Source organism: Catellatospora chokoriensis, assembly GCF_011297315.1.
GTDB lineage: Bacteria > Actinomycetota > Actinomycetes > Mycobacteriales > Micromonosporaceae > Catellatospora > Catellatospora citrea.
In genome coordinates this window covers 172,200-229,605 of record NZ_JAAOTI010000012.1, presented here as the reverse complement: position 1 = coordinate 229,605, position 57,406 = coordinate 172,200, and the positions used below count along the sequence as shown (strand labels likewise).

Sequence of the window (57,406 nt, the reverse complement as noted above, 5' to 3'; positions counted from 1 at the left end):
GCCGCCGCGCAGCGACGCGATCGCGTCGAGGTCGAACGCGCCGCCGAAGGACGCGTCGTCGTCGGCGAACAGCGGGTCGTTCGGGTCCGGGCCGATCCGCATGTCCGGCGCGGCCTCGGTCTGTTCGCCGCCCACCCGGCTCTCGCCCGTGCCGTCCTCGACCGCACTGGTCGAGGTGCCCGGCTTGGTCCGGGCGAACCTGCCCCGGCCCCGCGACAGGTCGTGGCCGACGGCCGCCGCCTCCAGCTCGTACATCACGCGGCGCTGGCCGTCCTCGTCGATCCAGTCGCGGGTGTAGAGCCGTCCGACGACCACCACGGGGTCGCCGACCATCACCGAGCTGGCGACGCCCTCGGCGAGCCGCCGCCAGCAGTTGACCCGCACGCGCAGGCTGTTCCCGTCCACCCAGCGGTTGTTGGCCCGGTCCAGCCGCCGGGCCGTGGAGGCCACCTTGAAGTTGGCCACGAGCTGCCCGGACTGGCTGGTGCGCCGCCACTCCGGCGCGGTCAGGACATTGCCCACGATCGTGGGGCGAGCTAAAACACATGCCACCTCTCGTAGATCCCGGGCGGGAGCGCTCGGCCATCCGGTAGGCCGCGCCACTGGTGCGGGTCAAGCGTCCGCAGTCAGCCGGATCACGTCCGCGGCGATCCGCCCGTGCCCGGCCAGCCTTGTTCCGCAGGCTCAGCTCCGGCACGTGCGCGCGGCGATCCGGCTCTGCCCGCCAGCCGCAACCGCCCTCGGTGCACATCGCCACCAGGTCTACTCCGGGCGGCCGAAGTCGACGATCCCGACAAGGTGGTCGGTGTCCGGCCGGTCGGCCCGGCGGTTCGCCCGCCGACGGCGCCCACCACCGTCAGGAACCCCAGCGGGACCCGCCACCAACCGCTTTCATGCGCGCGACGATAACCTGACCTGGGCCCATTCACTCCATCCGATCACTTGATCCGACCCTGATTTACCGGCCTGGCCCGGCCCGCCCGGCGGCTCATCAGGGTGACCTTGAAACGCGTGGTCCGTGCCGCTCCACAGGGTGAGGCGAGCGCGATCCGCACGTCTGCACGGAAGATCCACGCGCCCTCGCGGTCTATCGGGTCATGCGGGAGTGGACCGGGACGGCTCTGGCGAGGGTTCCGAGTGCCGGTTGACATCTGCGGCATGGACGGCGGCCACGGTACGGCGTTTCAGCGCCGCCTTGACGCTTGGGCGTCGGCTCGCCACTGCTGGGGGTTTGCCCGTCGTCAGCACCGTGCAGAAGATCGTCTGACGATGTAGGTAACACCAGTAGCGAGAAGCCGAAGATCCCTTGCTGACTTGCCGTTCCAGGTTGTTACACAAACGTAATGAACTACACAGCGTAGTCCCACACTGGATCGCGAACTCGATGCTTCGCCAATTGAGCAGGCTCGTTTCTACAGACTGTGACGCGAATCCGAGAGAGGCTGCCGTTTTACCGAGCCCAAAAGTCGTCGGGGCAGTGCACAAACGAGAGCGCTGATAGCCTCCTCCATCACGATCACTTGATCGGGTACCGCATCCACACGGGGCTGCTTTGCGCCTGGCCAGCGCAGCCAGGCACCCCGGCGTGGGACGACTGCGCAAATACGCGCTTTCGTGACAAGACTCATCAGGAGGAACAATGGAACGCAAGTGGCGAACAGCGATCGGCGTGGCTGCAACCGTCGCGGCTTTGGGCTTAGCAGCCCCGGCTTCGGCGACCACGTGGGGTACTGCATCTAGTCCATACTATGTGTGGGAGGACAGCGTCGCGCAGGGAATGGCATACGGCGACTTCAAGAATCAGAATCAGCAGTATGCCCGAAGCGAATCCTCCCAGTATGACCTTAGGTCCGGAGGACAGTCGGTTTATGTCTGGACCGACTGGCTGTACTACTACACGTATAACGGTGCGACGCAGTATTGGACGGACTACTCGGACGAGACTCCCCACACTACGTCGGCAAGTTGGACCAGCAAGTCGATAGACAAGCCGCTAAAGGCGCAATCCAACTCGGCGCGAGGCAAGGTTCGAGTTTGTGAGGATCACTCCTTCGCAACAGACCCGTGCTCAGCGAGCGGATACCCAACCTTCAGCTATTAGATGAACTGAATGCGCCATACGGTCGGTCCATTCGCGTGAGCGCGCCATGCGCAACTCGAAAGAGCGGCGATTCTGAAGTCCGTCATGCTTCAATACGTAGGGAAATTCTATGCACCGAAACTGGCGTATAGCGGTTGGCGTGTTCGCAACCGCTGCCGGCATAGCCATGGCCGCCCCCGCCTCTGCGGTCACCTGGGGTTCAGCGTCTCTCCCCTACTATGTGTGGGAAGACAATGTGGCTCAGGGGATGGCGCACGGCGACTTCTGGAACAAAAATCAACAATATGCTCAGAGCGAATCATGGCAATACGATTTGAGAGCGGGCGGAGAGTCAGTATACGTCTGGACTGATTGGACGTATTACTACGCGAAAAACGGCGAAACGAAGTACTGGACGGACTACTCAGACGAGACGTCTCACACTACATCGGCTAGCTGGAGTCATCAGAATCTTATTGAGCCGCTGAATTCTCACTCGAACTCCGCGCGAGGTAGGGTTCGGGTTTGCGAGGACCATTCCTTCTCGACAGACCCTTGCTCGACCTCCGGTTACCCGACGTTCAGCTACTGAGAATTCGTTTGTGGGCCTAAGGCTGCCTTAGGCCCACAAATGTCGAACAGGGAAGATCAATGCTCGCAATAGATGCGGTTAGCCATTTTTACAAGAAACAACTGGCTCTTGAAGAAATATCACTGCACCTCGAACCAGGAATTACAGGGCTGGTTGGCGTTAACGGTGCGGGCAAGACGACGATGCTGTCGATAGCCTCTGGATCGCTTAAGCCGACGCATGGACTTGTTGCGGTAGGAGACCACCATTTATATGAACGTGGCTCCCGCAAAGCAGGTCTTAGGCACATTGGGTACATGCCACAGGCATTCGCATACCACCCGTCATTTACGGCGCACGAGTATGTAACCTACTTGGGATATCTGCGGGGACAGAAATGGGCCGCAGCGTGGAGCATGGCCCGGGACGTGCTCGCCTCCGTCGGGCTTGAAGGCAAGCTCAGGCACAAGATGGGTTCCCTTTCGGGAGGCATGATCAGGCGTGTCGGGCTAGCGCAAGCGTTGATGGGCAACCCGGAGGTTTTGCTGTTGGACGAGCCCACCACAGGACTGGATCCGGAGCAGCGTTCCGCGATTCGAAACTTGATCGCTGAACTCGCTGACGCTAAGTTTGTTTTCGTAAGTAGTCACATTATGGAGGATATCGAGGCTCTTGCCGCAAAGGTGGTCGTACTACACGAAGGCGCGATCCTTTTCTCTAACAGCATCCAACAGTTGAGGAACATCTCGCCGGTGGATAACGCACGGGATGCTGCTGAGGCTGGCTTCTTGAGTCTGGTTACGCGAGCGCGTTCGGGGGTAAGGTAGATGGCTCATTCCGTGTGGCTTTGGATGAAACGCAGCGTGGCGGCGAAGGCGATACCAGCACTACTAGGGGTTGAACTGATCGCTTTATTTAGTCGGGGTACGCCCTGGATGGGAGAGTGGGCTTGGTCGGTCGACTGGGCTAATGGAACAACAATTCTTTCAGGACCATTGCTCGCAGGTGTCACCGCGTTCGAGGCACGGCGTATTGGTGGCCTGTCGTGGCGTAGAACACTAGATTCGCGAGTCTCAGGAAACCGTGCGTTGCTTGACGTACTTTTCTCGACCTGGGCTGTCGCTGCACTGGTTCACCTCGTTGTATTGGTTGGTGCCCTGGCGCTTACCGCGAGCACTTCGCCTACTGGCTCATTGCCCTACAGTGCATTTCCTTTAGGCTTAGTTGTACTTCTCGCCTTCGGATCGCTCGGGCTCGCACTTGGACTAATTTGGCGTTCTCTCGTAGCTGCTCCCGTTGCCGTGATACTTTGCTTTGCGCTAACTTATGGTGCAGTTACCGGCGCGGTCCCACCCATATTTCGGGTCGGTGGCGTGACCGGCTCCTTAATAGGAATGCAATACGACGCGCAAGTTGTAATCTTGACAATCGTTGCGCTCCTCTTCACAACCGCCGCCGTACTTATGCTAATGTCTGCCTACTTCAGTCCCGTTAAGAGCATTTCCATTTGGGCACTCGGCAGCGCACCAGCCGTCCTGCTAGTTGTTTCGCTGATAGCTTTGGACAACGTAGGAGGCGAGCGTTTCAGGATCGCCGACGTGGCCCCCGGTTATGTATGCGACGGCGCTGCCCCGCGCGTGTGCCTCGCCGAAGGAACCACAAGGCCGCTGAAGCCACTGGCTAAGGGATTGGCGGAACAAGCAGGCATGCTCAGTCAACTTGGCATTCAGGTTCCTGACACGTTCTACCAGGAGGTTCCGGGGGTGCCCGCAAAGTTAGACGCAGGGTTGTTTATTTTCACTGTGGATGAGGTAAATGCATCCGACATTTCCGCCGATCGCATCGCGTCATTTTTAGCCATGCCAGCTGCGTGCCCCGCTTACTTCTCACCAACGACTCCGCCCGTCAAGGCCCTTCGCGCTCAAGGGCTTATTGCTATGGGCCTGTTCGAGCGGTCGTCCGCTTCTTCTACTTTTGCGCAAGTGGCACCGGGTTCAGGATCCGCGGATCCGGTTCAAGGCTGGGTCACTTCGAACGCCTGGAATGAATGGGCTAAGGCAACATACCCTAAGCTAAAGAGTTGCGATCTTGATTCCATTGACCTTCCGTTCTAGATTCTCAGGCTGGCGGACGATCAGCAAGGCGCACAACTTTCTTTCGACTCTGCTACTTTCCTCGGCTGGCAGTTGTGCTATCGCAATGTGGTCGGACGTATCGATCGATTTCCCTTTCGGATCGGAAGGACTGCCAGTTCCGCTAACTCTCCCAGCGATCTTGGCCTTGCTGCACGGCAACATGCTTGTGGACAGATTTTGGCCCCTTACTATGAGCCTGGCACGGGTGGGGCCATTTTTTAGGGCATGGACTGCGGCCGGGGCAATAATCGTGTCGTTTCTGTCGCTAATTCCAGCTATTCGGTCCTACGAAAGCCTTGTGATTGTCTCCAATACACTTTGGATGACTGCCGCGACCTATATAGCGGTCATTTCTTTGGGATCCTTGTATTGGATGCCTGTAGCCATGCTCAGCTTCCTACTGCTGGGCTTACAGATTTCGCCTGGTACCGTAGGGCGTTGGCTTATCTCGATAACAAGGTTGCCGTCTACGGCAGCGCTAGGGGTCTGCGCTCTCCTGGTGGCGGTCTCGCTTTATGCCTACTACGGTCAACTCCGGCATCAGTCCGACGACGATGGTTCATGAGCTAGCTCATTGACGCGGTGCGAGGTCGATGCTTAGCACCAGCCTCGTCCGTTTTTACATAGCCGGCCTGAGCAACGGCCTCCTATATGTGCAGCTCCTACACGAACATCAGCCACAACTAGCTACAGGCAACTGAACGGGTGAGCCCTTCAAACCGAAGGGCTCACCCCTCTGAGCGTCAAACATGGCGTCGGTGGTTGGCTGCCGGTCGGGCGCGATCAGGCGCGTGCCGGAGGTATGAGCGCTAGGACCCGGCGCGGCGTGTAAGCGCCACCTTCACGTTGGTGGGGGACTTTTCGCCACCGCCGATGGCCCACGGATATGACTGACGAAGACGGTTGACTACAGCCACGTTCGGATCTGCCCGTAGTCAGCACTATGCACAAGATCGTGATGTTCGTGTCAAACACTGCTATTTCTCCTCTCGGCGTCCGATGCCACAGAGGGTGCGCCGAGGGCACGGGTCCGGGCCATCGCCGCGTGCGGCCGGCTGTGGATGAGGCCCGGCTTGGGGATAACGGCCTGATCATGGAGTTGATCTGCTATGACCGTTCCCCTACTTCGCGGTAACATAGGCGCCGTGCAGACCGACATCCTGGGCGAGCCGTACCTGCAGCGGGTCATCGAACTCCCCGACGACGACCAGGGCCGGGTCGTCGCGACGCTGGTCAGCCGGCGCGCGCCGGAACGCACCCGCCGCGCGGTGCTCTACCTGCACGGATTCACCGACTACTTCTTCCAGACCCACCTGGCCGACTTCTTCGTCGAGCGCGGCTACGACTTCTACGCCCTGGACCTGCGCAAGTACGGGCGCAGCCTGCTGCCGCACCAGACGCCCAACTTCACCCGCAGCATGGACGAGTACTTCCCCGAGCTGGACGAGGCGGCGCGGATCATCCGCGAGGAGGACGGCCACGACACGATGGTGGTCGCCGCGCACTCCACCGGGGGCCTCATCTCCGCACTGTGGGCGCACGCCCGCGCCGACGCCCGGCTCGTCGACGGGCTGCTCCTCAACAGCCCGTTCTTCGACATCAACGCGCCGTGGTTCATGCGCCGCCCGGCGGTGTCGGCGGTCGGCTCGCTGGCCCAGCGCGCGCCGTACCGGGTGGTGCCGCTGAACCTGCCCGGCCTGTACGGCCGCAGCCTGCACCGCGACCACGACGGCGAGTGGGACTACCGGGTCGACTGGAAGCCGGTCAGCGGCTTCCCGGTCCGGGTGGCCTGGCTCAAGGCGATCCGCAGCGGCCAGCGCCGGCTGCACGCCGGGCTGGGGCTGCAGGTGCCGGTGCTCGTGGGCTGCTCGACGGCGTCCTACCGGCAGCGGCAGTGGTCGGAGCTGGCCCACGACACCGACGCCGTGCTCAACGTCGACCACATCGTGCGCTGGGCGCCGGCCCTGGGCCGCGACGTCACGGTGGTGCGCATCGAGGGCGGCAAGCACGACCTGACGCTGTCCCGGCGGCCCGCCCGCGACCGTTTCTTCGCCGAGTCCGCCCACTGGCTCCAGACCCAGCTCCGCTGACCCCACGGCCGGGTCGATCATGAACATAAGTCGCTGTTCGGCGGCGTGTCACTGCCCTAGGATCGTGGTCAACTTCCGCCGGGTAGCCGATCACGCCGGTCGTCCCGCACGGTAGCCTTCAATCGCGCGCTCGTAGCTCAGCTGGATAGAGCAGGGGCCTTCTAATCCTCAGGTCGCAGGTTCGAGTCCTGCCGGGCGCACCACCTCCGCACGGCCCTCCCCGGGCCGGGTAATGCCTGCTCACCCGTCCAACCAGGCGAGAACACACGCGCGTGGCGTCGGTCGGCGGTGATAACTTCCGTCGGTGAGCTACCCCTCTCCTGAACCGACTCCGCCGCCATTCGGGCAGCCGCCATATCCGCAGGTTCCGGTGCCGCCGCCGGCCGCGCCGCAGTCCGGCCCGCCTGCCGACCCCTACGCGCCGTACGGCACGAACCCCCCGTACGGCACGGCTCCGCAGTACGGCGCCGGCCAGCCGTACGCCGCGAACCAGCCCTTCAGCGCCCCGCCGCAGCAGACGCCGCCCGGCGGCTACGGTGTCCCTTACCCGCAGGTGCCCCCGCCACCGTCGGGGACCAACGGCTTCGCCATCGCCTCGCTGGTCTTCGGCGTCATGGGCGGCGTTCTGCTCGGTTACATCTTCGGCTTCGTGGCGCTGTCGCAGATCAAGAAGCGCAACCAGAACGGCAAGGGCATGGCCGTCGCCGGCCTGGTCCTCAGCACGATCTGGTCGCTGGTCATCTGCGGCGTGATCGGCGTGGCGATCGTGGCCGCCAACAACGACACCGGCACCACCGGCACCACCGGCACGACGAGCGGCGACGACACGTCCGTGCACTCGCTGCGCATCGGCGACTGCCTCAACGATCTCAGCACCGAGGACGAGATCGAGGAGCTGCCGGTCGTGCCGTGCACCGAGCCGCACGACGGTGAGGTCTACGCCGAGTTCAAGCTGACCGAGACCAGCTTCCCCGGCATCGAGGCGATCGAGAAGAAGGCCGACCCGCGCTGCGCGGACCTGCTGAAGTCGTATGCCCCGGCGGCGGTGGACGACCCGGCCGTGGACACGTACTACCTCTACCCGACGGTGGAGAGCTGGGCGGGCGGCGACCGCGCGGTGACCTGCATCGCCAGCTTCGACCCGGCGCGCACGGGCAAGCTCAAAGGCTGAGCCGTCGACACCGCCCGGGACCTCGTTTCCCGGGCGGTGTCAGACCCGCGGTGCCGACCGGCCCGCGATCCGTCTCAGCTCTGGCGGCGCGGGGTCACCGGCGGCGGCGCAGCAGCAGCACCACCGGCGTCGCGAACAGGGCGGCGCCCACCACCGCGCCGCCGAGCAGCGACAGGTCGTGCGGCTTGCCGCCGGTGGTGGCGGCGGTGACGGCCTGGAGCACGCTGAACGTGCCCAGCGCGACGGCGACCAGCAGGAGCAGCACGATCGCGATGATCTCGCCGGGGTTGCGACCGGCCCCGGCATCGGCCCGCCCGGCGCCCGGCCGGGGAATCGTGGCCGGGTCGCGAGGCGGCATCGGGACCTGCCGGGACGGGTCGACGGCGGTGTCCGGCACGGCCAGCTCGGCGGCCGGCGCCGCCCACATGGCGGGTTCCAGGTGCAGCACGATGCCGTCGTCGCCGATGAGCCGGCGAGCCCCGTCGGGCCAGGTCAGCATGGCCGCGCACGCGTCGTAGCGGACCGTGGCGCACGACCCGGGGCGCACGATGCTCGCCGCGTCCGGCCCGATGACCAGCTCCACGTCCCCGTCCTCCCGATGCGGGTGGCGGTTGCCGTCCGCCTCGTGCGCGGACGACGCCGGAGCGGCGGTGAACCCGGCCCAGTCGGCCGTGGTGCGGTGAGGTGTCTGCAGCAGGCCCGCGTCGGCGGCTTCGGCGGCGACCGCGTGCACCTGCTCGACGGTGACGGCCGCGAGCTCCGCCCGCAGCTCGTCCACGGTCAGGTTGCGCTGGCCGGTGAGCAGGTTCAGGGCGTGTGCGGGCAGGCGGGCCGCCTCGATCTCGGGGTGGTTCAGCTTCTCCAGGGACTTCGCGCGTACGGCGGCGACGCCGCTCGGGTCGATGGCGCCGTGCCGCAGCCGGGCCAGCACGTCGACCATGCCGCCGAGCGCGGCCCCCTGCTTCTCCGGCAGCGCGTCCGCGTACGCGGTGACCGTGGCGAAGCCGTCGCCGCGGGGCTCGTACGTCGCGGTGGCGGTGTAGGAGTAGCCGCCTTCCTGCCGCAGGTCGCGGAACAGCTCCCGTTCGAGCACTCCGGAGTAGACACTGGCGGCCGTGCTGCGGCGGACCACCGCGCTGAAGACCACGCTGGTGTCGTCCCCGGTGAACCAGGCGGGCGTCGACGGCAGGGCCGACGTGGGCGCGGGCGCGGGCCGGCGTACCCCGGGCCGCAGTGGCAGCCGCAGGCCGGCCGGGACCCCGTTGCCGGCGATCCACAGCACGGCGTTGTCGCGGGTGAAGTAGGTCTCCACCCACTCGCGTAGGTCCTCGGGGCGCAGCCGGGCCAGGCCCCATTCGGGGTAGCTGGGCAGGCCGTAGCCCTGCGCGCCGTACCGCCGCAGGGGCAGCGCGGTCGTGCCGCCGCGGCTGCGGCTCTCGGTGCGCAGGATCTCCTTCTCGATCTCCAGCCGGTGCATCGGCAGCTCGGCCAGCCCGGCACAGACCTTGCCGAGGTATCCCACCACATCGGACTCGGAACCGCGCAGGTGGAAGTGGGTGTAGACGGACGTCGTCTCGCCGTTGTAGTGGTAGTCGGACAACCCGCTGTCGTGCAGTGCCAGGTGCTCCACCAGGTGGGTGATGCCGTGCAGCGGCAGCGTCTCGTCGGCCTGGCCGACCCGGAAGATCAGACCGGCCGCGGCCTGCCCGGAGGACGGCGCGACCAGGGTGGGCACCCCGTCGACCTCGGTCCGCTCGATCACGGCCGGCCCTGGCGCGCCGCGAGGGCGCGGTGCTCGGCGAACTGCGCGGCCGGGTCACCGAGATAGGCCCACGGGTAACGGTCGGTCAGGTCGCCGAGCGCGTCGAAGTGGGCGCGCGCCCGCCGGTGGTCACCGGCCAGGCTGAAGGCCGCCGCGAAGTGGTGGTGGGCGGTCACCCAGCCGTAGACCGGCCGGTACGCCGGGTGCAGCACCGACCGGGCGGCGGCCGCCGCGAGTTCCTGCGCGACGTCGGACCGGCGGAAGTAGCCCGACCGCTCGCTGCCGCGCAGCTCCCGCCAGTACTCGATGTGCGTCTGGGCGATCAGCGCGGCGTTGAGGCCGCCCTCGGGCGCGTCGGCGGCGCACGCCCGCGCGAACGCGAACGCCGACTCCCACGATCCGCTCCACTTGGGACACAGCTGCTGCAGCAGCTGCGCCTGCGCGCCGTGCATGTGCGGATGGTGTTTGGCGAGGCGGTCGTAGCGCCGCCTGGCCTCGGCCTGGCCGAGTTCCAGCCCGCGCGCGTTGGTGATGCGCAGCGCCCAGGCGGCGCCGTCAGCGGGATCACGGGCGGTGACCTCGATCAGCAGCTGCTCGCCGCGGCGCAGGTGGGCGTGCATCCGGTCGAGTTGTGACCGGCTGACGTTCTCCGCCCGCGCGCCGGTGCGGGCCTGCCAGGCCAGCCCGATGGCGCGCGCGGCGAGCAGCACCTTGGGCAGCGGCGCCGACGGCTGCGCCTGCGCGACGTCGGAGAGGAACGCGTCCGCCTCCGGCAGATCTCCCACGACCCGGGCCATGAAGTAGACGTCGTCGACGGTGCGCAACCGCGCGAACAGGGCGGACAGCGCGTTCCAGTCGCCCTCCCGGCACCACGCCCGCGCGTCCTCGACCTCCGGGAAGGCCGCGGCGTGAGCCGCCGAGGACGGCGCGGGTCGGCCGATGATCGTCACCGGGGCATCCTAATGACCGGTCACGCTGTGCGATGCCCCGTGACGACCGCCGGACGGCTAGAGCTTGACCACCATCTTGCCGGTGTTCGCGCCGCGCAGCAGACCGGTGAGCGCCTCCGGCGCGTTCTCCAGGCCTTCGACCACGGTCTCCTCGGCCTTGATCGCGCCGGCCGCATACCAGGCGCCGACCTCGCGGACCAGGTCGGCCATGCGGTCGTTGTGGTCGCTCACGATGAAGCCGCGCATGGTGAGCCGCTTGCCGATCATCAGGGTCATGTTGTCCGGCCCCGGCACCGGCTCGTTGTACGCCGAGATCGCACCGCACAGCGCGAACCGCGCGAACGGCTTCGCCCGCGCGATGGCCGCGGTGAGGTGGTCGCCGCCGACGTTGTCGAAGTAGACGTCGATCCCGTCCGGCGCGGCCTGCTTGAGCAGTTGGGACACGTCGCCGTCGCGGTAGTTGAACGCGGCGTCGAAGCCGAGGTCGCCGGTGAGGTGGGCGACCTTCGCCGCGCTGCCGGCGCTGCCGATGACGCGGGCGGCGCCCTTGAGCCGGGCGAGCTGGCCCACGAGGCTGCCGACCGCGCCCGCCGCGCCGGACACGAACACCGTGTCGCCGGGCTTCATCGCGGCGATGTCGAGCAGGCCGACGTATGCGGTCAGGCCCGGCATGCCGAGCACGCCGAGGAAGGCGCTCGGCGGGGCCACAGGGTCGAGCCTGCGGAAGCGCCGGGCGTCGTCGACGGCCCACTCCCGCCAGCCGTAGCCGTGCAGCACCAGGTCGCCGGGCTTCAGGTCGGGCGAGCGCGACTCGACGACCTCGCCGACGGCCCCGCCGTCGAGCACCGCGTCGACCGCGAACGGCGGCACGTACGACTTCGCGTCGTTCATCCGCCCGCGCATGTACGGGTCCACCGACATCACCAGGTTGCGCACCTTCACCTGGCCCTCGGCGGGCTCCGGCACGTCAACCTCGACCAGGCGGAAGTTGTCCGGGGTGGGCATGCCCACGGGGCGCGAAGCCAGGTGGATCTCACGTCCGACGGTCACGTCGTCTCCTTGTCCGGGGCGGCCGTGGCCGCCTCAGTGATCTTGCGCAGCGTGTCACGCAGCGAAGCGAGTTCGGAAGCGGGCACGCCGGTGGCCTCGGCGATGGCCCGCGGGATGCCGGTGGCCCGCGCGCGCAGGCCGTCGCCGGCCGGGGTGAGGCTGACCACCACGGAGCGCTCGTCGCGCGGGTCGCGGGCCCGGTCCACCAGACCGGCCGCCTCCAGCCGCTTGAGCAGCGGGGACAGCGTGCCCGAGTCGAGCTGCAGGGACTCGCCCAGCGCCTTGACCGAGGTCTGCCCGCGCTCCCAGAGCACCAGCATCACCAGATACTGCGGATAGGTCAGGCCGAGCCGTTCCAGCACCGGACGGTAGACCGCGGTCAGCGCGCGGCTGGCCGCGTACAGCGCGAAGCAGACCTGCTTCTGCAGGTCCAGGTCACCGGGTTCCGGGCGGTCGGCGCGGGTCATGGTCTCAGCGAAGCACGAGTTGCACGTCGATGTTGCCGCGGGTGGCGTTCGAGTAGGGGCAGACCTGGTGCGCGGTGTCCACCAGCTGGCGCGCCGTGTCGGCGGGCACGCCCGGCAGGGCGACCTCCAGCGTGACGGACAGGCCGAACCCCGCGCCGTCGCGGCCGAGCCCCACGTGCGCGGTCACCTCGGAGCCATCGACGTCGGCCTTGGCCCGCCGGGCGACCAGCCGCAGCGCGGAGTGGAAGCAGGCGGCGTACCCGGCGGCGAACAGCTGCTCCGGATTGGTGGCCCCGCCCGCTCCGCCGAGCTCGACGGGCGTCGCCACGGCCGCCTCCAGCAGCCCGTCCGAGCTGCGCACCTTGCCGTCACGTCCGTCACCGCTGGCCGTCGCGACGGCCGTGTAAAGAGGAGTCATGCCCCGAACCTAACGACGATTTAGATCGTGCACAACTAAAACGTGCGCGACACAAGTCACTCCACGCTCCTACCGTGGCTGCAGTTTCGGGGAAACTGCAGGTATCGGGCCGTCTGAGGCTGCAGTTTCCCCGAAACTGCAGCCCGACCGCGGGCGGCCGACGGAGCCCGCGGCGCCGGACGGCAGTGCGACGATGGGCCGGTGGGGCGAACACGACAAAACGGGCGACGCCGTGAGCGGCGGGCGACGCTGTTCTGGCTGGTGGTGCTCGTGCTCGCCGCGGGTGGCTGGCTGTGGCACGCCTACAGCCGGCCCGATTCCCCGCCGCCGTCCGGGACGGTCTCGCCGAGCCCGTCCGCCCGTCCCACCGGGCCGCCCGCCGGAGCACAGGCGGTGCGGGTGGACTTCCCGCTCGACGGCGACTCGCTCCAGGTCACGGCCGATCAGCCGGGTCCGGTGATCGACGTCACGGAGCCCGTCCAGCTGCGGCTGCTCGGCATCGACGCCCCCGAGTTGCACGGCGCCGACGGCAGCCCGCAGTGCTGGGCCGAGACCGCCCGCGCCGAGCTGCAAGAACTGGCCCCGTACGGGGCGCGGCTGTGGCTGCTGCCCGACGCCCAGCGCCTCGACCCGTACGGCCGCCGCCTGGTCTACGCGTGGACCGCCGACGGCCGGTTCGTCAACGGCGAACTGGCCGCCCTCGGGGCCGTTCGCGAGTTGGCGATCCGGCCCAACCTGGCGCACCAGCAGGACCTGCACGACGCCGTCGAGCAGGCGCGGGCGCAGCGGCGTGGCCTGTGGGGAAGCTGCGCCGGCGGATAATCATTTAGCGAAGATTTCAAGTACGTTCAATGGCTTTGTGTCGTTGATTGCGGAAGAATCCCGCCCGTGGAGGTCCCGATCGGTACGGCGCTGGCAGGGCGATACGTGCTGACCAGGCCACTGGCGCGGGGCGGAGTATCCACTGTGTACCAGGCCGTCGACGCCACGGCCGGCCGCCGGCTCGCGGTGAAGGTGGTCGACGACCGCTATTCCGGGCTGATCCGGCACGAGGCCGCGATGACCGATCGGCTGCGCCACCCGCACGTGCCCAAGGTCCTCGACGTCGGCGTGGAGACCGGGCCGGACGGTCGCGACATCGGCTACCTGGCCCTGGAACTGCTCAAGGGCGAGGCGCTGACCAGCGTGCTGCTCGGCGGCCCGCTGCCGTGGGCCGGCGCGGTGCGGGTCGCCGCCACCGCCGCCGACGTGCTCGCCGTGGCGCACCGGCGCGGCGTCGTGCACCGCGACCTCACGCCCGGCAACGTCATGATCACCACCACCGGGCCGAAGGTGGTCGACTTCGGACTGGCCGAGCTCATCGTCAGCACCGGCATGCCGCTGTACGCGAACCCCTCCGACGACGTGTACGCCCTCGGCGCGCTGCTCTACCAAGCGCTCACCGGCAAGTCGCCGTATGCCGGGCACAACCGCAGCCCGCAGGGCACCACCGCGCTGCGCCGGCTGGCGCCCACCCCGGTGCTGGCCGTGCCCGGCCTGCCGCAGGCCGTCTCCGACCTGTGCCGCGCCTGCATGGACAAGAACTCGCTGGCGCGGCCCAGCGCCCGGGAGGCGTCGCTGCGACTGTGGACCATCGTCGGCAACGCCCTGCACTGACCCGTGGTCAGTCGCGGAACTCGCCTCCGGCGACAGCGGCGCAGAACACACGCCACTCCTCGCGGTCGAACGTCAGCCAGGGACCGTCAGGTTCCCGTGAACTGCGCACCAGCACGCTGGCCCCGTCGAAGCAAACCTCGACGCAGTGCGCGGACTCACACGCCTGAGCGGTCACCCACCCTCGGTCAGTCTTCTTCTCGGACATGGCACCCGCCTCATGCCTCGCATCCAGATCCCCGCCCACCACTGTGACACAAGAGGAGGGAGTGGGATATAGCCGGTTGCGTCGGCAACCGGCGGTGCCGCGGCATCCAGTGAATGAATCACGGATCCGAACCCCGGGAGTCGACGAAGGCACGTCACACGAATACGGCGACGTGCCTTTCACTCATGCAAAAGATGCTTCAGACCCGGTCGAACTCGCCCGACTTCACCCCGTCCACAAAAATGCGGAACGACTCCGGCGAGATGATCAAATGCTGCTGCGGCGAGACCGAGTCGCGGATACCGACCGCGACGGCAAGGTCTGCGATCTCCACACAGTGCCCGGATTCGCACCGGCGGCTCTTCTTCCACACGGCATGCAGCACAGACGTCACCAAGACTCCCAGATTATCTTGTCAAGATCGGATCGGCGCCCACCCATGGCACAACGAGTGCTGGCAGGCGCAACACGGTACAAGTAAACTCGCCGAAAGGAACTGTCGCAAGTAGCCACCTGGCGTGTCGCAACAAGACGGCGACGTGCCGCAGTCCGACCAGCGGAAGGCGGAGATCAACGTGAGCGGCGGACAGAGTCCGACAGTTGCGCGCCTCCGGTTGCGCCACGCTCTACGGTCGGCCCGTGAGAGTTCGGACTACACCCAGGAGCAGGTGGCGAACGAGCTCGAATGGTCGCTTTCGAAGATCATTCGAATCGAGAACGGCGCGGTGCGGATGACAGTGACGGACGTGCGGGCTCTACTGCAGCTCTACGGCGTGAACGACGCCTCCGAGGTGTCGGAGATGGAGACCCTGGTCCGAGCTTCGCGTCAAAGATCATGGTGGACCGAGCACGCCGACCTGCCACCGCGTTTCGCAACCTTTATCGGCCTGGAGGACGGTGCCTCCGAGCTGTCCTTCTACAACTCGATGCTCATCCCGGGGCTGCTTCAGACCGAGTCCTACGCGCGCGCGGTGATCCGCACGCTGGAGCCGGACTGGGCCCAGACACGCCAGGAAGAGGAGTTCGTCACCATCCGGATGCGTCGCCAGAAACACGTGCTGGGACGGCTCGACCCGCCCCGGGTCCGCGTGGTGCTGGAGGAGGCCACCCTGCGGCGGGTCACCGGCGGCGTACAGGTGCAGCGTGAGCAACTGCTCCACCTGGTCGCGCTGGGCACCCGGCCGAACATCTGCCTGCAGGTGCTGCCGTTCAGCGCGGGCGTCTACACACTGGAGCCCACGTTCGTCCTGATGGGCTTTCCCTTCGGCACGACGTCCGATGTCGTGGTGTACCTGGAGATGAGCAACGCCCTCGCGCTGCCCAGCGACCGCGGGCAGTTCCTCGAGCGCGGCGAGGTCGCCGCGCCATACCAGGAGGCGTTCAGCCGCATCACCGACGCGGCGTTCAGCGAGGCCGACTCGCTCGCGTACATCGCACAGGTCGCCGGCGAACTCCACTGATCACCACACGGCGGTCCGCCGCAGCGTGCGGCATATGCTCGGCGGCATGAGCTTCCCTGTCTCCGCCGCACCCTGCGCCGACGTGCAGCGCGTGCTGTGCGTCTTCGCCCATCCCGACGACGTCGACTTCGGCGCGGCAGGCACGGTGGCCCGCTGGGTGGACGAGGGCATCGAGGTGTCGTACCTGCTGGTCACCAGGGGTGACGCGGGCGGTTTCGACGAGACGCCGCGGCATGAGATGCCGGGTCTGCGCGAGGCCGAGCAGCGGGCCGCCGCGGCCGCCGTCGGGGTCAAGCAGGTCGACTTCCTGGAGGGGTACGCCGACGGCTCGGTCACGCCGAGCCTGGCCCTGCGCAAGGACCTCGTCGCCGCGATCCGGCGGGCCCGGCCCGACCGCATCCTGACCAGTGCCCCGCTGCGCCGCTGGGACCGCATCGCCGGGCCGAGCCACCCCGACCACCTGGCCGTGGGCGAGGCGGTGACCTGCGCCGTCTACCCCGACGCCCGCAACCCGTTCGCGCACCCCGAGCTGGCCGCGGCGGGCCTGGAAGCCTGGACCGTGCGGGAGATCTGGTACTCGGGCGGTCCCGACCCCGACCACGCGGTCGACGTGACCGACACCTTCGACCGCAAGCTCGCCGCGCTCCGGGCACACGTATCCCAGACGGCCCACCTGCACGATCTTGACCTGATGCTGCGCGAGCGGCTGGGCGGCCTGGCGGAGTCGCTCGGCCTGCCCGGCCGCGTGGCCGAGGCGTTCACGATCATCAGAACCGAGTGAGCCGGTGCCCGGCGGGCACCGGCCCCGGACGGCAGGCGGGCCGTCGCCGCGGTGTGCGGCGGCGGCTCGCCCGCTGAGGCACGCGGGTCAGGCGGCGCGTTCCCAGCCGGCCCGGCTCCCACCCGGGGTCAGCCGGGAGGGGTGCATGTTCGAGGGGTGCGGCACGCCGCGGCTCGGCCGGGGCCGCGGCAGGGTCAGGTGGCCCAACCGCGCCTCGACGAGGCTGCGGCGCAGGTAGCGCTCCACCGCGTGGAACAGCCACCAGTCGTCGCTGACGAACAGCTGGGTGGGATGCCCGTGGTAGTCGGCCCACAGCTCCAGCCGCCGCGGCCGCCGCCGCGCGCTGACCAGCGTGAGCACGGCCAGGCCGCTGAGCACGGCGACCGCGGCGACGATGCCGGTCGGCTGCAGCAGCGGCGCGAACGCCCCGAGCAGGACCATGCCGACCACGGCCATCGCGCCGGCGCGACGTGTCAGCGGGTCGTGCCCGGCCTGTCGGGTGTGGACGTTCCCGATGGCGCTGAGGGTGAAGTGACGCCCGCCGACCTGGAAGCAGGTCGACGAGATGTGCAGCCCGGGGCGGATGGTCACGATCGCTTGTTCTGGTGGCCGTTCCGGCGCCCGTGTAGGCTCCATGGAAGTCTCCCAACTGCTCGATGCGCGGGCCCGGCTGGTGGTGGTGCCCGCGGAGGTGGCGACACCTGGCGTGTGGTGGAGCAATGGACCGACATCCGGTGGCCGCCGGGTGTCGGTCTTTCCGTTGTGCTTGGTGGCACTGCCGAGCCGCCGCTTAGCCGTCCGTCGCTGGACTTCCCGGCTGCCTCGTGACCTCAGTGTGACCGAGACAGGCATCGTTGTGAAGTCTCTCAATCAGCCACCTGTCAGATTGGCACGTTCCCTGAACCTAATGTGCGTTCAGGAGTCACCTAATGTGACGGAACTTTTCCCGCAATCCATTACCAGGTCGGGCACTTCGCCCATTACGCACTTGGGCTTGCCCGATCCCGGGGTTACCGTGGCGGGCACTGGACCGGTTGTCCGCCGCCCACCCCCGGGTGGCACCGGACCAGCGCCGCCGAGTCGCCAAGCGATCGCGAAGATCGATACCCCGTGTGGGTGGGGCGAGCCGGGGACCCAGGTTATCGGGGTGAATCAGCGGTCACGCTCAGTGATCGCAGTAGGGCGCCCTTCGCCCGAACCCGTCAGCTAACTCGGTAGGCGGCTACGGAGAAGGGCCACACCTTGTCATCCCCCCATGGCAGGGGCTGGCGCGCTGCCGCGCGCCTGCTCGCCCCCGCCGGAGCACTGATCATCGGACTGCTCGCGACCGGCGCGCCCGCGCACGCCGCGCCCAGCGCCGCCGACCTCCGCAAGCAGATCTCGGAGAAGTCCGAGCAGCTGGAGAAGGTCGTCGAGCAGTACAACAAGCTCAACACCCAACTGAAGCAGACCCGCACCGAGGCGGCCGCGCTCGAACGCGAACTCGGCCCGCTGGAGGTCAAGGCCGACCAGGCAGAGGGCAACGTCGCGCGGATCGCGGTGACCGCCTACCGCACCGGATCGTTCAGCGGCTTGAACGCGCTGCTGGACTCGTCCGGCGACGGCAAGCTGCTGGCCCGGCTGAGCGCCCTGGACCAGCTCGCGACGAGTCAGCGGGCACAGATCGACGAGGCGCACCAGGCGGCCGGCGACCGGTTCGAGGTCAAGGCGGCGCTGGACGCGCGGCTGCAGGAGCAGACCACCCGGTTCACCGCGGTCGAGACCCAGCGCAAGGGCATCGAGAAGGACCTGGCCAAACTCAAGGAACTGCGCCGCAAGGCGGGCCTGGTCGACGAGAAGTCGTCCACCTACACCGGTTCCATTCCCCAGTACCAGGGCAAGGCCGGCATCGCCGTCGCGTTCGCATACAAGCAGCTGGGCAAGCCGTACGTGTGGGCCGCCGACGGGCCGAGCGGGTACGACTGCTCGGGTCTGACGCTGGCCGCGTGGCGCGCCGCGGGAGTGAGCCTCTACCACCAGGCCGCGACGCAGTGGCGCGAGGTCACCCACATCAGCCGCTCGCAACTGCTGCCAGGCGACCTGGTCTTCTACTCGGGCCTGGGGCACGTGGCGATCTTCGTCGGCAGCGGCAAGGTGATCCACGCGCCGACCACCGGCGAGGTGGTCAAGGTCGCCAGCGTCGACATGATGAGCCCGTACGGCTACGGCCGGGTGCGCCTGTAACCCGGATCGGCACGGCAAGAAGCCCTCTCCCGGTCTCGGGAGAGGGCTTCTTCGTCAGTAGGGAGAGGGTCAGGTCAGACGGACTGCAGGCCCTCCGCGCGGGCCAGCTCACGCAGCCGGCCCAGCGCCTGGATCTCCAGCTGGCGGATGCGCTCGCGGGACAGCGAGAACCGCGACGCCACCTCGGTCAGCGAGTGCTCGCGACCGTCCTCCAGGCCGTACCGCGCGCGCATGATGCCGGCGGAACGGTCGTCGAGGTGGTTGAGCAGGCCCTCGATCCGCTGGCGCTCCAGCGCCGAGAGGACGATCTCCTCCGGGCTGGGCGTGTCGCGGTCGGCGACCAGGTCACCCAGGTTGGTGTCGCCGTCGTCGCCGACCGGGGTGTCGAGCGAGACGGTGTCCTGCGACCAGCGGATCAGCTCGGTCACCCGCTCGACGGTCACGCCGAGCGCGGCGGCGATCTGGTCCGGCTCCGGGTCGCTGCCCAGCTCACGGGTGAGCTGGCGGGTCACGTTGCGCATGCGGTTGACGTCCTCCACCAGGTGGACGGGCAGCCGCACGGTGCGCTCCTGCTGGGCGATGGCACGGCTGATCGCCTGCCGGATCCACCAGGTCGCGTACGTGGAGAACTTGTAGCCCTTCACGTAGTCGAACTTCTCGACGGCACGGACCAGGCCGGTGTTGCCCTCCTGGATCAGATCCAGCATCGGCATGCCGGACCGGACGTAACGTCGGGCGATGGACACCACCAGGCGCAGGTTCGCTCGGATGAAGAGGTCCTTCGCGTGGTTGCCCTCGGCAACCAGCTTCTCGAGCTCGTCGCGCTTCAGCCCGCGCTTGAGCTTGTCGGCCTCCAGCAGATGCTCAGCATAAAGTCCTGCTTCGATCGCCTTAGAGAGGTCGACCTCCTGCGCCGCGTCGAGCAGCGGAGTACGCGAGATCTCGTGCAGGTATACACCGACGAGGTCTCGCTCCTCAGCCACCTGGTCGGTGCGCAGCATGGTCATGTTCTCCACGTTCGGGTCCCTCCCACGTAATCGCCGCAGGGCCTTGCGGTACTGACACCTTCACAACAGATGACGCCCGGAGATGATTCCGCGTTGCCCATCGAAACTGTCACGAAAAGCTGTGAACTCGCTGATACCGACTTAGCGGCTCGCTGGAAGCGAGCCAACCGGTCCGCAATGCCCTATTTATGACACCACGGAGCGTCACAGCATACAGCGATCCACCTCACTACAACGCTGTGACCTGCGTCGCCATTTCTTGTGACGCTCGAGCCCGCGCGCTATTGCACGGTTCCACACCTCGCCCACTCGAACGCAGGACGCACATACCCCATCGAGTGAGAAGCACACCCTTTCGGCCACGAAGAACCCGCGAAAGGGGATCACCCGAGTGCCGCACGACGGCACTCGAACGGGGAGGGACCCCCACTTAGGGGCCATCCTGGGGGCCTTTCGGCCGGGATCGGCCACCCTTCGGCCTATGATCGTCGGCTTTTCGGGGGTGATCGCTGTTTCGTGCCGAAAACTGCGGTCAGCGCACAGATTCCGACACAAACAGCGATCATGCAAGCCGCGGCCACCGAAAGGTGGCGGATTGCCAGGGAGTTATTCGGTGAGGGCGGCTACGGCGTCGCGGACGCGGTTGCCGTGTCCGGCGAGGGCGCCGCGGGCGGCCGCCACCTCGCGGCCGGCCAGCAGGGCGACCAGTGCGGCGCGCAGGTCGCCGCCGGCCGCGTCGAGGGTGCGGCGGCAGTCCTCCTCGTCGTGGCCGGTCGCCTCGACGAGCATGCTCAGCATGCGGCCGCGCAGCTTGGCGTTCGTCGGCACCACGTCGATCATGAAGTTGGAGAACACCCGCCCCAGGCGCACCATCACCGCCGTGGAGAACGCGTTGAGCAGCAGCTTCTGCGCGGTGGCGGCCTTCATCCGGGTGGACCCGGTGACCACCTCGGGGCCGGTGTCGACGCCGATGAAGACGTCCACCCAGGCCGACGCGGTCGCGTGCGGGTCGGCCGCGATCAGCGCGGTCCGGCAGCCCAGCTCCCCCGCCGCCCGCAGCGCGCCGAGCACGTACGGCGTGCGGCCGCTGGCGGCGATGCCCACGACGACGTCGCCGGCGCGGGCGCAGCGGGCGAGTTCGTCCGCGCCGCCCGCGGCGTCGTCCTCCGCGTCCTCGACCGCGGCCAGCAGCGCGCCGGGACCGCCGGCGATGTGGGCGCAGAACCAGGTCGGCGGGGCGTTGTAGGTCGGCGGCAGTTCGGCGGCGTCGAGCACGCCGAGCCGGCCGGAGGTGCCCGCGCCCACGTAGTGCACGCGGTTGCCGCGCTGCAGCGCCGCGACGGCGTCCTCGACGACCACGGACAGCGGGTCCAGCACCGCGCCGACCGCCTCGGCGACGGTGCGGTCAGCCTCGTTGATCACTCGCAGGATCTGCCGGGTGTCCAGCAGGTCCAGATCGGCGCTGGGGGCGTAGCGCCGCTCCGTCGGGGCGTCGACACGCACCGGGAGCGAGCCGGTGGGCAGCTCAGGCATCGCCGGACCGGCGGCGCGTGGTGCCCAGGCGTCGTCCGCGCACCGCCTCGGCGGTCACCTCGAGCGCCTTGCGGGCCTTGGTGCGGGTGCGTGCGGCCACCCCGACGAACAGGCAGTCCACGACCGTGAGCTGGGCCAGCCGGCTGGCCATCGCGCCGGACCGGTAGGTCGTCTCGCGGGCCGCGGTGGTCAGCACGAAGTCGGCGACGTCGCAGATCGGCGAGCGGGGGAAGTTGGTCAGCGCCACGGTCACCGCGCCCGCCGCCTTGGCCCGCTCCAGCACGTCGATGGTGTCGGCGGTGGTGCCGGTGTGGGAGATGCCCAGTGCCACGTCACCGGGGCCGAGCAGGGCCGCCGAGGTGAGCGAGGTGTGCAGGTCGGGCCAGTAGTAAGCGATGCGCCCTATGCGGTGCAGCTTGGCCTGGAAGTCGGCGGCGACGAAGCCGCTCGCGCCCGCGCCGAAGACCTCGACCCGGGACGCCTTCACCAGCGCGTCCACGATCTTGTCGCAGACCTCGGGGTCGAGCTGCTCGGCGGTCTCCTCGACCGCACGGGCGTCGTTGAAGGCGATGGTGGCGATGATCTGCGCCATGTCGGCGCCGGGCGGGATGTCCCCGCCGACCACCCGGGAGTCGGTCGGCTCGACCCGGCGCGCGGCCTCGGCGGCGAGCCTGATGCGCAGCTGCGGGTAGCCCGACATGCCGATGGAGCGGCAGAAGCGGATGACCGTCGCCTCGGAGGTCTCCGCGGCGGCGGACAGGTCGGTGATGGTGCGGCGGGCCGAGGCGGCCGGATCGGCGAGCACGAGCCGTGCCACGCGCTGTTCGGCCGGGGAGAGCGCGGGCAGCAGACCGTTGATCTGAACGATCAGCCCGGCCGGTTCCTGACCGGCGCGAGCGCCGTCATTCTCCTCGGAAACTTTCGACTTCTTCGCCACGGTTGAAACTTACTTTCATGACAGCCCCGCGTCAACTGCCAAACCGCGTTTCACCACCGGCCAAACGACCGCCCAGACGGCCTGAGCGACGGCGTCCGGATCACCACTGCCGTCGACGTGTACCGCATCCGACAGTACGTCTTTGTAGGCCGCGTAGCTCGCGTTCAGATATTCGATGTCCTCGTGGTCCTCGCCACGCTGCTCCACCCGGTGGTATGCCACCTCGGGCGGGACGTCGAGAAAGATGATGACAGCCGCCCGGGGGAACGGGGCATACGCCGCGCGTACCGTCCTGGCCAGCCACTTGCCGCCGTCATGTGCCCGAATGCTGACCAGCTGGCAGGGCGTGTAGCGGTCCATCACCGCCGTCGCACCGGTCAGCCGCGCCGTCACCAGTGACCGGGCGATGGCCAGCCAGCGCAGCACCGCCTCGACGGTGAGCAGGCCGCGGCGGCCCAGCAGGGAGACCGCGTCGTCACGACCGAGCTTCCGGGCGACCCGGCCCAGGAAGCGCCGGCCACCGGCGTTGCGGCCGTACCGTGCGGTGACCCCGGCCGCGCACAGCGCCGCGGCCAGTCGTATCGCCTGGGTGGTCTTGCCCGAGCCGTCGATGCCGACCAGGGCGACCACCGACGCACTCGTGCCTGCCATGCGCCTGACGCTACCCGGCGTGCGCCAGCGGTGATCGACAGTGCGGACACGGACACGCTGTGCGATTGCGCGAGCAACATTCGTGGCGCAATGGCATCCTCCTCAACGCTCGGAGGCGCTCCTATGGCAGAAGTGCACCACTTCGCGTACGGCTGGTTCAACCCGGTGACCGCGTACCTGATGGCCTTCATCGGTTCACTGCTCGGCCTGGTCTGCACGGCCCGCGCCCGCCGCGCGCCCACCACCGGGCGGCGGGCCCGCTGGCTGGTCATCGCCTCGCTCTCCATCGGCGGCACCGGCATCTGGCTCATGCACTTCATGGCGATGATCGGCTTCGACGTGCCGGACAGCCCGGTCCGTTACGACCCGGTCGTCACGTTCATCAGCCTCGCGCTGGCCGTCATCACCGTGGGCATCGGCCTGTTCATCGCGGGCCAGGGCCGCCGCTCGGCGACCCGGATCGTGGCCGGCGGCGGCTTCACCGGCCTCGGCGTGGTCGCGATGCACTACAGCGGCATGGCCGCGATGCGCGTCGCCGGGCACGTCAGCTACGACCTCGGGCTGGTCGGCGCGTCCGTGGTGATCGCCGTGGTGGCCGCGACCGTGGCGCTGTGGTTCACCGTGACCGTGTCCACCATGCGCGCCATCATCGCCGCCGCGGCGGTGATGGGCGTGGCCGTGTGCGGCATGCACTACACCGGGATGGCCGCGATCCGGGTCACCCTGGAGACCGGCGGCACCGGCCAGGTCTCGGGGCTCAGCCCGTTCGTGCTCATCGTGCCGATCGTGCTGCTGTCGGCGCTGTGCCTGATCGGTGTGACGTTCAACGCGTTGCAGGCCATGACGCAGGAGGAGTTCGACGGTGTGGAGGCGACCCGGGTGCGCCACCGCGCGCAGGTCCCCGGGACCGTCATCCCCGGTCCGCGGGCGAACGCGGACCAGCCGGCGCCGGTGAACCCGCCGTTCAGCCTGGCCAGGTCGCTGGCCGACCGCAACCGCACGAAGATCCCCCGCTGACCGCCGGGACCCGTGTCGCAAGACCGACACGGGTCCCGGCGACCACGTCCGTCCAGATCGGAGGGGACGCGCGGGCGGCGTTGATCCGATATAAACGGCGGCATGGACGTCCCGGCATACCTCATGACCATGCCCCTGCACGCCATCACGGAGGTGCTCGGCGAGCAGGGCCTGCGTGACCGGTTCGCCCTGGAGATCCAGCGCCTGCCCGCCGCCGACCAGGCCGTGCTCGCCGAGGCGCTGGAGCTGGCCGCCCGGCTGCACGCCGAGCAGCGGCGGGTTCGCGAGCCGTACCTCAACCACCTGCTTCGCGTCACCATCCGGATCATCACGTACTACCGCGTCACCGACCGGGACGTGCTGGTCGCCGCTCTGCTGCACGACTCGGTCGAGGACCAGCCGTGGGCCATCGTCGGCCGGGCGCACCGCGGCGGCCCGCCGCCCCGGGAGCAGGCCCTGGCCGTGCTCGCCGAGCGCTTCGGCCCCCGGGTCGCGCAGCTGGTCAACGCCGTCACCAACCCGGAGTACGACCTCGACCGGGACAAGGACGAGCAGTATCGCGAGCACGTCGTGGAGTCGCTGGACGTGGACCCGTGGGCGCGGATCATCAAGGTCTCCGACTTCACCGACAACGGCGTGGGCGTCATCCACACCATCGGCCCGAAGGTGCTGCGAGCCGCCACCAAGTACCAGCCCCTGGTGCCGCTGCTGCGGGAGCTGGTGGCCCGGCCGGACACGCCGCTTCTCGGCGAGGTCAAGGCGCACATCTTCGCCCAGTTCGACCTCGCCGAGAAGCGCTTTTCGGCCATCTTGGCCGAAAGGTGAGGTGCGGTTCCGCCGTTCTGGCCGGGAGCTGAGGGCTCAGAAGTCCTCGTCCAGGCTCACCGTGCCGGTGACCGCCACCTGGTAGGCGGTGACCCGGCGTTCGAAGAAGTTCGCCAGCTCCTGCACGTCCTGCAGGGCCATGAACGGGAACGGGTTGCGCGAGCCGAACCGGGCCGGCAGGCCCAGCCGGGCCAGCCGCTGATCGGCGACGTACTGCAGGTACTCCCGCATGTCGGCCAGCGTCATGCCGGGCAGGCCCGCGCCGCACAGGTCCTCGGCGAAGGCCAGCTCGGCGTCGACCGCGTCCTCCAGCATCCGGGTCACCGCCTTGCCCAGCTCGTCGTCGAACAGCTCGGGCTCCTCGGCGCGGACCGTGTCGACGACCGCGAAGGCGAAGTCCATGTGCATGGACTCGTCGCGGAACACCCAGTTGGTGCCGGCGGCCAGCCCGTCCAGCAGGCCGCGCGAGCGCAGCCAGTAGACGTAGGCGAAGGCTCCGTAGAAGAACAGGCCTTCGATGCAGGCCGCGAAGCAGATCAGGTTCAGCAGGAAACGCCGCCGGTCGTCGGCCGTGGTCAGCTCGGGCACGTCGAAGACCGAGTCGATCCACTCGAAGCAGAACCGCGCCTTGCGCGCGATCGACGGGATGTTCTCCACCGCGGCGAACGCCTGCGCCCGCTCGTGGTCGTCGGGCAGGTAGGTGTCCAGCAGGGTCAGGTAGAACTGGACGTGCACCGCCTCCTCGAACAGCTGGCGGCTCAGGTAGAGCCGGGCCTCGGGGGCGTTGATGTGCCGGTAGAGGTTGAGCACCAGGTTGTTGGCCACGATGGTGTCGCCGGTGGCGAAGAACGCCACGAGCCGGTTGACCAGGTGCCGCTCCCCGTCGCTGAGCGTGGCCAGGTCGGGCAGGTCGTTGCCGAGGTCGACCTCCTCCACCGTCCACGTGTTGCGGATGGCGGCCCGGTAGCGCTCGTAGAAGTCCGGGTAGCGCATCGGCCGCAGGGTCAGGTCGAGGCCCGGGTCGAGCAGCATCTTCTTGGTATCGGTGGTCACTGGCAGGCCTCGCAGATCTCGGGGTTTTCCAGGTTCAGGTTGATCAGGCTGGACGCTTGGCGCAGCGGCTGCCCGCCGCCCGACGCCGCGCCGTCGCCGCCGAGCAATGCCGCCGCATCGTCCGAGCTCACGCCAGGTGTGGCGTTAAGAAGGTGCCCTTCCTCCACGGAAACCGATGGGAAGGTGCCCTTCCTTACTGTTGTCTGCGCGATGGCGGTGGCGGGGCGGGAGCGGAGGTAGTAGGTGGTTTTCAGGCCCTTTCGCCAGGCGTAGGCGTACATCGAGGAGAGTTTGCCGATGTCGGGGGAGGCCATGAAGAGGTTCAGGGACTGGGACTGGTCGATGAAGGGGGTGCGGGCGGCGGCCAGGTCGATCAGGCTGCGTTGCGGGAGTTCCCAGGCGGTGCGGAAGCGCTTGCGCAGTGCGGCGGGGATCTCGGCGATGTTCGCGACGGAGCCCTCGGCCGCGAGGATGCGCTCGCGCAGGGCGGGCGTCCACAGGCCGTGCGCCTTGAGTTCGTCGACCAGGTAGCGGTTGACCTGGAGGAACTCGCCGGACAGGGTCTCGCGCTTGAAGACGTTGGCCACCGGCGGCTCGATGCACTCGGCGCAGCCGGCGATCGAGGCGATGGTGGCCGTCGGCGCGATCGCGATGAGCAGCGAGTTGCGCAGACCGGTGCGGGCGACCTTGGCGGCCAGCTCGTCCCACGCCCACGGGCGGGTGCGGGTCGCGTCCGGGTAGTGGTCGGGGTGCAGGACGCCACGGGCGGCGCGGGTATCCGCGTACGACGGGTGCACGCCCAGTTCGGCGGCGAGATCCGCGCTGGTGTCGTAGGCGGCGAGCGCGATCTCCTCGGCGAGGCGGGTGGACAGCGCCAGCGCCTCGGGCGAGTCGAAGTCCAGGCGGAGCTTGGCGAACACGTCGGCCAGGCCCATCACACCCAGGCCGATCGGCCGCCACCGGTTGTTGGCCCCGGCCGCCTCGCCGGTCGGGTAGTAGGAGAGGTCGATGGTGCGGTCGAGCACGCGTACCGCCACGCGCACCGTGTCGCGCAGGGCGTCCCAGTCGACGCCGTCCGGGCCGAGGTGGGCGGCCAGGTTGACCGAGCCGAGGTTGCACACCGCGGTCTCGCCGTCGCTGGTCACCTCCAGGATCTCGGTGCACAGGTTGGACAGGTGCACGGTGTTGCCGGGCACCGCGGTCTGGTTGCAGGCGCGGTTGGCGGCGTCCTTGAACGTCATCCAGCCGTTGCCGGTCTGCGCCAGGGTGCGCATCATGCGGCCGTACAGCTCCCGGGCAGCGACCGTGCGCACCGCGCGACCGGCGGCCTCCGCGGCCCGGTAGGCGGCGTCGAACTCGTCGCCCCACAGGTCGACCAGCTCGGGCACGTCCTTCGGGTCGAACAGCGACCAGCTCGCGTCGGCCTCGACCCGGCGCATGAACTCGTCCGGCACCCAGTTGGCCAGGTGCAGGTTGTGGGTGCGCCGGCTCTCCTCGCCGGTCGAGTCGCGCAGCTGCAGGAACTCGTCCAGGTCGGCGTGCCAGGTCTCCAGGTAGACGCAGGCCGCGCCCTTGCGGCGGCCGCCCTGGTTGACCGCGGCGACGCTCGCGTCGAGCGTGCGCAGCCACGGCACGATGCCGTTGGACAGCCCGTTCGTGCCGCGGATCAGCGACCCCCGGGACCGGATCCGGCTCCACGCCACCCCGATGCCCCCGGCGTACTTCGACAGCCGCGCGATCTGGCCGTAGCGCTCGTAGATCGATTCCAGCTCGTCGCGGGGCGAGTCCAGCAGGAAGCAGCTGCTCAGCTGCGGACGCCGGGCGCCCGCGTTGAACAGGGTCGGCGAGCTGGGCAGGTACGCCAGCCGGCTGAGGATGGCGTACAGCCGGGCCACCTCGGCGGTGCTGCCGGCCAGCCGCCGGCCGGCCGTGCCCGCGTCGCCGACCTCGCCCATCAGGCCGCAGGCCACCCGCAGCAGGAACTGCTGGGGCGTCTCCAGCACCTTGCGCGTCACCGGGTGCCGCAGCAGGTAGCGGTCGTAGACGGTGCGCAGCCCGAAGTATTCGAAGCGCTCGTCGGCGGCCGGGTCGACGAGCTCCCCCAGCTCGTCGGCGTGCCTCGCGACGAACGCGGCCAGGTCGTCGGCGAGCAGCCCGGCGGCGTGCGCGGCACGCACGGAGCTCGGGAAGTCGGTCACGCCCTGGGTGGCCGCCTCCGCGGCGACGTGCACCGTGAGCAGGCGGGCCGCGAGGCGGCTGTACGACGGCTCCTGCGCGACCAGGGCGGCGGCCGTCTCGATGGCGCGCAGCCGCAGGTCGGCCTCGGTCGCCCCGGGCCAGACGCCGGCCGCCACGGGGTTCAGCACGGTGGTGTGGTCCACGTCGGGCAGCCCCCGCGCGGCTGCGGCGAGCAGGCCCGCCAGCGACGTCGTGGGCGTCACGGCCGCGCTCGCGGCCGTCGTGCCGGCTGCGCCGAGGCCCGTGTCGGCTGTGCCCGCGGCGGCATCGGCCGCGGCACCGGTGGTGCCGTGATAGGTGGTGCTGGTCAAGGCGTGCGCTCCCCCTCGTCGAAGCGCGGGAGAGCACGCGAACAGCGACCACCCCGATGGCCCAGGGTGCGTGCCGTCCACCGTGGACCATCCCGCGCGGCCCGGTGTCCCGTCCCTGCCCACGCCGACGGATCCCCGGTTCCCCGGCGGTCGCGAGTGCGACGCTGCGGGACCGGGTCCGGCCCTGTACGCCGCGTGGCGGCGTCCGGGCTCGGGCGCGGATGGATCGGGGCGCGTCGCGGAATGGTCCGCGGCGCGCACGCCGGCAGGTCTTCGGGCTCATGGGCACGGCCGGGCCGCACAGCTGGACGCCGTGCTGCCGTGGACCCCCTACGCCGTCGCTTCCCAGGCCGGACCGGCCCAGTGCTGTCCACACCCCTCTTCGCGGGAGGAGCGCGGGACGGCTTCGTTCCCATTCACCGCTGCGGGGCAGCTCCGGAATCGCACCGGATTCCCTCTGCGCGGGCCGCCCTGCGGCAGCTCGCGCGCACCCCGAGACCCGGTCCCGAGGGGGACCGGAGGGGTGGACCAGCGATGTCCTCACACTACATCTAGTGGCACTCCGGTGAAAGCGCCCCCATATAGGCTCGGCGTGTCGTCAATGGCCCACCCTCACCGATGTCGATGCGCCGGTTCAGCAGGCGCAGGCCGCACCGCTCGCGGGAGCCGTCAGCGGGTCCACATCGTGCTTGCGGAGCCCGAGGAACGTCTGCGTGTCGAAGCCCTCGCGCACCCAGTACTCGTACCCGCCGAGCATCTCCTTGACCTGGTAGCCCAGCCGGGCGAAGGCCAGCGCGGCCCGGGTCGCGCCGTTGCAGCCCGGCCCCCAGCAGTAGGTGACCACGACGCTGCCGGCCGGCACGACCTCGGCGGCGCGCGCCGCGATCTGCGCGGTGGGCAGGTGCACCGCGCCGGGCAGGTGGCCCTGCTCCCAGGCCTCCAGCGAGCGGGAGTCGACGAGCACGAACCCGGGCGTGCCCGAGGCCAGGTCGGCGTGCACGTCGGACACGTCGGCCTCGAACGACAGGCGGGCGGCGAAGTGGGCGGCGGCCACGTCGGCGGCGGCCGGGGGCGTGCTGAGCACGGCGGAGGTGGTGACTGCGGTGGACATGCGCGGCTCCTTCTGGTCGATCGCTGACTCCATCCTGTCGAGCAGGCGGGACGCTCAGAAGTGGCGAGAACGCCGCTGTCCGCTAAGATCTCGCCATGCGTACGCCGGTGGCACTGGAGACCCGCACCCGGCACCGGATCGCGGTGCTGGCCTTCGCCGGGATGGCGCCCTTCGAGCTGGGCTGCGTCGTGGAGGTGTTCGGCCTGCCCCGCCCCGAACTCGACCTCGCCTGGTACGAGCTCGACGTCTGCGCCGAGTCCCCGGAGCCGCTGCCGGCCGTCGGCGGCTTCTCGATCACCGCCCGGCACGGCCTAGATGTGCTGGCCGCCGCCGACACCGTGATCGTGCCCGGGGTCGCGGACGTGCGCGCCGAGGTCTCCCCCGCGCTGGTCGAGGCGCTGCGCGCGGCTGCGGCCCGGGGCGCGCGGATGGTCTCCATCTGCTCCGGCGCGTTCGCGCTGGCCGCGGCGGGCCTGCTGGACGGCCGCGCGGCCACCACGCACTGGAAGTACGCCCCGCTGCTGCGCGAGCGGCACCCGCTGGTCGAGGTCACCCCTGACGTGCTCTACGTCGACACCGGCCAGGTGATCACCAGCGCGGGCAGCGCGGCGGGCCTCGACCTGTGCCTGCACCTGGTGCGCCGCGACCACGGGGCGCAGATCGCCAACACGGTGGCCCGGCGGCTGGTGCTGCCGCCGCACCGCGACGGCGGGCAGGCGCAGTTCATCGAGCTGCCGGTGCGCGACGTGATCGACGACGACGGGGTGGCCCGCGCCATGGCCTGGGCGCTGGACCACCTGACCGAGCCGCTCACGGTGAACCTGCTGGCCGCGCACGCGCGCATGTCGCCGCGCAGCTTCCTGCGCCACTTCGCCCGGCACACCGGCACCAGCCCGATCCGCTGGCTCATCGACCAGCGGGTGGCGGCGAGCCTGCCCCTGCTGGAGACCTCGGACTCCCCCGTCGAGCAGGTCGCCGCCGCCGTGGGGTTCGACTCACCGGCCACCTTCCGACACCACTTCAGCCGGTGCATGCGCACCTCGCCGTCGTCGTACCGGCGGACCTTCCGCGGCCGCTGACGTCCTCGCAGCCAGGCGTGGTCCGGAGGTTAAAAAGGTGCCCTTCCTCTACATATAGCGATAAGAAGGTGCCCTTCCTTGCTTCACAGGGGGGTGCGGGAGAACTCGACGGTGGACTGGAGGCGGCGGGCTTCGGCCAGGTAGGCGTCGGACAGGCCGAAGCGCTCGTCGCCGCGGTGGAGTTCGCCGAGGCGGCGGGCGGTCTGCGCCTGGGCGCGGCGGTCGCCGATCCGCTCGAAGATCTCCAGGGCCTGGGTGAGCCGCTGCACCGCGACCTCGGGCGCCTCCAGCTCGGCCAGGTCGGTCAGGCAGTACGCCTCGCAGTGCGCGTCGCCGAGCACCGCGAACCGGTCCAGCGCCGCGATCAGGTCGGCCCGCGCGTGGGCGGGATCGCCGCTGCGCAGCCGGACCAGGCCCAGCTGGCGGGTCAGCAGCGCGGCCCGGTGCCCGTCGCCGATCTCCTCGGCGATGGCCAGCCCGGCGGTGAAGTCGCGGTACGCCTCGGCGAGGTCGCCCTTGGCCAGCCACACCATGCCCAGGGCCCCGCGCGAGTACGCCTCCCCGTGCCGGTGCCCGAGCAGCCGGTAGGCCTCCAGCGCCTGCCGGTAGCAGTCCAGCGCCTCGTCGTGCTCGGACCGGATGCGGTGCCCGGTGCCCAGCCCGGCCAGTGCCGCGGCCTGCCCGCACAGGTTGCCCAGCCGGGCGAACAGCAGCCGGGACCGGCTGAACGCCTCCGACGCCTCCTCGTAGTGGTCCCGGTAGAGGTGCAGCTGCCCCAGCCCGCGCAGGGTCACCGCCTCGCCGAGCAGGTTGCCCTGCGCCCGGCAGGCCGACAGCGCGGTGCGGTGCGTCTGCTCCCACTCGGCGGTGTGCCCGCCCATGTCGCACCAGGCCACCATGGCGTGGGCCAGCTCCCAGGCCAGATCGGACAGCCCGTTGGCCGCGGCCGCCTCGACCGCGCCGAGCAGCGCCTCCCGTTCGGTCGCGAACCAGCGCACCGGATCGTGGCACAACTCCGCCGCGCCGGGCACCGGCCAGCGCGCCGCGACGGTGACGCCGGGGCCGAACACCTGCGGCGGCAGGCCGGTGGCGGCGCGTTCGGCCAGGGCCAGGTAGCCGCCGAGCGCGCGGGTCAGGGCCGCGCCGATCGCCTCCCCCGGCAGGTCCGGGGCCAGCAGCCCGACCAGCACCGGCAGCCCGTAGCGCGGCTGGTCCAGCTCGTCGGTGCCGGTGGGCCGCAGCAGCCGGGCCCGGTCGAGCGCGTCGAGCACCTCCGTCGCGTCAGGCCGGTCCAGCAGCGCGGCCGGCACCCACGCCGGGGTCGCGGCGATGCCCAGCTGGGCCAGGCCCCGCAGCACCAGCGCGGCCGCGCCGTCCAACCGGGCGCCCAGCACCGCCGGGCCCTCCTGCTCGACCAGCAGCGTCCGGTGCAGGCGGCGCAGCGGCTCGCCCGGCTCCACGCCCAGCTCCTCGGTGAGCGTGCGGCGCGCGGTGGCGTACGCCGACAGCGCCTCGGCCCGGTGCCCCGCGTCCCGCAACGCGGTCACGAGCAGCAACCACGCCTCCTCCCGCAGCGGCTCCTCGGCGACCAGCCGGCGCAGCTCGTCGACGGCCGCCGCCGGCTGCCCGGCCTCGATGCGCAGCCGGGCCCGGGTCTGCCGGACCGACCGCCGGCGCTCCACCAGCCGGTCGATCTCCGCGCGCCACAGCGGCGACGCGGGCAGGTTCTCCACCGGCTCGCCGCGCCACAGGTCCAGGGCCGCGTCGAGGCTGGCCGGGTCGCCGCCGCGCGCATACTCCTCGAAGCGCAGCAGGTCCAGCTCGGCGCAGTCCAGCTCCAGCCGGTATCCCGGCGCCTGGCGGCGCAGCCGGTCCTCACCCAGCCGGGTGCGCAGCGCGCTGACGTAGGTCTGGACGTTGGCCAGCGCGGACCGGGGCGGGTCCTCGCCCCACAGCACCTCGATCAGCTGGTCCACCGACACGGTGCGGCCGTGGTTGAGCGCCAGGGTGGCCAGCAGCTGCCGCGGCTTCACGCCGCCCACGGGTGCGTCGGCGCCGCCCAGGGTCAACTCGAAGGAGCCCAGGATGCGCAGTTCCAGCCGGTCCGACATCGTCCAACCACCCACACGATCCGTGATCGATCGCCTGAGCCTACGCGTGCTCGACTGATCGGACCAGAGCACTGAGCTGAACGGCTGTAGTGGTTCTGGAGAAACGTTGGAGCGCTTGTCGCGACGCTGTGGTCACCCCGCGCAGTATCGGGCTTCCTGTTCCACCACCCCACGGAAAGGAACCGTCCATATGCGACCCATGAAGCTGCTGTCCGGCATCGCCGCGCTGATCCTCGGCGTGGCGGGCTCGGTCCTGCTCGGCAGCCCGGCCCACGCCGCGCCCGCCTTCCAGCTGCCCTTCCCCTGCGGCCAGACGTGGAACGGCAACAGCAGCAACAGCAGCGCCCACGTCTCCTGGGAGATCGACTTCAACCGCGGCTCCACCGCCACCGCCGACCTCGGTGACACCGTGGTCGCCGCCGCCGCGGGCACCGTCGAGGTCTCCGCCCACCAGGGCTCCGTCAACGGCTACGGCAACCTGATCGTCATCGACCACGGCGGCGGCTACTTCACCTACTACGCCCACCTCGACACCCGCGCCGTCACCGCGGGCCAGGCGGTGCTGCGCGGGCAGGCCATCGGCTCGGTCGGCAACACCAGCAAGCCGGGCAACGGCATCTCGCCGCACCTGCACTACGAGGTGCGCTACCCGGACCGGTCGCAGTCGCACATCATCAAGGCCGTCTTCAACGGCAGCACCTTCGGCTACGGCTCGGCCAACGTGACCAGCAACAACTGCGCCACCTCATACGACCCGGCGGCCGAGTGCGGCAGCGGGTTCCAGATCATCGACTCGGTGAAGCTGGGCACGGCGGGCACCACCAACCTGCTGTGGAAGGGCTCCACCGGCCAGAACTGCGTCATCACCCTCAAGATGGCCAGCGTCGGCACCCCGACGACCACGAGCGCGTTCCTGGAACCGCAGGGGTCGAGCAGAACCACCGACTCCGGCAGCTTCTCCTACTACGCCGGGCCGGTCATCCGCACCGCGCCAGGCTGCGTGAAGTGGGGCGGCAGCGCCGGCGGCACCAGCTACACCTCTGGTTTCGAACACTGCGCCTGACCCTGCGCCCCCCGCACGCACCTCACCCGATAGGAGAACCGATGCACCTCAAGCGTGTCCTGGGCCTGGCCCTGGCCGCCGTGACCGTAGGCGCGGCCGTCCTGGTCGAAGCCTCCCCGGCGCTGGCCGCCCCGACCTTCAAGGTCCCCTTCCCCTGCAACCAGGTGTGGTCGGGGCAGACCCGCACGAACCACAGCCCTGCCAACGCCATCGACTTCAACCGCACCGACGACACGGGCGACCCCGTCGTCGCCAGCGCGCCCGGCACGGTCGACGTGGTCACCAATCTCGGTGACACCAGCTACGGCAAGTACGTGCGGATCAACCACGGCAGCGGGTACACCACGTACTACGCGCACCTGAACTCCTTCGCGGTGTCCGTCGGCCAGACCGTGAAGTACGGCACCGTGATCGGATACGTCGGCACCACCGGCGGGTCGACCGGCCCGCACCTGCACTACGAGCAGCGCTCCGGCGGCTCCGCCATTCAGGTCAAGTTCAACGGCGTGACCGCGCTCTACTGGGGCACCAAGAACTACACCAGCGACAACGGCTGCGGTGGTGGGGCGGCGCAGGGCACCGTCAACACCGCGGGCTCGCCGCTGACCGTGCGCTCCGGCCCCGGCACCGGCTACTCCTCGGTCGGCACCGTGAACGACGGCGCGACCGTGGCCATCCAGTGCCAGACCACCGGCACCACGGTCACCGGAACGTACGGCACCAGCAACATCTGGGACCGGATCGGCTCCGGCCGCTTCATCTCCGACGCCTACGTCTACACGGGCTACGACGGCTTCATCCCCGGCGTCCCCCGCTGCTGAGAACAAAGGAAGGGCACCTTCTTAACGCTCCGCGTTGTAGAAGGTGCCCTTCTTAACGCCTGACCGGCTTTGAGCTGCGGTCGAAGACCGCTGCGGGTAGGGCGCCGCGCGTCAGCCCCGTAGGGCCCGGACGAGGAGGCGGGCGCGGCGGTGGACCGGGACGACGGCGCGGCGCGTGAACACGTCGTGGCCGGCGTGCTCGATCTCGTCGAGGATCGCGCCGTAGAGCAGGTAGGCCGCGCGGACGCAGGTGCGGGACTTGCCGGGCAGCAGGTCGAGGCCGGGCCGGGCGGCGGCGTAGTGGCCGCGGGCGCGACTGATCTCGTAGGCGACCAGGCTCCTGAGTCGCGGGGTGGCCCGGCGCCGCGCGGCGGCGGTGCGCAGGTCGGCGACGGTGACGCCGAACCGGGCCAGGTCGTCCTGGGGCAGGTAGACGCGGTCGCGGGCGAGGTCCTCGGCGACGTCGCGCAGGAAGTTGGTCAGCTGGAACGCCAGACCGAGCTGCCGCGCGGGCTCCCGTGCCGCGACGGCGTCGGCGGGGCCCAGGATCGGCAGCATCAGGGTGCCGATCACCGCCGCCGAACCCTCCATGTACGACAGCAGCGCCGGGTAGTCGGCGTAGCGGCGCACGGTCAGGTCCATCGCCATGCTGTCGAGGAACGCCGCGAAGTCGGCCGGGTCCAGCTCGAACACCTCGGCGGTGTGCAGCACGGCGGGCAGCAGCGGATCATCCACTGGCTCGCCGCGTTGCCCGGCCAGGAAGCGCCCGGACCAGTCGCGCAGCCGCCGGGCGCGGTCCTCAGGGGTGCCCGTGTCGGTGCGGTCGACGATCTCGTCGGCATACCGGGCGAAGCCGTACAGCGCGTGCACGTGGGGGCGCTTCCAGGCGGGCAGCAGCCGGGTGGCGAGGTAGTAGCTGCGGCCGTGCCGGCGGTGCAGGTCCCGGCAGTGGCGATATGCCGGGGCGAGCTCGGCGGCGATCGGGGCGGTGTCGGCACGACCGCTCGCCACACCCGCCTGCCACACCGCCGCTGCTCCCCCACACCCCTGCCGCCCGCGCATCCGCCCAGGCCACCGCAGATCCTAGGCCCGTAACGCCCCCACCCTGCCACCGGGCGGCCAGGGGCGTCAGGAAGGGCACCTTCCATAACGCGGAGCGTCACGAAGGTGCCCTTCCTTCACCTCAGGTCAGGAGGGGTAGACCTCCAGTTCCCAGAGCGAGTAGCCCCAGGCGGTGGCCCGGGTGGTGCCGTTGATGCGCAGGTAGCGGCCGCTGCCGGTGAGGCCGGTCAGGTCGTCGACGCCGCCGTCGCCACCGGTGACGGACCGGATGGTGGTCCAGGTGGTGCCGTCGGGCGAGGTCTGCACCTGGTACGCCGACCCGTACGCGCCCTCCCAGGTGAGCTTCACCCGGGAGATGCCGTACGTCTGGCCGAGGTCGACGCGGATCCACTGCGGGTCCGCGAACGCGCTCGACCAGCGGGTGGCGGTCGCGTTGCCGTCGACCGCCGCCGAGCCCGGGTAGGCCGCAGACTCGGTGCTGGAGGTCAACGTCGGCTTGTTCAGGGCCACGTTGGTCGGCTGCGGCGGAGTCGTGCCGCCGCCGTAGACCTCGAACGCGAACAGCGAGTAGCCCCAGGCCGTGGCGCGGGTCGTGCCGTTGACGCGCACGTACCGGCCGGTGCCGGTCAGGCCGGTGAGGTCGTCGACCCCGCCGTCCCCGCCGGTCACGGACCGGATGGTGGTCCAGGTCGTCGCGTCGTTCGAGGTCTGCACCTGGTACGCCGACCCGTAGGCCGCCTCCCAGGTCAGCTTCACCCGGTTGATCGTCTTCGCCGAGCCGAGGTCCACGTAGATCCACTGCGGGTCGCTGAACGCGCTGGCCCAGCGGGTGCCCGCCTGGCCGTCCACCGCGGCCGAGGCCGGGAAGGTCGCGTTCTCGGTGCTGGACGCCACCGCGGGACGGTTCAGCGCCAGGTCACCGCCCGGGTCCGGCGGCTGGGTGCCGCCACCGCCGAAGGTGAACTCGTCGATGTCGAACAGCGAGCCCGCCGCGCCCTTGAACACCAGGTAGAGCGTGTTCGTGCCGCTCGGTGGGGTGATCGTGCCGCTGACCGTGACCCAGTTGGCCCAGCCCCCGGTCGGCGCGACCGTCAGCGTGCCCGCGAGCGGACCCGTGGTCGAACCGGCCCGGAACTCGATGGTGCCGCCCGCCCCGGCCGAGGCGACCCGCGCCGAGACGGTGCTGACCCCGGCCAGGTGGTACGGCGTGAACGACAGCCAGTCCCCGTTGTCGATGTAGCCGACCGCGGAGCCGCCGTTGGCCCCGGCGTTCGCGCTGGGCTGGATGCCCTGGCTCGCGCCGAAGTGCTCGGCCTGGCGCACCCGCGGCTGCGCCACGTTGGTGGCGTGGGTGGTCAGCGCGGGCTGGCCGTTCGCGCCGTTGTCGGTGTACTCCGCGTCGAACACCCCGAAGATGTTCGCCGCGGTGTCGTGCTCACCGTCCTGCGTGGTCTGGATCGTTCCTGAGCAGCCGTTCTTGCTGGTGACCGGGTGACCGTGGGTGTCGTGGCCGAGGATGTAGCTGACCTTGACCCGGCTGCAGTCGATGGTCGCGTCCTCGGCGTCGGTGACCGTCACCGAGTAGCTGACCAGGTCGCCGAAGCTGAACACCTGCCCGTCGGCGGGCGTCGTCAGCGTCACGACCGGGGCGGAGTTGCCCACGGTGATGACGACGCTGGCGTTGCCCGACTTGCCCGTGCTGTCGGTCACGGTCAGCGTCGCGGTGCGCTGGCCGACCGTGGTGTACGTGAAGCTCGGGTTCGCCGCGGTCGAGTCGACCGTGCCGTTGGTGTCGAAGTCCCACGCGTACGTGAACGGGTTGCCGTCCGGGTCGTAGGTGCCCGCCGAGGAGAACGTCACCGCGAGCGGGGCTCCGCCCGAGGTGCGGTTGGCGGCGGCCACGGCGACCGGCGGGCGGCCCTGGCGGGCGTACTCGATGCGGTAGAGCGCCGAGTTGGCGTCGCCGCCGAACCACGAGGTGCCGTAGTCCAGCACGTACAGCGCGCCGTCGGGGCCGAACTCCATGTCCATGACCTGGGTGCCGGTCCACGGGAACGGGTTGATCTTCAGGTGGTTGCCGGCGCTGTCGATCACGAAGTTCTTGATCCATCGGCCGCCGAACTCCCCGTGGAAGTACGTGCCGTTGTAGTAGGCCGGGAACGCCACGGGCGAGGTGTTGTTCGGGTCGTACCGGTAGACCGGCCCGCCCATCGGCGCCATGCCGCCGCCGCCCATGTCGGCCGGGGTGCTGCCGTTGTACGGCACCCACGCGGGCTTGAGCGGGGGCAGCTGGGTGATGCCGGTGTTGTTCGGCGAGTTGTTGACCGGCCCGCCCGCGCAGTTGTACTTCGGCAGCGACGGACCCGACGGGAACGTGTACTCGTTGTACGCGTCGCCGAAGCTGGAGCAGTACGGCCAGCCGTAGAAGCCCGGCGAGGTGATCCGGGCGATCTCGACCTGTCCGGCGGGGCCGCGGTTCGGGTCGGCGGTGCCCGCGTCGGGGCCGTAGTCGCCGAGGTAGACGACGCCGTTGGCCTTGTCCACACTCATCCGGAACGGGTTGCGGAAGCCCATGGCGTACACCTCGGGCCGGGTGTTGGCCGTGCCCGGCGCGAACATGTTGCCCGCCGGGATGGTGTAGCCGCCCGCCGCGGACGGCTTGATGCGCAGCACCTTGCCCCGCAGGTCGTTGCTGTTGGCCGCGGTGCGCTGCGCGTCGTAGGCCGGGTTGCGGTCGGTGCGCTCGTCCAGCGGCGAGAAGCCCGCCGAGTCGAACGGGTTCGAGTCGTCCCCGGTGGACAGGTACAGGTTGCCCTGGGCGTCGAAGTCGATGTCACCGCCGACGTGGCAGCACATGCCGCGGCTGGTCGGCACGTCCAGCACGGTCACCTGGCTGGCCGGGTCGATGGTGTTGTCGGCCCGCACGGTGAACCGGGCCAGCCGGTTCACCCCGTTGAACGGCGCGAACTGCGCCGCCGTGCCGGTGGACGGGGCGTCCCCGGCGGGCGTGGACAGCGGTGGCGCGTAGTACAGGTACACCCACCGGTTCACGGCGAAGTTCGGGTCCGCCTTGACGCTCTGCAGGCCCTCCTCGTCGTGGGAGTACACGGCCAGCGTCAGCGCGACCTTGGTGTTGCCGTTGACGTCGGTGTGCCGGACCACGCCGTCGCGGGAGGTGTGCAGCACCCCGCGGTCGGGCAGCACGGTCAGGCCCATCGGCTCGCCCGTCTCGGCGACCCCCTTGGCCAGCGTGACCTGGTTGAAGTTGCTGCTCACGGTCGCCGTGCAGTCGGCCGCCACGGCGCCCGCCGCGGTGCGGATGCCGCCGAGCAGGTGCGCCCGGAAGTTCGCCTCCGCGTAGCTCTCCTGGGTGTGGCCGCCGCCGGTGTACCAGGCCCGGCCGCCGTCGTAGTTCTGGCACCACGCGATCGGGTGGTCGACGCCCATCGTGCCGCCGCTGTACGACGTCTCGTCGAGGGTCGCCAGCACGTGCGCCTTGCCGCGCACGTTGGACTGGTAGGCGTACCACTCGTCGAACCGGTTCCAGCGCTCGGGCAGCGAGACCGTCGACGGGTGGACGTGGTCGGCCACCTTCACGGTCGCGTTCGCGGGCGCGGGGTGGTTCGCGAAGTAGGCGCCGACCAGGTTGCCGTACCACGGCCAGGTGTACTCGGTGTCGGAGGCGGCGTGGACGCCGACATAGCCGCCGCCGGCCCGGATGTAGCGCTCGAACGCCGACTGCTGCGTCGCGTCGAGCACGTCGCCGGTGGTGGACAGCCAGATCACGGCCTTGAAGCGGGCCAGGTTGGCGTCGTTGAACTGGGCCGCGTCCTCGGTCGCCTCGACCGCGAAGTTGTTCGCGGTGCCCAGGGCCTGGACGGCGGCGATGCCGGCCGGGATCGAATCGTGCCGGAAGCCTGCGGTCTTGGAGAAGACCAGCACGGTGAAGTCCGGTGCGGCACTCGCGGTGCCGGGCCAGGCGGCGGCCGCGGTGACGGCGAGCGCTGTGGACAGCAGCACGCCGAGCAGCCTTCGTCGCCTAGAATGGCGGACGGTGGGCATGGCTTTCCTTCCTGTGCAGACGGAAGGGGCCGTGCGCCGATCACGTCCCCCGGGGGCGAACACGGGGGTCCGTGCTCGGAGGAACTCACCCGTTGCGAGGCGGGTGCGGTGCGCTTGCTGGCTGTGCAGTTGTGCGGTGGTGCGGCCGTGCCGCGGCGCCGGGCTTGGCGCCGGTGGCACGGGTGGAACGGGCCCGCCGGCCGTCACGTGGGAGCAGCGGCCGGCGGGGGCCGAGGCTCAGTCCGAGCTGAAAGCCGCGTCGAACGAGGCGGTGGGCGGGTCGAACAGCAGGCCGCGCACGAACTCCAGCGCCTGGGGAGCTCCCACGAGCCGGTCCATGCCCGCGTCCTCCCACTCGATGGAGATCGGGCCGGTGTAGCCGATCGAGTTGAGCGCCCGGAAGCAGTCCTCCCACGGCACGTCGCCGTGGCCGGTGGACACGAAGTCCCAGCCCCGGCGCAGGTCCGCCCACGGCAGGTGGGAGGACAGGATGCCGCGGCGGCCGTCGCCCATGCGCACCTTCGTGTCCTTGCAGTCCACGTGGTAGATGCGCTCGGCGAAGTCGAGGATGAAACCGACCGGGTCGCAGCCCTGCCACACCATGTGCGACGGGTCCCAGTTCAGGCCGAACGCGGGCCGGTTGCCCAGCGCGTCCAAGGTGCGGCGGGTGGTGTGGTAGTCGTACGCGATCTCGCTGGGGTGCACCTCGTGCGCGAAGCGCACGCCGACCTCGTCGTAGACGTCGAGGATCGGGTGCCAGCGCCGGGCGAACTCCTCGTACCCGGCGTCGATCATCGACTGAGGGACCGGCGGGAACATGGCCACGAAGTGCCAGATCGGCGAGCCGGTGAAACCGACGACGACGTCCACGCCGAGCTTGGCCGCGGCGCGGGCGGTGTCGGCCATCTCGGCGGCGGCACGCTGCCGTACGCCCTCCGGCTCGCCGTCGCCCCAGATGCGGGCGGGCAGGATGCCCTTGTGCCGCTCGTCGATCGGGTTGTCGCAGACCGCCTGGCCGACCAGGTGGTTGGAGATCGCGTAGACGCTCAGCCCGTACTTCTCCAGCTGGGCGCGCTTGCGCGGGATGTAGGTCTCGTCCGACAGCGCCTTGTCGACCTCGAAGTGGTCGCCCCAGCAGGCGATCTCGAGGCCGTCGTAGCCCCACTCGGACGCCAGTCGGCAGACCTCCTCGAACGGAAGGTCCGCCCACTGGCCGGTGAACAGGGTGATGGGTCGAGGCATGATGTTCGCTCTCCGATCATGTGCGGGAGTGCCGGTGCGTCGAACGGAAGTCGTTGGGCGAGAGGGCCGGTCGGTCGGCGTCCGACCGGCCCTCCCACGTTCGGTGCCGGTGCGGTCAGGCCGCGACCGGGACGGCGGGCTGCGCCACCTGCGTCCAGGCGGACCCGGACGCGGCGGAACTCTGCACCGCCTCGAGCACCAGCTGCACCCCGAGGGCTTCCTCGAAGGACGGGTGAGGGTCGGTGCCCTCCGCCACGGCCTGCACGAAGTCGCGCATCTGGTGGGTGAAGGAGTGCTCGTAGCCGATGATGTGGCCGGGCGGCCACCAGGCGGACAGGTACGGGTGCTCCGGCTCGGTCACCAGGATCCGGTTGAAGCCCTGCTCCGCGGCCGGCCTGGTCGCGTCGTAGAACTCCAGCTCGTTGAGGCGTTCCAGGTCGAACACCAGCGAGCCCAGCGAGCCGTTGATCTCGACCCGCAGGCCGTTCTTGCGGCCCATGGCGAAGCGGCTGGCCTCGTACGTGGCGATCGCCCCACCGGACAGCCGCGCCGTGAACAGCGCGGCGTCGTCGACGGTCACCTGGCCGAAGGCCTGGCCGTTGCCGGCCGAGGTGGCGGCCAGGCCGCTCGTCTCGCCCGGGATCGGCCGCTCCTTGATGAACGTCTCGGTGAGCGCGCTCACCCCGGTGATCTGCTGGCCCGTGACGTACTGGGTCAGGTCGATGATGTGCGCGCCGATGTCGCCGAGCGCGCCGGACCCCGCCCGCTCCTGCTGGAGCCGCCAGACCAGCGGGAACTGTGGATCGGTGATCCAGTCCTGGAGATACACGGCACGCACGTGGCGGATCACCCCGAGCCTGCCGGCGGCGACCATCTGACGCATCAGCGCCGCCGCCGGCACGCGCCGGTAGTTGAACCCGCACAGCGTACGAATACCCGACTCCCGCGCCGCGGCTGCGGCATCGACCATCGCCCGGGCTTCCGCCACGGAGTTCGCCAGCGGTTTCTCGCACATGACGTGCTTGCCCGCGGCGAGCGCGGCGATGGTGATCTCCGCGTGGCTGTCGCCGGGCGTACAGACGTCGATCACGTCGATGTCGTCCCGGGCGATCAGTTCCCGCCAGTCCGTGACGTAGCCGTCCCAGCCGAGCTTGTCAGCCGCCTCGGACACCTTGGCCTCGTCACGGCCGCAGACCGCCGCCATCCGGACCCGCAGGGGCAGGTCGAACGCGCGGTTCACGGTGCGCCACGCCTGTGAGTGCGCGGCGCCCATGAACGCGTAGCCGACCATGCCGACCCGCAGTGTCCGCGCTGCGGACAAAGGGGGGCGAGTCTTGTTGTCGTTTGTGGACACGGGGTGGGCTCCTCCGTTACCGAGCCCGCTGGTGCGGGCGAACCATGTCGGGCTTAGAAACCGAGCTTCAGGTACGTGCTCGCGTTCTCTTTCGTGATCGTCTCGGAAGCCAGGATGACCTCCTTGGGCACCTGCAGCTCGACCAGGTCGGACATGCCCCGGCCCTGGGCGATCAGGCGGGCCAGCGAGATCGCCGACGACGCCATGGACGGGCTGTAGGTGACCGTCGCCTTGAGCACGGTCTTGTCGGCGGCGATGTCCTCGATGGCCTTCTTCGAGCCGGCGCCGCCGACCATGAAGAACTCGCTGCGGTTGGCCGCCGTGATCGCGGCCAGCACGCCGATGCCCTGGTCGTCGTCGTGGTTCCACACGGCGTCGATCTTCGGCAGCGCCTGCAGCAGGTTCTGGGCCTCCTTCTGGCCGGAGTCGGCGGTGAAACGCGCCGCACGACGGTTGGCCACCGTGAAGCCGTAGGTGGCCAGCGCGGCCTTGAAGCCCGCGCTGCGCTCCTGGGTCAGCTCCAGCTCGTCCATGCCGGCGATCTCGCCGATGATCGGGCTGGCCACGTTCTTGGCCTTGAGCGCCTTGCCGATGTAGTGGCCGGCGGCCACGCCCATGCCGTAGTTGTCACCCTTGATCTGCAGGCGGTACGCCAGCGCGTCGGGGAAGGCGCGGTCGAGGTTCACGACCGGGATGCCCGCCTCCATCGCCTTGAGGCCGAACGCGTTGAGCTCCTTGCCGTCGTGCGGCAGCAGCACGATCACGTCGGGCTTCTCGGCGATCAGGGTGTCCAGCGCGGCGCGCTGGGCGGCGGCGTCCTTGCCCGCCTCGACCTGCTTGAAGGTGACGTCCTTGTACGCCCCGGCCTGCGCCTTGGCGTTGTTGGTGATCGCCGCGATCCAGCCGTGGTCGGCGGCCGGGGCGGAGAAGCCGATCGTGACCGCCTTGCCGGCGGCGGTGTTCGGGTTTTCGGTGTCGGCGCCCTTGGTCTGCGCCGGGGTCGGCGTCTGCTCGTTGCTGGTGCAGGCGGTGAGCAGAGCGCCGGCGGCGATCGCCGTGCCACCGAAGAGAAGCCGGCGGCGGGACGTGTCCGGAATCGGGTTGGTCATCACGACCTCCTGGTCGTCGCGAGGGTGCATTCGGTCCGGCGACCGTCGCGTTCGACGGTCGCCCCAGGTGGAGCGGGCTGTGCGGTGATGGAACCTTTTACACAGGGAGCGGTCAGGTCTGCGGTTTCGCCCGGGTGAGACCGTGCCTTCGGGCGAACTGCGTGATGGACGAGAACCGCACCTGCTGGAGAAGGACCGCGACCACGATGATCGCGCCCTTGACCATGTTCTGGACCTCGGTGGGCAGGTTGGCGATGGCGAACAGGTTGGTGATCGCGGAGAACACGATCACGCCGAACAGCGAGCCGACGATGGTGCCGCGGCCGCCGGACAGCAGCGTGCCGCCGATGATCGCGGCCGCGATCGCGTCGAGTTCGTAGAGTTCGGCCGCGGCCGCCTGGGACGAGGTGGCGAGCGAGGTGAGCATGATCGCGGCGATGCCGCAGCACAGGCCCGAGAGCGCGTACAGCAGCATGGTGTGGCCGCGGACGTTGATGCCGGCCAGGCGGGCCGCCTCGGCGTTGCCGCCGATGGCGACGGTGCGCCGGCCGAAGGTGGTGCGGTTGAGCAGCACCCACCCGAGCCCGGCGACCACCAGCAGGATGATGACCAGCAGCGGGATGCCGCCGATCCGGGTGGTGGCGAGGCTGTTGATGAACTGGTCGGCGGAGATCTGGGTCTGCTTGCCGGAGATCTGCGCGGCCAGACCGCGCGCCGCGACCAGCATCGCCAGGGTGGCGATGAAGGGCACCAGCCGGCCGTACGCGATGAGCGCGCCGTTGACCAGGCCCGCGCCGATGCCGACGGCGACCGCGGTGAAGATCATGCCGACCGGGCCGAAGCTCTGCGTGGCCAGGGTGGTGGCCCACACCCCCGACAGCGCGATCAGCGCGCCGACGGACAGGTCGATGCCGCCACCGATGATCACGAAGGTCATGCCGACGGTGACCACGCCGATCGCGGCCGCCTGGGTCAGGATGACCATGATGTTGTTGACGACCCAGTCCGCGTCGCTGTAGAGGTCGGGCCGGATGTACGCGCCGATCGCGAACAGCGCCAGCAGCACCCCGACCAGGCCCAGGTTGCGCCGCAACGGCTCCTGCGCCTCGTCCTTCCACCAGCTCGTCCCACCGACGGCCGGAGCATGGGGCGCGGGACCTGCCACCTCTTGCTCCACCTTCTGTTCGCTGGACACGCTCATGCCCTCTCCTCGCTTCGCTCGTCGGCGGCATGAATGCCGAGCCCACTGGTTCGCTCGCGTTGCTCGCTCACGCGGCCACCTCTTCAGTCGTCGCGGCGGTCAGCGATCCCGCCATCACCAGATCGAGTACGTCCTCTTCACTGAGCTCGGTCGCGGGTGCGGTGCGCACCACCCGGCCCTCGCGCATGACCAGCACCCGGTCGGACAGCCCGAGCACCTCCGGCACCTCGCTGGAGACCAGCAGCACCCCGACGCCGTTCGCGGCGAGGTCGCGGATCACCTGGTAGAGCTCCGCCCGCGCGCCCACGTCCACGCCCCGGGTCGGCTCGTCGAGCAGCAGCAGCCGGGTGCCGCCCAGCAGCCACCGGCCGACGACCACCTTCTGCTGGTTGCCGCCCGACAGCGTGCGCACGGCCCGGCGCACGTCGCGGGGGCGCAGTTCCAGCTGGTTCGCGACCCGCATGGCCTCGGCCTGCTCCTTGCCGGTGTCGGTGAACCCGGCCGTCGCGTACGAGCTGAAGTTGGTCAGCGTCATGTTGCGGTAGATCGGCTGGCCGAGCAGCAGCGCCTGGCTCTTGCGCTCCTCCGGGGCCATGCCCAGGCCCGCCCGCACCGCCGCGGCGACGTTGCCCGGCGGCAGCCCGCGCCCGTCCATGACCACCGTGCCGGCCTCGGCCTGGCGTGCGCCGAACACGGTCTCCAGCAGCTCCGAACGGCCCGAGCCGACCAGGCCCGCGATGCCGACGATCTCGCCGGAGTGCACGTCGAGGTCGACCCCGGTGAACTCCCCGGAGCGGCCCAGCCCGCGCACCTCCAGCAGCTTCTCGCCCGGCTCGGTGTCCGGCCGCGGCGGGAAGACGTACTCGATGGAGCGGCCCGTCATCCGGCTCACCAGGTCGCGCGTCGGCGTGGTGCGGGCCGGCAGGTTGACCGCCGAGGTGCGCCCGTCCTTGAGCACGGTGACCCGGTCACCGATCTCGCGGATCTCCTCCAGCCGGTGCGAGATGTAGACCACGGCGATGCCCTGCGCGGTCAGCTCCCGGATGATCCGGAACAGGTTGCCGACCTCGTCGTGCGCCAGGACCGCGCTGGGCTCGTCCATGATGATCAGCTTGGCCGAGTGCGAGAGCGCGCGGGCCATGCTGACGATCTGCTTGCCCGCCGCGGGCAGGGACTTGACCAGCCGGTGCGCCGGAATCTCGCCGTGGCCGAGCCGGCCCAGCAGCTCCCGGGCCTGGCGCGCGGCCTGTCCCCTGTGCACGAAGCCCAGGCTGCGCGGCTCGTGGCCGAGGTAGATGTTCTCCGCCACCGACAGGTAGTCGACCAGGTCGAGCTCCTGGTAGATGGTGGCGATGCCCGCCTTCATGGCGGCCTGCGGTCCACTGAACGCGACCTGCTCGCCCAGCCACTGCACGTCGCCCTCATCGGGGCGGTGCACCCCGGCCAGCACCTTGATCAGCGTGGACTTGCCGGCGCCGTTCTGCCCCAGCAGGCAGTGCACCTCGCCCGCGCGGACCTCCAGCTCGACGCCGTCGAGGGCGCGTACGCCGGGGAAGGTCTTGACCACACCGGACAGCCGCAGCACCACCTCGCCCGCGCCCGCCTCGGCCGCCGCAACCGGCTGCTCGCTCATGCTCGACTCCTCGCTCATGCCCGCTCCTCGCTGCGCTCGTCGACGGCATGAGCCGCCCTGAGCCTCCGGATTCGCTCGCTCATGCCCGCTCATGCCCGCTCCTCGCTGCGCTCGTCGACGGCATGAGCCGCCCTGAGCCCCGGGATTCGCTCGCTTCGCTCGCTCATGCTTGCTCGAAGGCGATCTCACTGGCCAGCACCGCGGCACCGGCCACGCCGGCGCGGGGACCCAGCTCGGACAGCACCAGTGGCAGGTTCCCGGTGGCCAGCGGCAGCGACCGCCGGTAGACCACGCTGCGGATCTCGGCGAGCATGATGTGGCCCAGCTGGGCCAGCCCGCCGCCGATGACGATCATCGAAGGGTTCACGAAGCTGACCAGCCCGGCCAGCACGGTGCCGATGCGTCGGCCGCCGTCGCGGATCAGCTGCACGCAGACCACATCACCTTCGACCGCGGCGATCGCGACGTCCATCGCGGTGACCACGCCGTTGGTGGCCAGCCGCTCGGCCAGCGCGGGCGAGGTGCCCGAGCGGGCCGCGGCGGTGGCCTCGCGGGCCAGCGCGGCGCCACTGAAGACCGCCTCCAGGCAGCCGATGTTGCCGCACGAGCAGACCGGACCGTGGCTGTCGACCTGGATGTGGCCGATGTCGCCGGCGCAGCCGTCGGTGCCCCGGTAGACCTCGCCGCCGAGGAAGACGCCGCAGCCGATGCCGGTGCCGATCTTCACGAAGAGGAAGTTGTCGACGGAGTGCGCCACGCCCGCGTTGCGCTCGCCCACCGCCATGATGTTCACGTCGTTGTCCACCACGGCCGGGCATCCGTGTTCCCGCGTGAGCAGCTCGCGCACGGGGAAGCGGTCCCAGCCGGGCATTATGGGCGGGGAGACGGGCACGCCGTCACGGAAGCTGACCGGGCCGGGCACGCCGATGCCGATGCCGTCGAGGTGCGTGAACGCGCCCTCCACCTTGGCCTTGGCCAGCAGCTCGTTGACCCGCTGCAGGGTGACCTTCGGGCCGCTGCGGATGTCGGCCGTCTCGCTGTAGTGCGCGACCGGCTCCAGCCGCCCGTTGGTCACCTCGACGTCGATCGACGTCGCGCCCAGGTCGACACCCGCGAAGCGCATGCCGGGGTTCAGCTCCACCAGCGTCGAGCGGCGACCGCCGCGCGACTCCGCCGGACCCGCCTCGGCGACGTGGCCGCCGGCGACGAGCCGGTCGAGCTCGCCGAGCAGCCGCGGACGCGGGATGTCCAGCCGGTCGGCGAGTTCCGCGCGTGACAGCGCGCCCTCGTCCCGCAGCAGCCGCAGCACTCTGACGTGCAGCGGGTCCCAGAGCGTCCGCGCGAGGCTCATCCGCTCGTTCCTCCGACCTGATAGGACGCCACCGATGTGGTGTGTCGCACAGGTTACGAGCTTTCGACAATCGTGTCCATAGCTTCTCGCTGAATCTGCATAACTTTTGTTTGATCTAGCAGAAGTTGGCCATGACCCTCCAGAACACCCCCTCCCCTAGCGCGCAAGTCTTAAAAAGTCGCGGTCTCATAACGGTCTCCACACCGCGACTCCGCCAGAGTTGCGGACGGCATCCGTGGCGCAGTGGGCCGGCAGGGTGTCGGGGCAGGTCAAGGCTTGTCTGATCACGACTCTGGGGCGGCGGGGCGGTCGGACGCGCGCTGGATCGTCTCGAACCGACCGGCCCGCCGGAACGTCCGCGCCGGGAACGGGGCGGTCAGCGGGCGTCGCCACGCGACAGCTCAGGCCGCGTCGCAACGGCCGGATGGATCCTGTCGCGAGGGTCCGTCCGGCCCCCCGGAAGGCGCCCGGCCGGGCGGGTGAACGGACCCGATTCATGCCGGGCGCGGCGAAAAGTTCGCCGCTTCCCGGCGAAACCCCCTCCACGGGCGGGCCCGCCCCATGATCATCGGTCTTGCCTGGCACCCGTGCGTATCTTGTCCGCGCTTTCGCCCACGTGCCTGGCAAGTCGAACGATCACGGAGCGGAGCGGAGCGCCGCCGGGGCGGCGGGGCGGCGGCGGCCGGGGCGGGCGTCAGGAGCGGGGTGGGCGCTGCTCCTGCCAGCGTTGCAGTGCGGTGCCGACCTGCTCCTCCACGAAGCGGAAGAAGTCGCGCATGTCGGTCATGCGCTCGCCGGCCAGCGTCCGGGCGCCGCCCGCGGCGTCGATGACGACCTCGGCCTCGTCGGAGAACTGGCCGTAGAAGCCGCGCTTGGCGGTGGTCACGCCGTACCAGGGCTGGTCGGGCAGGCGGTAGCGGTCGCGGCGGGAACCGGGCGCGGGCTCGCGGACGAGGAAGCCCATCTGCATCAGGTAGCGGACCGCGCCGGAGATCGCGGCGGCGCTCACGCCCAGCCGCTCCGCCAGGTCACCGGCGGTGAGCGAGGTCTCCTCGGCGCTCATCATGGTCATCAGCACCCGGGACGGCATTCGAGGGAAGCCCATGTCGGCCAGCATCATGGCCATGTGCTCCACGGACCGGCGCACGCCGTCCTCATCACGCGGTGTCACCGCGTCAACCTTGTCGCTCATCAAGGACGATCATAACAAGCTTATGAGTATTCACAATTTTGTGAACGCCGTGCACGTGCACCGTTCCGGCCGCACGTCGCGGTGCCCGCCTCGGCCGCGGGCACCGCGAAGCGTGCGCTAGGAGCCGGCGCCCTTGGCGGTGCCGGTCAGCGCCCCGACGACCCAGCCGACGAACAGCCCGTAGGCCGAACCGGCGGCGGCGCTCTGCAGCGCCCCGACGAAGGTGGGGTTGCTGATGATGAAGGAGGTGATGAAGGCCGCCAGGGCCGATCCGAAGATCAGAGCCGACCAGCCGAGCAGGAAGCCGCCGGCGCCACCGGTGACCGCCTTGCTGACCACGCCGAGGATGAGGGCCACGAAGAGGATCAGCAGGAGCGCGCGCAGGTCGTCGGCGAGCAGCCGGCGCATCGCGCCGCTGGATCCGTCGACGGGACCGAAGGCCCACCGGGGCCAGGTCAGCACACGCAGGAACCAGCCCCACGCATTGTCGGAGCTGGTGTGCCTCGACACCCACTCCACGAAGGGCTGGTTACCGAACAGAAGGACGAGCGCCACGGTTGCGATGATCCCGGCACCTGTCACCGTACGAGTCCGCGCCATGACGAAATGATAGTTTCCCAAGCGCGCATATGTCGATGGGTCATACCGCCGGTAACACCTGTCCGCTCAGCCCGTCGACCGGTCGCCGGGGGCTGTCGCACCTAGACTGACGCCCATGCGCACCGCCCACGTACGCTGCGGCGACGACCTCCGGGAGACCCTCGGGCCGGCCGGTTTCCGCGGAGACTTCGTGCCCTTCACGGACCCGGTGTGCCAGGGCCCGGTCCCCCGCACGGCTGACCCCGCCGAGTTCGACGCCGTGCGCGCGGACTGGCTCGCGCGGGCGTACGACCTCGACGTCGCGCACGTCCGCGAACGCCTGTCGCGGGAGCGCGCCGCACTCGGCACCCTCGACACCTACGACCGCGTGCTGCTGTGGTTCGAGCACGACTGGTTCGACCAGGCGATCCTGATCCGGTTGCTGGCCCTGCTGGCGCACCGGCCCGCGCTGCACGAGCGGCTGCGGCTGCTCTCGATCGACGCGTTCGACGGCGAGGACCCGTTCATCGGGTTGGGGCAGCTGTCCGCGCCGCAGCTGGCGACGCTCGCCGGCCGGGAGCGGCCGGTCAGCCCGGACCAGTTCGGCGCGGCCGAGCGGGCCTGGGCCGCGCTGTCCGCGCCGGACCCGGTCGCGCTGTCCGGGATCGGCGGCGACGCATTGCCCTTCCTGCCCCGGGCGGTGCGCCGGCACCTGGCGGAGCTGCCGTGGACCACCGACGGGCTGTCCCTGTCGGAACGGCTGTGCCTGCGCGCGGTCAGCGCCGGGCCGCTGCCGTTCCCCGCCGTCTTCCAGGCGCACCAGGAGGGCGATCCGCTGCCGTATCTCGGGGACACCATGCTGTTGCCGGTGCTGCGGCGGCTGCACGACGCCGAGCGCCCGGCGCTGGCGCTGCGCGACGGCGGTTACCAGCTCACCGCGTACGGCCAGCGGATCCTGCACGGCGACGCGACCTGGCAGACCTTCCCCCGCTGGGTCGGCGGGGTGCTGCTGCCCGGCTGGCGCTGGGACCCCGACATGGCCCGCCCCGTCCCCTCCTGAACCGCGGGCAGCCCGGTCACGCCGCCAGCGGCGCGGCGGCGAAGGAGACCTTGAAGCGGGCGCACCAGATGGTCACGCTGCGCAGGTCGGTCGGGTCCGCGTTCGCGGGCACGGCGTACACCTGGGTGCCGTGGGTGCCCTTGAGGCGGCCCAGCTCGACATGCCTGCCGTCGTCGAAGACGTGCCAGCCGTCGCGGCCGGGCAGCACCGGCTGATCGGTCAGCCAGACCCGCAGGTCCGGGCCGTCCGATGTGGCCAGGTCGCGCAGGATCACCTGGTAGGCGCCGCCGGGCAGCCGCACCAGCTGCGCCGTTCCGGAGGTGTCGTGCTCGTGGGTGACCAGCTTTCCCTCGGCGACCAGCACGGCGACGGCCGACGGCGAGGGCGCGCCCGCGGCCGGCGAGGAGGCCGGCGACGGCGTCGCGCTCGTGGTCACCACCACCGGGGCGGCGTCGTTGACGGTCTTCGAGGTGAGCAGCTTCCAGGGCTGGAACCAGTACAGGCCGAACGCCAGGCCCACGGCCGCCACCGCGGCCACCGCCCACAGGGCGGGCTTGCGGAACAACCTCGTCATGCCCTGACGCTAAGGCCCGTGGCGGCCCGGTGGGAGCCCACGTTCGCGGATCGTAAGGATCCGATACGGCGGCACTCCGGCCGCCGCCGATGATCACGACGTACGCTCGCGACATGGCCACCAGCGTGCTCGTCGTCGACGACGACCCGACCGTCAGCGACGTGGTACGCCGCTACCTGGAGCACGCCGGGCACCGGGTGGTGCTGGCCGCCGACGGGCAGGCGGCGCTCGACGCGTACGCCCGGGAACGGCCGGATCTGATCATCCTGGACCTGATGCTGCCCGGCGTCGACGGGCTGGAGGTGGCCCGGCGGCTGCGCGCCGAGCCCGGCCCCGGCGTGCCGATCATCATGCTGACCGCGCTCGGCGAGGAGGTCGACCGCATCGTCGGCCTGCAGGTCGGCGCGGACGACTACGTGACCAAACCGTTCTCCCCGCGCGAGCTGGTGCTGCGCGCCCAGTCCGTGCTGCGCCGCACCGGCCCGCAGACCGTGCCGGCCGCCGTGCTGGCCGACGGCGGCCTCGTCGTCGACCCGGTGCGCCGCACCGCCCACCTCGGCGGCCGCGAGCTGGCGCTGACCGTGCGCGAGTTCGACCTGCTGGCGTACCTGATGGCGCATCCGAACGAGGCGCTGCGCCGGGCGCAGCTGCTGGAGTCCGTGTGGGGCTGGACCTTCGGCGACCAGTCCACGGTCACCGTCCACGTGCGACGGCTGCGCGAGAAGATCGAGCCCGACCCCGCCATGCCGCAGCGCATCCACACCGTCTGGGGCGTGGGCTACCGGTACGAACCCGTGCGGGCGGCCGACGGTGCGTGACGTGCTGCTGATCCTGCTCGCCGCACTGGCCGGCGCGGCCGTCGTCTGGCTGCCCGCGGCGCTGCTGCTGCGCCTGCTGCACCGCCGCTCGCTCACCCTGAACGTGTGCGTGCTGCTGGTGGCCACGGTGCTGGCGCTGCTGGCCGGGGTGCTGGCGGTCGCCGAGGGCATGTTCATCTCCCCGCACGACCTGCACGTGCTGCTCGTCGTGGTGCCGCTGTCGGGACTGGTCAGCCTGCTGATCGGCGGCTGGGTGGCGTGGCGGCTGGCCCGCTCGGCGATGTGGGCCGCCGACGCCCGCGAGCGCGAGCGGCAGGTCGAGGCGAGCCGCCGCGACCTGGTCGCCTGGGTGTCGCACGACCTGCGCACCCCGCTGGCCGGCATCCGGGCCATGGCCGAGGCGCTGGAGGACGGAGTGGTCAGCGAGCCCGCCGCCGTGGCCGAGTACCACCGCCGCATCCGCACCGGCACCGACCGGATGGCCGCGCTGGTCGACGACCTGTTCGAGCTGTCCCGGATCAACGCCGGGGCGCTGGCGCTGTCCCCCGTCGACGTGCCGCTGGGCGAGGTGGTCTCCGACGCCGTCGCCGCGGCCGCGCCGGTGGCCGCCACGCGGGGCGTGCGCCTGGTCGCCGACGGCGACTGGCCGGTGGTGCGGGCGGGTGAGCGCGAGCTGTCCCGGATCGTGGCGAACCTGCTGCTCAACGCGGTGCGCTACACCCCGGCCGACGGCACGGTCACGGTCACCGGCGGACGGGACGCCGAAGGCGGCTGGCTGGCCGTCGCCGACACCTGCGGCGGCATCGCCGAGTCGGACCTGCCGCACGTCTTCGACGTCGCGTTCCGCGGCGCCAAGGCGCGCACCCCGGACGCCGACGGCGGGGGCGGGCTGGGGCTGGCCATCGTCGCGGGGCTGGTCGAGGCGCACGGCGGCCGGGTCGGCGTGGCCAACACCGCCGCCGGTTGCCGGTTCGAGGTGCACCTGCCGGCCGCACCCGCCTGACGACGGCAGCCCATCGGCGGCGGGCCCTGTTCGGGTCCGCGAGCCCGGTTCGCGCAGGTCGACACGCCGGCGGTCCCCTGCCGCCGGGCGGGAGCGCCCGACCACGGCAGGACCGACCCGGCCGTTGCCGCGTGCCGCGCACTAAGCTGCCTGCCATGCCTTCGGTTCCCGCTGACCTGGTCCACATCGGCTCCTACACGGCGAAGGCCGGCCCCGAGCTGGCGATCACCGCCTGGCGGCAGGACCCGCAGACCGGTCGGCTGGCACCGGCTCACCCACCCGTCACTGCGGTCGACCCGTCGTGGCTCGCCTGGCACCCCGACGGCACCCACCTCTACGCGGCCTCCGAATCCGCCGCGCAGGTGCTGTCGTACGCCGTGACCGGCGACGGGCTCCGGCTGCTCGGCGCGCAGCCCAGTGGCGGCGCCGACCCCTGCCATCTCGCCGTCGACCCCGGGGGCCGGTTCGTGGTGGCGGCCAACTACAGCGGCGGCTCGGTCAGCGTGTTCGCGATCGGCGACGACGGGGCGCTGCTGCCGTACCACGAGCTGGTGGCGCACGAGGGCAGCGGCCCGGACGCCGAGCGCCAGGAGTCCCCGCACGCGCACATGGCGCTGCTCGCCCCGGACGGGCTGCTGTACGTCACCGACCTGGGCACCGACGAGGTGCGTAGCTACGCCGTCGGGCCCGACGGCCTGGAGCACGTGGCGACCTCCCCGCTGATCCCCGGGATGGGCCCGCGCCACCTGGCGTTCCACCCGTCCGGCGCGGTGTTCGTCGCCGGGGAGCTGGACTCGACCGTGGTCGTCTGCGAGGCGGCCGACGGCCGGCTGCGGCCGGTGTCGTCGGTCGCGGCGACCGTCGGCGAGCCGGGCGAGCGCAACTATCCGAGCCACCTGGAGTGCTCCCCCGACGGGCGGTTCCTCTACCTCGCCAACCGGGGCGCGGACTGCCTCACCGTGTTCGCGGTGGAGGGCGGCACGCTGCGCCCGGTCGCGGACGTGCCGACCGGCCGCTGGCCGCGGCACTTCGCGCTGATCGGCGACTTCCTCTATGTGGCCGATCAGGACGGTGACACGGTGAGCGTGTTCCGCCGGGATCCGGTCACCGGACTGCCCGAGCCCACCGGCGAGACCGTCGCCGTGCCGAACCCGTCCTGCGTCGTGGCCGCGCCGAGCGGCGTCTGAGCGCGCAGCATCCTCCTGCCCGGCCGGATGCCGACGAATATCCCCAAACACCTCCATACCCTCCCGGGACCGGCCGATACTGGCCACGTAGCAGTCATGATCACGGGAGGCGTACATGATCGGGGCGATCCTCTGGGGCATCATCGGCGGCGCGATCGTCGGCTACCTGGGCCGGCTGCTGCTGCCGGGCCGGCAGAACATCTCCGCGCTGATGACGGTGATCGCCGGCATCCTGGCCGCGACGCTCGGCGGCATCATCGCCACCTGGCTCGGCGTCGGCGAGACCCGAGGCATCGACTGGATCAGGCACATCATCCAGCTGGCCCTGGCCATGTTCTTCGTATGGCTGGCCGCCCGCATGTCGGCCAGACGCCACCCGCAGGCGGTCCAGCCGCGGCAGGCCCCGTGATCCCTTGAGAGCCGGGCGCACGTCCGCTGTGCGCCCGGGTACGAGGGATTAATCAGTACACACTGGACACGGATGTTTACTGACCGTGGCGCTCGGCAATCGGGGCGCCATGGTACTGACCGCATCGCGATACCGCACCGCGACCGGTGCGGGCGTCATCGCCGCACTCATCCTCGTGCTGGTGTTCGGCAGCCCCGTCTACGTCGACTGGGCCAACGACAACGCCGACACCAACACCGCCGGCGGCTGGTTCCTCAAGCTGCTGACGTGGCCTGCCTGGAGCTTCGACGCGGACAGCTCGGTGCAGGACGTGCTCGCCGCCGACCTCAAGGCGATCCTGCTCGTCATCTTCACGGCCGTGTTCCTGGCCCTGTCGACCAATGCTCAGCTGGGACGTGCCCGCGGCACGTTCAGCCAGCTGATGGCCGGCTGGTCCGGGTACATCTTCGCCGGTGCGGTGGCGGGCCTGCTCACCGCCTTCATCCGCTCGGACGCCTCGCTGCTGGGCGCCTTCCAGGCGGCCGGTTCCGGCGCGATCTACGGCCTGTTCGTGGGCTGGATCGTCGGGATCGCCACGCTGGGCCACTCCCGCGGCTCCACCCCCTGATCCGCGACTGTGCCGCCCGGCCTGTTTCTGGGGAATCCGCCCCTCCGCTCCCCCGGAGGCCGCGGGTTCCCCGGAACCGTCTCCGGGCCCCTGCCCGCCGGGTTGACCGGCGGGTAACGTGCGGCGGGTGGAGATGACTTACGACACGACCATGCAGGGCGCGCTGGCCGAGCGCATGGGCATCAAGCTGCTGGAGGCGACCCCGGAACGGCTCGTCGCGACGATGCCGGTGGAGGGCAACACCCAGCCCTTCGGGCTCCTGCACGGCGGCGCGTCCTGCGTGCTCGCGGAGACCCTCGGCTCGATCGGGGCCACGCTGCACGGCTCGACCATCGGGCGGCCGTACGCGGTGGGCGTCGACATCAGCGCCACCCACCACCGAGCCGCCCGCGCCGGCCTGGTCACCGGCGTGGCGACCCCGCTGCACCGCGGCGGCAGCATCGTCACCTACGAAATCGTCATCACCGACGAGGACGACCAGCGCATCTGCACCGCCCGCCTCACCTGCCTCCTCCGCAAGTAAGGAAGGGCACCTTCCCAACCGTATTCGTAGAGGAAGGGCACCTTCTTAACCTCGCACCGGGCTTGGCCCGGCACGGCAGCGCCGTGCCGGCGTCCCGGGCATGTCCGCCCCGGTCAGCGGGGCGGACGGTTAAGAAGGTGCCCTTCCTCTACCTATGGCGATAAGAAGGTGCACTTCCTTTCACCAGGAGGGGCGTTGGAGCAGGCTGACGAACTCGACCAGGAGGCGTTCGCGCAGGCGGGGCGGGGCCGCCGCGAGGACGGCGTTGACGACGGCCATGCGCGGGGCCGCGCCGGGTTCGCCGCCGGTGAGGCCGAAGGTGTCGGCCAGGCCGGCGACCATCTCGGCGGTGAGCTGGTCCGGCGGCAGGTGGGCGGCCATCGCCAGGAGTTCGGCGGGCAGCTCGACCGGGCCGTGGGCGCGGGCGGCGGCGGCCGACTCGGCCAGCGCCGGGCCGAACTGCGGCACCTGCGGCAGCACCGACGCGGTCACGGTCAGGTGGATGCTGGCCGGGATGCCCTGGTACGGCAGCTGCGGCTGGGTGTGCCAGCCCCGCGCGGCCAGCTCGTCGGCCAGCACGAACAGGTCCAGCCCCGGGTCGTCCGAGGTCAGACACACGACCGTGAAGTCGGCCGGGGCGAGCAGCCGCAGCCCGTCCACCTCGGACACCGCCTTGGCCAGCCCGGCGACGGCGTCGCGGGTCTGCCGGGCCAGCTCCAGGTAACCCTCGTCGCCGACGTGGCGCAGCGTGGCGAACGCCGCCGCGATGGGGCCGCCGGACCTCGTCGACGAGATCACCGGGTTGACCATGGTGTAGCCCGGCCAGTCCGCGAAGGCGAAGTACTGCGGGCGGCGCAGGCCCGCGTCGCGGTGCAGCAGCACCGACACACCCTTGGGGGTGTACGCGTACTTGTGCAGGTCGACCGACATGCTCGTCACGCCCGGCAGGCCGAAGTCGAACGCGGGCACCGCGACCCCGACCCGGCGCAGGAACGGCAGCGCCCAGCCGCCGAAGCAGGCGTCCACGTGGCAGCGCACGCCCCGCTCGGCGGCGATCGCCGCGATCTGCTCGACCGGATCGACGACCCCCTGCGCGTACGACGGCGCGGAGCACGCCACCAGCACCGTGTCCGCGGTGATCGCGGCGGCGACCGCGGCCGGGTCCGGCGTGAACGTCTCCGGGTCGACCGGCACCAGGTCCAGCGCCACGCCGAGGTAGTGCGCGGCCTTGGCGAACGCCGCGTGCGCGGTCGACGGGGCGACCAGGCGCGGCGCGGTGATCTCCGGGTGCGCGTCGCGGGCCGTCTTCACGGCCAGGATCAGCGACTCGGTGCCGCCGCTGGTGACCGAGCCGACCACGTCCGGCGCGTCCGTGCCGGGGCCTGCCCCGAGCACCCGGGCCGCGGCGGCGACCAGCGCGTTCTCCGTCGCCAGCAGGGACGGGAACGCGGTCGGGTCCAGGCCGTTCACGTGGGCGGACAGGGCGTACGCGGACATCGCCAGCTCGTCGAGCCCGGCCCTGGCCGGGTCGTACACGTAGGCGAACAGCCGCCCGCCGTGGGTGGGCAGGTCGGCGGCGCGCATCCCGCGCAGCTCGGCGAGCACCTGGTCGGCGGGGACGCCCTGGGGCGGGAGTGCGTCGATCATCGGGTCACACTATCTTC

At 70.4% G+C, this 57,406-nt stretch carries 51 protein-coding genes, 1 tRNA gene and 2 riboswitches (2 of these 54 only partly in view); of the genes, 22 read left to right on the top strand and 30 right to left on the bottom strand.

Annotation, left to right across the window (positions count from 1 at the left end; all coding sequences use genetic code 11):
- On the bottom strand, positions 1–525 hold the 5' portion of the coding sequence (locus HAV39_RS19865; protein ID WP_425321549.1) for a single-stranded DNA-binding protein. The gene continues 114 nt to the left of window position 1, outside the view; 525 of the gene's 639 nt are visible here — the first part of the coding sequence; its start codon is at positions 523–525; its stop codon lies beyond the left edge, outside the window.
- A 2,206-nt stretch (positions 526–2,731) separates the two neighbouring features.
- Between HAV39_RS19865 and HAV39_RS19860 the strand changes: the two genes are divergently transcribed.
- The 5 genes from HAV39_RS19860 to HAV39_RS19840 all read left to right on the top strand — a co-directional run bounded on the left by HAV39_RS19860 (position 2,732) and on the right by HAV39_RS19840 (position 8,047).
- Positions 2,732–3,478 carry an ABC transporter ATP-binding protein gene (locus HAV39_RS19860; protein WP_191840680.1) on the top strand — a complete coding sequence of 249 codons (747 nt, stop codon included), beginning with the start codon at positions 2,732–2,734 and terminating at the stop codon, positions 3,476–3,478.
- Positions 3,479–4,120: 642 nt separating this feature from the next.
- Positions 4,121–4,765, top strand: a complete 645-nt coding sequence (locus tag HAV39_RS19855) for a hypothetical protein (protein ID WP_191840679.1) — start codon at positions 4,121–4,123, stop codon at positions 4,763–4,765.
- Between the two features lie 1,166 nt (positions 4,766–5,931).
- On the top strand, positions 5,932–6,876 hold the full coding sequence (locus HAV39_RS19850) for an alpha/beta hydrolase (protein WP_191840678.1): 945 nt from the start codon (positions 5,932–5,934) through the stop codon (positions 6,874–6,876).
- Positions 6,877–7,002: 126 nt separating this feature from the next.
- A tRNA-Arg gene (locus tag HAV39_RS19845) sits at positions 7,003–7,079 on the top strand.
- Positions 7,080–7,180: 101 nt separating this feature from the next.
- A complete protein-coding gene (locus HAV39_RS19840; RefSeq protein WP_191840677.1) occupies positions 7,181–8,047 on the top strand; it encodes a DUF4190 domain-containing protein in 867 nt (288 codons plus the stop codon).
- A 94-nt stretch (positions 8,048–8,141) separates the two neighbouring features.
- Here HAV39_RS19840 and HAV39_RS19835 read toward each other — a convergent pair whose 3' ends face one another.
- Genes HAV39_RS19835 through HAV39_RS19815 form a run of 5 tightly spaced genes read right to left on the bottom strand, consistent with a single transcriptional unit; the run spans position 8,142 to position 12,694 of the window.
- The gene (locus tag HAV39_RS19835; protein ID WP_191840676.1) at positions 8,142–9,809 is read right to left on the bottom strand and encodes a M16 family metallopeptidase; all 1,668 of its coding nucleotides are present in this window, start codon (positions 9,807–9,809) and stop codon (positions 8,142–8,144) included.
- The gene (locus HAV39_RS19830; RefSeq protein ID WP_191840675.1) at positions 9,806–10,759 is read right to left on the bottom strand and encodes a hypothetical protein; all 954 of its coding nucleotides are present in this window, start codon (positions 10,757–10,759) and stop codon (positions 9,806–9,808) included. The genes HAV39_RS19835 and HAV39_RS19830 overlap by 4 nt, the downstream gene beginning before the upstream one ends.
- A 57-nt stretch (positions 10,760–10,816) precedes the next feature.
- Entirely contained in the window at positions 10,817–11,809 is a 993-nt protein-coding gene (locus tag HAV39_RS19825) for an NADP-dependent oxidoreductase (RefSeq protein ID WP_191840674.1), read from the bottom strand.
- Positions 11,806–12,276 (bottom strand): MarR family winged helix-turn-helix transcriptional regulator, encoded by a 471-nt coding sequence (locus HAV39_RS19820; protein WP_191840673.1) that lies wholly within the window; start codon positions 12,274–12,276, stop codon positions 11,806–11,808. The genes HAV39_RS19825 and HAV39_RS19820 overlap by 4 nt, the downstream gene beginning before the upstream one ends.
- 4 nt (positions 12,277–12,280) lie before the next feature.
- Positions 12,281–12,694 carry an organic hydroperoxide resistance protein gene (locus tag HAV39_RS19815; RefSeq protein ID WP_191840672.1) on the bottom strand — a complete coding sequence of 138 codons (414 nt, stop codon included), beginning with the start codon at positions 12,692–12,694 and terminating at the stop codon, positions 12,281–12,283.
- Between the two features lie 201 nt (positions 12,695–12,895).
- Between HAV39_RS19815 and HAV39_RS19810 the strand changes: the two genes are divergently transcribed.
- The gene (locus HAV39_RS19810; RefSeq protein WP_191840671.1) at positions 12,896–13,516 is read left to right on the top strand and encodes a thermonuclease family protein; all 621 of its coding nucleotides are present in this window, start codon (positions 12,896–12,898) and stop codon (positions 13,514–13,516) included.
- Positions 13,517–13,582: 66 nt separating this feature from the next.
- On the top strand, positions 13,583–14,350 hold the full coding sequence (locus tag HAV39_RS19805; protein ID WP_191840670.1) for a serine/threonine-protein kinase: 768 nt from the start codon (positions 13,583–13,585) through the stop codon (positions 14,348–14,350).
- 7 nt (positions 14,351–14,357) lie between these two features.
- Here the strand turns inward: HAV39_RS19805 and HAV39_RS19800 are convergent, their stop codons facing one another.
- Positions 14,358–14,555, bottom strand: a complete 198-nt coding sequence (locus tag HAV39_RS19800) for a DUF397 domain-containing protein (RefSeq protein WP_191840669.1) — start codon at positions 14,553–14,555, stop codon at positions 14,358–14,360.
- Between the two features lie 199 nt (positions 14,556–14,754).
- Positions 14,755–14,949 (bottom strand): DUF397 domain-containing protein, encoded by a 195-nt coding sequence (locus HAV39_RS19795; RefSeq protein ID WP_203736212.1) that lies wholly within the window; start codon positions 14,947–14,949, stop codon positions 14,755–14,757.
- A 124-nt stretch (positions 14,950–15,073) separates the two neighbouring features.
- On the opposite strand from HAV39_RS19795, the gene HAV39_RS19790 reads away from it, so the two are divergent.
- Positions 15,074–16,015, top strand: a complete 942-nt coding sequence (locus HAV39_RS19790) for a helix-turn-helix domain-containing protein (RefSeq protein ID WP_191840668.1) — start codon at positions 15,074–15,076, stop codon at positions 16,013–16,015.
- 46 nt (positions 16,016–16,061) lie between these two features.
- Positions 16,062–16,796: a PIG-L deacetylase family protein gene (locus HAV39_RS19785; RefSeq protein WP_191840667.1), complete on the top strand. Its 735-nt coding sequence runs from the start codon at positions 16,062–16,064 to the stop codon at positions 16,794–16,796.
- 87 nt (positions 16,797–16,883) lie between these two features.
- Here the strand turns inward: HAV39_RS19785 and HAV39_RS19780 are convergent, their stop codons facing one another.
- Positions 16,884–17,387 (bottom strand): DUF6232 family protein, encoded by a 504-nt coding sequence (locus HAV39_RS19780; protein ID WP_191840666.1) that lies wholly within the window; start codon positions 17,385–17,387, stop codon positions 16,884–16,886.
- Between the two features lie 505 nt (positions 17,388–17,892).
- Positions 17,893–18,033, top strand: a riboswitch (cyclic di-AMP (ydaO/yuaA leader).
- 5 nt (positions 18,034–18,038) lie between these two features.
- On the opposite strand from HAV39_RS19780, the gene HAV39_RS19775 reads away from it, so the two are divergent.
- Positions 18,039–19,019 carry a C40 family peptidase gene (locus HAV39_RS19775; RefSeq protein WP_239120521.1) on the top strand — a complete coding sequence of 327 codons (981 nt, stop codon included), beginning with the start codon at positions 18,039–18,041 and terminating at the stop codon, positions 19,017–19,019.
- A 74-nt stretch (positions 19,020–19,093) separates the two neighbouring features.
- Here the strand turns inward: HAV39_RS19775 and HAV39_RS19770 are convergent, their stop codons facing one another.
- From HAV39_RS19770 to HAV39_RS19755, 4 genes are all read right to left on the bottom strand, one after another.
- The gene (locus HAV39_RS19770; protein ID WP_120321441.1) at positions 19,094–20,026 is read right to left on the bottom strand and encodes a sigma-70 family RNA polymerase sigma factor; all 933 of its coding nucleotides are present in this window, start codon (positions 20,024–20,026) and stop codon (positions 19,094–19,096) included.
- 606 nt (positions 20,027–20,632) lie between these two features.
- Positions 20,633–21,559, bottom strand: coding sequence for an N-acetylmuramic acid 6-phosphate etherase (locus HAV39_RS19765; RefSeq protein WP_191840665.1), 927 nt, complete (start codon positions 21,557–21,559; stop codon positions 20,633–20,635).
- Entirely contained in the window at positions 21,552–22,496 is a 945-nt protein-coding gene (locus HAV39_RS19760) for a MurR/RpiR family transcriptional regulator (protein ID WP_191840664.1), read from the bottom strand. The genes HAV39_RS19765 and HAV39_RS19760 overlap by 8 nt, the downstream gene beginning before the upstream one ends.
- Positions 22,497–22,511: 15 nt before the next feature.
- Positions 22,512–23,147, bottom strand: coding sequence for a dTMP kinase (locus tag HAV39_RS19755; protein ID WP_120316601.1), 636 nt, complete (start codon positions 23,145–23,147; stop codon positions 22,512–22,514).
- Positions 23,148–23,270: 123 nt separating this feature from the next.
- Here HAV39_RS19755 and HAV39_RS19750 point away from each other — a divergent pair, with 123 nt between their 5' ends.
- Positions 23,271–24,164, top strand: coding sequence for an MHYT domain-containing protein (locus HAV39_RS19750; RefSeq protein ID WP_191840663.1), 894 nt, complete (start codon positions 23,271–23,273; stop codon positions 24,162–24,164).
- A gap of 102 nt (positions 24,165–24,266) precedes the next feature.
- A complete protein-coding gene (locus HAV39_RS19745) occupies positions 24,267–24,989 on the top strand; it encodes an HD domain-containing protein (protein WP_191840662.1) in 723 nt (240 codons plus the stop codon).
- A 36-nt stretch (positions 24,990–25,025) separates the two neighbouring features.
- Here HAV39_RS19745 and HAV39_RS19740 read toward each other — a convergent pair whose 3' ends face one another.
- The 3 genes from HAV39_RS19740 to HAV39_RS19730 form a co-directional block, all read right to left on the bottom strand.
- The gene (locus HAV39_RS19740; protein WP_191840740.1) at positions 25,026–26,021 is read right to left on the bottom strand and encodes a ribonucleotide-diphosphate reductase subunit beta; all 996 of its coding nucleotides are present in this window, start codon (positions 26,019–26,021) and stop codon (positions 25,026–25,028) included.
- 17 nt (positions 26,022–26,038) lie between these two features.
- Entirely contained in the window at positions 26,039–28,483 is a 2,445-nt protein-coding gene (locus HAV39_RS19735; RefSeq protein ID WP_373311735.1) for a ribonucleoside-diphosphate reductase subunit alpha, read from the bottom strand.
- A 375-nt stretch (positions 28,484–28,858) separates the two neighbouring features.
- Positions 28,859–29,048, bottom strand: a riboswitch (cobalamin riboswitch).
- A 177-nt stretch (positions 29,049–29,225) separates the two neighbouring features.
- Complete coding sequence (locus tag HAV39_RS19730; RefSeq protein WP_191840661.1) at positions 29,226–29,702, bottom strand: rhodanese-like domain-containing protein; 477 nt, start codon at positions 29,700–29,702, stop codon at positions 29,226–29,228.
- Positions 29,703–29,797: 95 nt separating this feature from the next.
- Between HAV39_RS19730 and ftrA the strand changes: the two genes are divergently transcribed.
- Positions 29,798–30,781, top strand: a complete 984-nt coding sequence (gene ftrA, locus HAV39_RS19725) for a transcriptional regulator FtrA (RefSeq protein WP_191840660.1) — start codon at positions 29,798–29,800, stop codon at positions 30,779–30,781.
- Between the two features lie 83 nt (positions 30,782–30,864).
- Here the strand turns inward: ftrA and HAV39_RS19720 are convergent, their stop codons facing one another.
- A complete protein-coding gene (locus HAV39_RS19720; protein ID WP_191840659.1) occupies positions 30,865–32,892 on the bottom strand; it encodes an AfsR/SARP family transcriptional regulator in 2,028 nt (675 codons plus the stop codon).
- Between the two features lie 190 nt (positions 32,893–33,082).
- Between HAV39_RS19720 and HAV39_RS19715 the strand changes: the two genes are divergently transcribed.
- Both HAV39_RS19715 and HAV39_RS19710 read left to right on the top strand, forming a co-directional pair.
- Positions 33,083–33,955, top strand: a complete 873-nt coding sequence (locus HAV39_RS19715) for a M23 family metallopeptidase (RefSeq protein WP_191840658.1) — start codon at positions 33,083–33,085, stop codon at positions 33,953–33,955.
- Positions 33,956–33,996: 41 nt separating this feature from the next.
- Positions 33,997–34,776, top strand: a complete 780-nt coding sequence (locus HAV39_RS19710) for a M23 family metallopeptidase (RefSeq protein WP_191840657.1) — start codon at positions 33,997–33,999, stop codon at positions 34,774–34,776.
- 111 nt (positions 34,777–34,887) lie between these two features.
- On the opposite strand, the gene HAV39_RS19705 is transcribed toward HAV39_RS19710, so the two are convergent.
- From HAV39_RS19705 to HAV39_RS19660, 10 genes are all read right to left on the bottom strand, one after another.
- The gene (locus HAV39_RS19705; RefSeq protein WP_191840738.1) at positions 34,888–35,757 is read right to left on the bottom strand and encodes a phytoene/squalene synthase family protein; all 870 of its coding nucleotides are present in this window, start codon (positions 35,755–35,757) and stop codon (positions 34,888–34,890) included.
- Positions 35,758–35,964: 207 nt separating this feature from the next.
- Positions 35,965–39,900, bottom strand: coding sequence for a ThuA domain-containing protein (locus HAV39_RS19700; RefSeq protein WP_191840656.1), 3,936 nt, complete (start codon positions 39,898–39,900; stop codon positions 35,965–35,967).
- Between the two features lie 237 nt (positions 39,901–40,137).
- Positions 40,138–41,142 (bottom strand): sugar phosphate isomerase/epimerase family protein, encoded by a 1,005-nt coding sequence (locus tag HAV39_RS19695; protein ID WP_120316609.1) that lies wholly within the window; start codon positions 41,140–41,142, stop codon positions 40,138–40,140.
- A gap of 115 nt (positions 41,143–41,257) precedes the next feature.
- Complete coding sequence (locus HAV39_RS19690; protein WP_373311732.1) at positions 41,258–42,496, bottom strand: Gfo/Idh/MocA family protein; 1,239 nt, start codon at positions 42,494–42,496, stop codon at positions 41,258–41,260.
- A gap of 53 nt (positions 42,497–42,549) precedes the next feature.
- Positions 42,550–43,605, bottom strand: a complete 1,056-nt coding sequence (locus HAV39_RS19685) for a substrate-binding domain-containing protein (protein ID WP_191840655.1) — start codon at positions 43,603–43,605, stop codon at positions 42,550–42,552.
- 112 nt (positions 43,606–43,717) lie between these two features.
- Entirely contained in the window at positions 43,718–44,806 is a 1,089-nt protein-coding gene (locus tag HAV39_RS19680; protein WP_191840654.1) for an ABC transporter permease, read from the bottom strand.
- A gap of 67 nt (positions 44,807–44,873) precedes the next feature.
- Positions 44,874–46,457 (bottom strand): sugar ABC transporter ATP-binding protein, encoded by a 1,584-nt coding sequence (locus HAV39_RS19675; protein ID WP_373311731.1) that lies wholly within the window; start codon positions 46,455–46,457, stop codon positions 44,874–44,876.
- 145 nt (positions 46,458–46,602) lie between these two features.
- Entirely contained in the window at positions 46,603–47,790 is a 1,188-nt protein-coding gene (locus tag HAV39_RS19670) for an ROK family transcriptional regulator (RefSeq protein ID WP_120316612.1), read from the bottom strand.
- A 694-nt stretch (positions 47,791–48,484) separates the two neighbouring features.
- Positions 48,485–48,982, bottom strand: a complete 498-nt coding sequence (locus HAV39_RS19665; RefSeq protein WP_191840653.1) for a GbsR/MarR family transcriptional regulator — start codon at positions 48,980–48,982, stop codon at positions 48,485–48,487.
- Positions 48,983–49,099: 117 nt separating this feature from the next.
- Positions 49,100–49,537: a hypothetical protein gene (locus tag HAV39_RS19660; protein WP_120316614.1), complete on the bottom strand. Its 438-nt coding sequence runs from the start codon at positions 49,535–49,537 to the stop codon at positions 49,100–49,102.
- A gap of 160 nt (positions 49,538–49,697) precedes the next feature.
- Between HAV39_RS19660 and HAV39_RS19655 the strand changes: the two genes are divergently transcribed.
- Positions 49,698–50,621 carry a DUF1835 domain-containing protein gene (locus tag HAV39_RS19655; protein WP_191840652.1) on the top strand — a complete coding sequence of 308 codons (924 nt, stop codon included), beginning with the start codon at positions 49,698–49,700 and terminating at the stop codon, positions 50,619–50,621.
- 16 nt (positions 50,622–50,637) lie between these two features.
- On the opposite strand, the gene HAV39_RS19650 is transcribed toward HAV39_RS19655, so the two are convergent.
- Positions 50,638–51,195, bottom strand: a complete 558-nt coding sequence (locus HAV39_RS19650) for a DM13 domain-containing protein (RefSeq protein WP_191840651.1) — start codon at positions 51,193–51,195, stop codon at positions 50,638–50,640.
- A 113-nt stretch (positions 51,196–51,308) separates the two neighbouring features.
- Between HAV39_RS19650 and HAV39_RS19645 the strand changes: the two genes are divergently transcribed.
- From HAV39_RS19645 to HAV39_RS19620, 6 genes are all read left to right on the top strand, one after another.
- Positions 51,309–52,013 (top strand): response regulator transcription factor, encoded by a 705-nt coding sequence (locus HAV39_RS19645; protein ID WP_191840650.1) that lies wholly within the window; start codon positions 51,309–51,311, stop codon positions 52,011–52,013.
- A complete protein-coding gene (locus HAV39_RS19640) occupies positions 52,006–53,016 on the top strand; it encodes a sensor histidine kinase (protein WP_191840649.1) in 1,011 nt (336 codons plus the stop codon). The genes HAV39_RS19645 and HAV39_RS19640 overlap by 8 nt, the downstream gene beginning before the upstream one ends.
- Positions 53,017–53,171: 155 nt before the next feature.
- Complete coding sequence (locus tag HAV39_RS19635; protein ID WP_191840648.1) at positions 53,172–54,203, top strand: lactonase family protein; 1,032 nt, start codon at positions 53,172–53,174, stop codon at positions 54,201–54,203.
- A 115-nt stretch (positions 54,204–54,318) separates the two neighbouring features.
- A complete protein-coding gene (locus HAV39_RS19630; RefSeq protein ID WP_191840647.1) occupies positions 54,319–54,612 on the top strand; it encodes a GlsB/YeaQ/YmgE family stress response membrane protein in 294 nt (97 codons plus the stop codon).
- A gap of 109 nt (positions 54,613–54,721) precedes the next feature.
- On the top strand, positions 54,722–55,219 hold the full coding sequence (locus HAV39_RS19625) for a hypothetical protein (RefSeq protein WP_120316621.1): 498 nt from the start codon (positions 54,722–54,724) through the stop codon (positions 55,217–55,219).
- Between the two features lie 133 nt (positions 55,220–55,352).
- Positions 55,353–55,742: a PaaI family thioesterase gene (locus HAV39_RS19620; protein ID WP_239120527.1), complete on the top strand. Its 390-nt coding sequence runs from the start codon at positions 55,353–55,355 to the stop codon at positions 55,740–55,742.
- Between the two features lie 180 nt (positions 55,743–55,922).
- Here HAV39_RS19620 and HAV39_RS19615 read toward each other — a convergent pair whose 3' ends face one another.
- On the bottom strand, positions 55,923–57,389 hold the full coding sequence (locus HAV39_RS19615) for a pyridoxal phosphate-dependent decarboxylase family protein (protein WP_191840646.1): 1,467 nt from the start codon (positions 57,387–57,389) through the stop codon (positions 55,923–55,925).
- Positions 57,386–57,406, bottom strand: the 3' portion of a protein-coding gene (locus HAV39_RS19610) for an MFS transporter (RefSeq protein WP_191840645.1). The gene runs 1,383 nt beyond the window's last position; only the last 21 of its 1,404 coding nucleotides appear in the window; its start codon lies beyond the right edge, outside the window; it ends in the stop codon at positions 57,386–57,388. The genes HAV39_RS19615 and HAV39_RS19610 overlap by 4 nt, the downstream gene beginning before the upstream one ends.

Bases quoted from the DNA above. Each gene is read 5' to 3' on its own strand.
- HAV39_RS19860 (WP_191840680.1), top strand. From the start codon at position 2,732: ATGCTCGCAATAGATGCGGTTAGCCATTTTTACAAGAAACAACTGGCT.
- HAV39_RS19855 (WP_191840679.1), top strand. From the start codon at position 4,121: ATGTCTGCCTACTTCAGTCCCGTTAAGAGCATTTCCATTTGGGCACTC.
- HAV39_RS19820 (WP_191840673.1), bottom strand. From the start codon at position 12,276: ATGACCCGCGCCGACCGCCCGGAACCCGGTGACCTGGACCTGCAGAAG.
- HAV39_RS19815 (WP_191840672.1), bottom strand. From the start codon at position 12,694: ATGACTCCTCTTTACACGGCCGTCGCGACGGCCAGCGGTGACGGACGT.
- HAV39_RS19800 (WP_191840669.1), bottom strand. From the start codon at position 14,555: ATGTCCGAGAAGAAGACTGACCGAGGGTGGGTGACCGCTCAGGCGTGT.
- HAV39_RS19785 (WP_191840667.1), top strand. From the start codon at position 16,062: ATGAGCTTCCCTGTCTCCGCCGCACCCTGCGCCGACGTGCAGCGCGTG.
- HAV39_RS19770 (WP_120321441.1), bottom strand. From the start codon at position 20,026: ATGACCATGCTGCGCACCGACCAGGTGGCTGAGGAGCGAGACCTCGTC.
- HAV39_RS19765 (WP_191840665.1), bottom strand. From the start codon at position 21,559: ATGCCTGAGCTGCCCACCGGCTCGCTCCCGGTGCGTGTCGACGCCCCG.
- HAV39_RS19755 (WP_120316601.1), bottom strand. From the start codon at position 23,147: ATGGCAGGCACGAGTGCGTCGGTGGTCGCCCTGGTCGGCATCGACGGC.
- HAV39_RS19750 (WP_191840663.1), top strand. From the start codon at position 23,271: ATGGCAGAAGTGCACCACTTCGCGTACGGCTGGTTCAACCCGGTGACC.
- HAV39_RS19745 (WP_191840662.1), top strand. From the start codon at position 24,267: ATGGACGTCCCGGCATACCTCATGACCATGCCCCTGCACGCCATCACG.
- HAV39_RS19740 (WP_191840740.1), bottom strand. From the start codon at position 26,021: ATGCTGCTCGACCCGGGCCTCGACCTGACCCTGCGGCCGATGCGCTAC.
- HAV39_RS19730 (WP_191840661.1), bottom strand. From the start codon at position 29,702: ATGTCCACCGCAGTCACCACCTCCGCCGTGCTCAGCACGCCCCCGGCC.
- ftrA (WP_191840660.1), top strand. From the start codon at position 29,798: ATGCGTACGCCGGTGGCACTGGAGACCCGCACCCGGCACCGGATCGCG.
- HAV39_RS19720 (WP_191840659.1), bottom strand. From the start codon at position 32,892: ATGTCGGACCGGCTGGAACTGCGCATCCTGGGCTCCTTCGAGTTGACC.
- HAV39_RS19715 (WP_191840658.1), top strand. From the start codon at position 33,083: ATGCGACCCATGAAGCTGCTGTCCGGCATCGCCGCGCTGATCCTCGGC.
- HAV39_RS19710 (WP_191840657.1), top strand. From the start codon at position 33,997: ATGCACCTCAAGCGTGTCCTGGGCCTGGCCCTGGCCGCCGTGACCGTA.
- HAV39_RS19700 (WP_191840656.1), bottom strand. From the start codon at position 39,900: ATGCCCACCGTCCGCCATTCTAGGCGACGAAGGCTGCTCGGCGTGCTG.
- HAV39_RS19695 (WP_120316609.1), bottom strand. From the start codon at position 41,142: ATGCCTCGACCCATCACCCTGTTCACCGGCCAGTGGGCGGACCTTCCG.
- HAV39_RS19685 (WP_191840655.1), bottom strand. From the start codon at position 43,605: ATGACCAACCCGATTCCGGACACGTCCCGCCGCCGGCTTCTCTTCGGT.
- HAV39_RS19680 (WP_191840654.1), bottom strand. From the start codon at position 44,806: ATGAGCGTGTCCAGCGAACAGAAGGTGGAGCAAGAGGTGGCAGGTCCC.
- HAV39_RS19675 (WP_373311731.1), bottom strand. From the start codon at position 46,457: ATGAGCGAGGAGTCGAGCATGAGCGAGCAGCCGGTTGCGGCGGCCGAG.
- HAV39_RS19670 (WP_120316612.1), bottom strand. From the start codon at position 47,790: ATGAGCCTCGCGCGGACGCTCTGGGACCCGCTGCACGTCAGAGTGCTG.
- HAV39_RS19665 (WP_191840653.1), bottom strand. From the start codon at position 48,982: ATGAGCGACAAGGTTGACGCGGTGACACCGCGTGATGAGGACGGCGTG.
- HAV39_RS19655 (WP_191840652.1), top strand. From the start codon at position 49,698: ATGCGCACCGCCCACGTACGCTGCGGCGACGACCTCCGGGAGACCCTC.
- HAV39_RS19650 (WP_191840651.1), bottom strand. From the start codon at position 51,195: ATGACGAGGTTGTTCCGCAAGCCCGCCCTGTGGGCGGTGGCCGCGGTG.
- HAV39_RS19645 (WP_191840650.1), top strand. From the start codon at position 51,309: ATGGCCACCAGCGTGCTCGTCGTCGACGACGACCCGACCGTCAGCGAC.
- HAV39_RS19635 (WP_191840648.1), top strand. From the start codon at position 53,172: ATGCCTTCGGTTCCCGCTGACCTGGTCCACATCGGCTCCTACACGGCG.
- HAV39_RS19630 (WP_191840647.1), top strand. From the start codon at position 54,319: ATGATCGGGGCGATCCTCTGGGGCATCATCGGCGGCGCGATCGTCGGC.
- HAV39_RS19625 (WP_120316621.1), top strand. From the start codon at position 54,722: ATGGTACTGACCGCATCGCGATACCGCACCGCGACCGGTGCGGGCGTC.
- HAV39_RS19620 (WP_239120527.1), top strand. From the start codon at position 55,353: ATGACTTACGACACGACCATGCAGGGCGCGCTGGCCGAGCGCATGGGC.
- HAV39_RS19615 (WP_191840646.1), bottom strand. From the start codon at position 57,389: ATGATCGACGCACTCCCGCCCCAGGGCGTCCCCGCCGACCAGGTGCTC.